Raw genomic sequence first — 49344 nt, 5'->3', positions numbered from 1 at the left:
CCATTTCATCTATTATCCCGGCTACTATTCCCAAGTGGTCTAAATTTACGATATTTATCCCCGATAATGGCTGGTTCATGATTTTTAGAGTTGCTTTACTGCAGAAATCTATTCTACACTAAAAACTCCCAAACGATTGCCGTGCAATCGTTTGGGAGTTTTGTGTTCCCGAATTTATCTTCCTTTCCTTCTGCTTGAATATCTGCGGAATGTGGGTTGAATAATATTACTGAGTACATCAATATTAGGAGCGTATTTGCTGCCGCTTGTATCGGTAGCTGGGGGCGCACTTTCTACGCTACCTGCAAGTTGAATAGCTAGAGTAGTTTGTCGTTCTATTCTGTAACTATCCATATCAATACTTTCTAAAATTCCTTTGGATAAGTCAGCCTTGTTGAGGCTAGGAAGTTTGTTAACGAGCAATTTGAGAAAGGTTTTTAAGCTTTCCCAGTCAGGGTTACGAAACGGGCGAATTTGCACGAGAAACTCATAATTACGCACAAAGGATTTAGCTTTTTTCTTAAAATCAGCTTGGTCATTTTTGTCTAAGTCATCTTTAAAAGTTTGTTTGCATTCATCCAGAATCGCGTCTAGTCGATAGTGTTGTGTGTCGCGTGGTTCATGGGAGTTAAGAGTTAAGTAATTCCTTTCTGCGGTGATGTCAATTAAACAGTTTTTTTGTATATTCCTAAATAGTCAAGTTTTCTTCAGCTTTTGATGTTACCGTTGGTGCATCGTATCCAACCATACCGGAATCACAAGCTCATCAGATTTTTAGGGAGCGATCGCACTCTCCCTCTCAAACTCTACCACTTGGAGCGATCGCGATGAATGAATCCCAGCACAACATAAACCGCCGCAGCGAAAGCGAGTTCGTAAACCCCGGTTCGTTCTCCCTCAGCCGTTGTAACGTCATGGCCGCCTGTACAATGACAAATAATTTGTTACTGTACAGTTTTTGCTTTGGGAATACAATTTGCTATGCGGATAAAAGGACTTGAACCTTCACTCCTTTCGGAACCAGAACCTAAATCTGGCGCGTCTGCCAATTTCGCCATATCCGCATTTTGACATTTAAATACTATAGCACACAACAGAGCGATCGGTCAATCGATTTTAGATTTTGGATTTTAGATTGAAGAAAGCGCCCCACTGATAAATCCGGGGGTTTTTACCAAGCCTGCTTTCAGTCAACAGTCAACAGTCAACAGTCAACCGCCAACTTCTACATCAGTCAATCGGTTTTAGATTTTAGATTTTAGATTTTAGATTTTAGATTGAAGGAAGCGACCCACTGATAAATCCGCAGGGTGATGAGCAAATTGCTCGATCGCTCAACATCGAGAAACCCGGTCATTTTTGGACACCGGGTTCAATCATGAGTTATCGCCACAGCAATTTTCCGTAATTTTCACTTGTCACTTACTTTTGGCCGAGCGCCTTCCAGGTTGTTTCGTCCACCATGCCGTTAGCCATTAAACCCTTATACTCCTGAAAGTTCTTGACAGCCGTAGCAGTGCGAGCGCCAAAAATGCCGTCGATGGGGCCTGGATCGTAACCCTGTATTTCCAAACGCACCTGTAGCGTCTTCACCTTGGAACCGACAGCGCCTTTATTGAGAACAGTTGGAGGATTGCCGGGAACAGCAGCATTGCTCAGAATTGGAGGATTGCTCTGCACAGTTTCAGAAGCTGATGCCGGATCTGCTGCTAAAGCTGTCCAAGTTTCTTTGTCCACAATGCCATCTGCCCTCAAACCCTTAGACTGCTGAAAGGCACGAACCGCCGATGTAGTGCGAGAGCCATAGGTACCGTCGATCGTCCCCACCTTGAAACTGTGCACCTGCAAGCGCTGCTGTATGGCTGCAACTTCTGGCCCGTCAGCTCCCGCCGAGATAGTTTTTTCCTTTTTCACTGGCTGCTCGCCCGCGTAAAAAGGCTTGTTAAACATATCTCCTTGGGAATTTCCCTCCGGCGATGCTGACGCACCCGGATCGGCGGGAGCCGTAAAATCTCTGCGGTACTGTTCCTGCACCAAGGGTTCGGAGTCGAAAGCAGCAGTTGCCTTTTTGGTCAACGCGGGAACCAGCAGAGCAATCAAGCTGAAAATCGTAACAGTAGTCACACGCATAAATTTCATCCTGTTAGTGAGGTTTGACAAGGTTTCGCTGTTTTCATGTTTCTAAATCTAATTGTATTACCCGGACTGCTTTCTGAGACATATAGCAGAAGGAAGAAGGAAGGAGGAAGAAGGAAGAAGGAAGAAAGCCCTTCGACGAAGCTGAGCGGGTAACAAGAAGTTCGAGAGAAGGGGTAATAGACCACATTGGTTTGGGCCATTAAGAAAGTTCTAACCGTCTGGCGCGGTTGCTATATCTGCTGCAACTTCTAGAAGTTCGGCAATGGGGACAGACGCACTCAGGAGTTACGAGTTGGAAGTTACCTGTTAGAAGTAGGGGCCTGTTCGCACTATTCCTAATACACCCGGTTGATTCCGAGATTTTTCGTTACCAAAGGGAGCATCTCATATTTAGTAAAAACACTTTTTCTGACTCCTTCCTTCTGACTCTTTCCTCCTGACTCCTGGCTCCTGGCTCCTCACTCCAATTTTGGGCTTGGCTGCAAAAGTAAGATGCTCCCTTACCAAAGCCCATATTTTCCTATAAACCACGTCTTTTAGCCTCAGTCTTATGGTACAAAACCTGCCGTCATTCACAAATCTTTACAGGCGTATTTTGTACAAAGTTGATCTATGAAAGGCGAAGTTTTTTCCTTCAATCCCCCGTAATATCAATTTCGGTTGTATCGGAGATGTTGTATCGGAATTATTAAACCCCTCTAGACGCCGAGGATAGAGAGAAAGGGAATAGAGAGTTGAATAATTCCGATACCAACGGATTTGATATAAAAAGCAAAACTCGGCCGTTATCGATTTGCGTGTTCTGCCAATAAAGCCTTCGCTCTCGGCTTGTAAATCAGATAAAACAGCGATTCTATGTAGCGGAGCATATCTTCGCGGTTTTCCTTGGACGAGTAGTTCCAGAAACCGTAAGTCCGCGCCAGCGTCAGCAGCTTGGTAGTGTGAATTTTCCAGGTATACGTGCTGTAAACTCGGTCAATTCCTCGCGTTGAAATTTCATACCAATAGTTGGGATTGTGTTCGCATTTCGATAAAAAATCGAGAATTTTTTGGGCGGTATCCTCGTGGTTTGTCGGGTTGATATAAAACCCATTTACGCCATCTTGAATAATTTCCAGCGGGCCACCAAACTGCGTCCCGAAAGTGGGAATACCGGTAATCATTGCTTCGAGAATTGTCAAGCCGAAAGCTTCAAATAATGCTGGCTGAACAAATATACCTTGGGTGTCGGCGATTACCCGGTAGATTTCGCCGGACAGGCTTTTGGAAAGCCTCACTCCCAACCAGCGAATTTTACCGTGAAGGTTGTATTGGTCGATAATTGCGTAGAGCTTTTTAATTTCTTCTGCTTCTTCGTAGTCTTCGGTTTCTTCGACCCGCAGCTTGCCAGCTACTAGAATTAAGTTGCATTTGTCTTGCAATTCCTGGCTTTTGCCAAACAATTCTGCTAAGCCTGTCATGTTTTTAATGCGATCGAGCCTGGCCATCGAAAATAAAGGGCGCTTGTGCGGGTCATCGAGTTTTCCAAAGACTTGTTCGGGGTCTTCTAGAGTAAATAGCAATTCGTTGAGCCGATCGCGATCACCTTGCACCCGGTCTTCTATCCGCGTGTAGGGAAAGTACACACTTTCGTTAACTCCCGGCGGCACGACGTTGAATTTAGGGCTGAACAGTTCAATCCCGTTCACCACGTGGTACAAATCCGGCATGGTAAAACAATGGTAAGATTCGTACTGACCGACACTATCAGGTTGGCCCACAATCTCTTGATAGGTGCTGCTGACAATACAATTAGCTGCATTCATGGCAATTATATCAGCCGTAAATTGCAGCGAAAAATGGTACTTCTCCTCTGATTCTTGCCAGTAGAGATTGCTGAACAAGTATTTAGATTTTTCCAGGGCATGGGCAATATTGCACTGAGTAACTTTGAGTTTGCGAGACAGCAAAAAGGCTACCAAGTTGCCGTCGGAATAGTTGCCCACAATTAAGTCGGGCTTGCCCTGAAACTCAGCCAGCAGTTCTTTTTCGGAATCGATCGCGTAAGTTTCCAAATAAGGCCAAATCTCGAATCTAGAAATCCAATTTTGAGTCAGTTTGGGGTTGAAATCCCGGAAGGGAACCCGCAAAATCCAAGCATTGTCTGTGCCGTGAACTTTTTCCAAACGTTCGTTGCAGCGCGTACCGTCACTGTTAGGAATTAACCGCGTGAGAATAATTACTTTAGGTTTGACTCCTAAACTATCGAGACCGGCAAGATGAATGTCTTCTTGCAGTTGTTTCTCTAAACTCTTGGCTTGATCGAGGACATAAACTACCTGCCCTCCCGTATCCGGCCGCCCCAAAACTCCTTCTTGGCCGAACCAGCCGTGAGGAGAAACTAGGACGATTTTGAAAATCATCGGGATGCGAGAAATAAATGCTTCTAGGGTTTGCGGATCGGGGGAATCAATTAATTCGTCAAGAATTCCTAGGGTTTCTTGTACGCGGGCGGCGCTATTTCCCCAACCTGCCTCGAAACCCATCATTTGCAGAACCAGTCGAAATCTCTCGTAGGGTTCTTCTTCAGAAAGATCGCTGACAAAGGTGAGGGCTTTTTTGACTTGTTCGGAAAGTTGTTCTTGGGATTTTATCCGCTCGTTAATTAGTAATTGTACGCCGTTGTAGCGGTGAATCCGCAAGAAATTAAATAGAGTTTCCTGCCACTGTCTGGCGTCTTGGAACAGTTTGCTTGAAAGGTATCGGTTGAGGAATTGTACTCCTTTGCCGATGTTTTTGGGGTCGCGAATTGTGGGGGAATAATCGTAAAAAGGGCCGAAATCGAGTTCGAGAATGTCGCCTTCTTGCGGGTGAAAGTGGTTGACGAAGCGATCGCGCACATCGAGCAATTCTTGCACTGTCATCTGCTCAACAGTCAAGTCGTCTGCAACTCGCACTATTTCCATGGTAGCAATTTTTGGTCGCAGCAGGACGCAAAGACTGCCATCTTCTAGAAGAATTTCCTGAACGTAGTAAATCAGTTTGCTTAAAAGAGAAGATTGATGGAACTGTTCGGGCTTTTCGTATTTGGTGCAGTAGGCGGCAAAAGCGTTAACTATGTCGTTTCGCAGTAAATATTTGTTTCCCAAAGCGCGTAAATCGCTGACAAACTGACGCAAGTCGGTTTTTTCGTCGCTGGCGATCACAGCCTGAAAGAGTTCAGACATACATACTCCCTTATTTAAGACTTTTGATTTCCGCTGTAAAATTAGGCGATACTCAAACAGTATCGCCCTTTTTTTTAGGCGGCTACTTTTTTTGTAATTTTAAAGTCTGCAAAGTTAAGTTGCTATCCCTCAAATGACATAAAACTCCCCGTATTTGTGGCGAATGTAACGGATAAAGGGATCGATAGTTAAAGGTGAACCTGTAACGCGATCGATCAATTCGACAGCGGTGTATTTACGGCCGTGCTGGTAGATGTTTTGTTTGAGCCAGTCGTGGAGTACGGTAAAATTGCCCCGTTCTATTTCTACGGGAATTTCAGGATTGTTTTTTACTGCTGTTTCGTAGAATTGGGCGCTCATCAAGTTGCCTAGGGTGTAACCTTGGAACATTCCGCCGATCGTACCAACATACCAGTGAACATCTTGCATCGCGCCTTCGCTGTCGGTGGGGGGGACAACGCCGAGGTCAGTTCTATAACGTTCGTTCCAGGCTTCGGGGAGGTCTCGGACTGCTAGTTTTCCCTCTACCATTGCCAATTCTAGGTCAAAGCGGATGGCGACGTGGAGGTTGTAGGTTACTTCGTCGGCGTCGGTGCGGATGAGCGATCGCGAGACTTTGTTAATTGCCCGGTAAAATGCGTCAGTGGATACGTGTCCCAACTGTCGCAAAAATACGCCTTGGAGTTGCGGGTAAAAACATTCCCAAAAACCGCGGCTGCGCCCCACCATATTTTCCCAAAGTCGCGATTGACTTTCGTGCAGGCCGGAGGAAATGCCGCCTGCAAGCAGCGTGCCCTCAAATTCCGGGGAATTTCCGAGTTCATAGAGGGCGTGTCCGGCTTCGTGGATGCTGCTGAACAGTGCTTGATCCAAGTGGTCTTCATAGACGCGGGTGGTAATTCGCACGTCGTCTATGGAGAAGTTGGTCATGAACGGGTGCAGGGTGGTGTCTTGCCGTCCCCGTTGGAAGTCGAACCCCATGCGTTCTACGACTTTGCGAGTGAATTCTAGTTGCTGGGATTCGGGGAAGTCTTGGTGCAAGCAGGAGTCGTCGGCGGGAGGTTGGGAGGTGATGGCTTCGACTATCGGCACTAATTCTTGACGCAGTTGGGCGAAAAGCGGGCGCAGCAGGGATACTTTCATGCCGTAGTCGCTACGATCGATTAAAGGATCGGCGATGTGTTCGTAGCCGGGGAAAAAGTCGGCATATTGCCTGCTTAATTCTAGGGTTTTTTCTAGATACGGCTCAACGGCTGCGAAGTTGTTGGCTGCCCTCGCCGCGGCCCAAGCTTCGTAGCTGTCGGCTTGGTGGCGGCAGAGTGCGGACATGAAGGTTGCGGGGACTCTGGCGGCGCGATCGTAGTCTCTGCGGGCTATGCGGATCAGGCTGGCTGCGGTGGAGTCGTAGGGGAGGGTTTGTTCGTAGAAACGCAAGTCTTCTAGGAGTTCACCTATTTTTGGATCTGTAAATTTTTCGTGGGATATTTGTTTGAGAGTCGCCAACTGGCGGCCTCTGGCAGTTGCACCTTTGGGGGGCATATAAGTTGATTGATCCCAATGCAGCAACGACGAGGCTGATTCGATGTCGGTAACTTCTCTGAGATGGGCTGCCAGTTGAGCGAATTTTGCTTGAGTTTTGTCTAGGGTTTGCATGATTGGGGTTTATGGTGCTGGTTTGCCTACAAAGGTTGCAGTGCGGCATCCGTCTCCATCAATCATAGCTACCCTGAAATCAAGCTAAAAACCGCACTTCTTCCCGTATTGTATGCAATTTAGAGTCATTTTTGCATAATTTCCGGTATTTCGGCGGATTGAGTTCTATCGCCTTGGATAAGTTTTCGATCGCCAGCCGGATGCTGGTAGCCACAAGTTCCTGGCTGTTTGTGAGCTCGCCTGCTTCTTTTTCCAGGGCGTACACGCAAGCTTTTTGATAGTACAAGTTTGGATCGTCGGGTGTGAGTGCGATGATTTTATCGTAGGAGGCGATCGCTTCGGTAAATCGTTGGATTTTTTTGAGGGCGACGGCGCGGTTGTACCAGGCTTCGGTGTTGTCTGGCTGCAACTCTAGGGTTTTGTCCCAAGAGGCGACTGCTTCTTCAAAGCGTTGTAAGTTTGCCAAGGCTAAGCCGCGGTTGTAAAAGGTTTCGCTGTCGTTTGGGTTGAGTGCGAGGGCTTTGTCCCAGGATGCGATCGCTTCTTCAAATTGTCCCATTTGTGCGATCGCCCTGCCGCGTTTGTTCCAGGCTTCGGCGGAATTCGGCCGCAGTTGCAGGGTTTTGTCGTAGGATGCGACGGCTTCCGGGTAGAGTTTTTCATCGGCTAGGGCTAAGCCGCGGTTGTACCAGGCTTGATGCAAGTCTGGTTTGAGTTCGATCGCTTTGTCGTAGGAAGTGATCGCGGCTGTATTTTGGTCGGATTTTCTCAGGGCAAATGCTTTGTTGTACCAAGCTTCGCAGTAGTCTGGTTTAATGGCTATAGCTTTCTCGTAGGAGGCTATGGCTTCTGATAATTTTTCTAAGCTGACGAGGGTGTTGCCGCGGTTCGTCCAAGCTTCGGGGTAGCTGGGATTGAGTTGGATCGCCTTTTCGTAGGATGCGATCGCTTCTGAGAGTCTGTTGAGTTTCCGCAAAACGTTAGCCCGGTTATACCACGCTTCGGGATTGTTTGGTTTGATTTGTAGGGATTGGTTGTAGGCTGCGATCGCTTCTTCTAGCTGCCCCAATTTTTTTAGGGCTACGCCTTGGTTGTACCAGGCTTCATAAAATTTTGGTTCAAGTTCGATCGCTTCTTCCCAAGATTCGATCGCAGCTTGGAATCGTCCCATTGCTTCTAGGGCGTTGCCACGTTCGTACAATGTTTGAGCCTTTTGGGTGTTGACTGCTATGGATTTTTCCCCTGAGTCGATCGGCTTTTCTATGCTGGCTAATTTTTGCAAGGGGTTTCACCTCATTATTTTCTGTGTAATTGATTCTTTTCTTTTTTATATGCGATCTTTTTCGCCTTTGAGTGCTTTCGATCGCGACTATTTGGTTATTTATGGCAATTTTACAGGAATTTGGGAGCTTTTTCAATTTTTTTCATTATAATTCTAGAGCTTGGATTTATAGGTATAGATTAATACTAATTTTTTAGAGGACTGCGTAGAAAAGACGAAAGGGCGATCGTACTGAGGTGTGACAAACCTCACCCAAGATATAATTTTCACGTAACCCTTTTGATAGATAGGCGGTTGGAATCGCGTCTTGTCAAGCGAAGCCCGCTTGGGCGAGACTAATAAATAATAAGAGTGTTTTTGATGCTGTAGGGGCTGGTTTTACCAACAATAATTGCCTAAAACCGACAATCTCATAAACCCGCCCCGCCCAAGGGAAAATCCCTATCCTTGAATCAAGGCTTGAAACCGAGTATCAGATCGAATGCTGTCAAAATCCGAGTCAGTTTTGGCCAGTTCTCCGTACTTGTTAGGATTCAGATTGATGGCTTGCTGCAAATTCTGAATCGCTTGGTCAATCTGACTCTGTAACGCATAGCAGCAAGCTTTATTATAAAATGTTGCCTCATCATCTGGTTGGATTTCTAAGGCTTTGTCGTAGGAGGCGATCGCTTCTTCCCATCTTCCTAAATTACGCAGTGCATAGCCCCGATTGTTCCAGGCTGCGTCATCATCTGGTTTAATTTCTAAGGCTTTATCGTAGGAGGCGATCGCTGCTTCAAAGAAGCCTAAATTACCCAGTGAAACGCCCCGATTGTACCAGGTTTCGTCATCAGGTGAAAATTCTAAGGCTTTGTCGTAGGAGGCGATTGCTTCTTCAAACAAGCCTAAATCAGCCAGTGCAATGCCCCGATAGTACCAGGCTGCGTCATCATCAGGTGAAAATTCTAAGGCTTTGTCGTAGGAGGCTATCGCTTCATCTAATCTTCCTAAATTACGCAGTGCACTGCCCCGATAGTACCAGGCTGCGTCATCATCGGGTTTTAATTCTAAGGCTTTGTCGTAGGAGGCTATCGCTTCTTCCAATCTTCCTAAATCATCCAGCGCATAGCCCCGAATGTACCAGGTTTCGTGATAATCTGGTTTTAATTCTAAGGCTTTGTCGAAGGAGGCTATCGCTTCTTCAAGCCTTCCTAAATTACGCAGTGCAATGCCCCGATTGTACCAGATTTCGTGATAATCTGGTTTTAATTCTAAGGCTTTGTCGAAGGAGGCTATCGCTTCTTCAAGCCTTCCTAAATTACGCAGTGCAATGCCCCGATTGTACCAGGCTGCATGATAATCTGGTTTTAATTCTAAGCCTTTTTCGTAGGAGGCTATCGCTTCTTCCCCTCTTACTAAATCCTCCAGTGCAATACCCCGAATGTACCAGGTTTCGTGATAATCTGGTTTTAATTCTAAGGCTTTGTCGTAGGAGGCTATCGCTTCTTCAAGCCTTCCTAAACAACGATGCAGTGCAATGCCCCGAAGGTACCAGGCTTCGTGATAATCTGGTTTTAATTCTAAGGCTTTGTCGAAGGATGCTATCGCTTCTTCCAATCTTCCTAAATCCTCCAGTGCATAGCCCCGAATGTACCATGCTTCGTGATAATCTGGTTTTAATTTTAAGGCTTTGTCGTAGGAGGCTATCGCTTCTTCCCATCTTCCTAAACGATGCAGTGCATAGCCCCGAATGTACCAGGTTTCGTGATAATCTGGTTTTAATTCTAAGGCTTTGTCGAAGGAGGCTATCGCTTCTTCAAGCCTTCCTAAACGATGCAGTGCAATGCCCCGAAGGTACCAGGCTTCGTGATAATCTGGTTTTAATTCTAAGGCTTTGTCGAAGGATGCTATCGCTTCTTCAAGCTTTCCTAAACGATGCAGTACAATGCCCCGAATGTACCAGTTTTCGTGATAATTTGGTTTTAATTCTAAGGCTTTGTCGAAGGAGACTATCGCTTCTTCAAGCCTTCCTAAACTATGCAGTGCAATGCCCCGAATGTACCAAGCTTCGTGATAATCTGGTTTTAATTCTAAGGCTTTGTCGTAAGAGGCTATCGCTTCTTCCCATCTTCCTAAATTACGCAGTGCAATGCCCCGAATGTACCAGGTTTCGTGATAATCTGGTTTTAATTCTAAGGCTTTGTCGTAAGAGGCTATTGCTTCTTCCCATCTTCCTAAATTACGCAGTATAATACCCCGATTGGACCAGGCTGCGTGATAATCTGGTTTTAATTCTAAGGCTTTGTCGAAGGAGGCGATCGCCTTTGTATATTCTTCAGCATAGCCATACAATAAACCTTGTTCACAAAACAATTCTGCTTGTTGTTCGGGTGTTTGCCCATCCTCATCAATTAAAGATTGAATCCTCACCAATTCCCGTTTTCTCTCTGGGAAAGTCAAAGCTAGATAATCTTCTCGCTTCCCTCTTTCGGAACAAGCCTGCCTTGATTCTAGTTGCAGCAGTTCTTTATCCATTGACAACTTAAATAAACTAGATCGCCAATCAAAAAAGTCCGGTGCCCGCTGGAGCAAATAATTAACTGCAAAACGAGGCAAAATAAATACAAAACACATCTTAAAATCATCTCTAAACCTTTCCCGCTGCTGGTTTAAATTAATTAAAACAGGCGGCACACCCCGCCAACTATAAGAATAAATATCCTTGCTTTCCCATCCGAGTTCTTTTTTTTCTTTCTCATATTCATAAAGTGAATATTCTAAGCCTTTCACAAACAGGATATTAATTGCATCTCGGTCTGGCAAATCTTCAATTATCTTATAAAAATTATAAACCGACTCATGGAGCGGCAACACCTCAATCTTTTTCTGCGGCAAATCTGCTTGAACTTTCGCAATCAAGCGTTCACCTTCCGCGGGGGAACACTCAACAAACAACAACCGGAAACCATTTGTCCGTTTGAGAGTGCGTACCAGAGTTTGATATTCTTCCTCTGGTTCTGCTTCGGGTAAATCGGCATCCCAATCAATTATTTCTGGCGTCATGACTGAAGTATAGCGAGTGCTTCCTTAAATTCCTGAATGCCTTTAATTAGCGGGTGAACGTCATACCAATTCTGCATTTCTTCATCATCATCATAGTATCGGTATTCCAAAATACAGCGGTTGAATAGCAAATTGCGGTGCTGTGCGTCATTAAGTATCCGGCGAGAAACAGATACTTTCGCTAAAATTGACCAGTCATCTTTGTCAGCGGTTCTGCTATAGACATTCCGCGCTTTCGTAATCGCCCTTTGCGCCGCTTTTGCAGTAATTGGCAAATTCTCCGTGTAATTTATAGCTTCTTGCAGCATCAACAGCAAATTCCTGACGTGACCCCCGCTCATCAAGCACAGTTTTTCTAGCGTTTCTCTGGTGTCAAACCATTCTGTTTCTAATTCTAAAGATAAATCGGGAGCGACTTGTTTCACCCGCTTCTCAATCACCTCTTTCATTTTAGCAAGTCCCGCTTGATTAACTTCACCGCTGGGATTGCGTAGCATAATCATCGGCAGCACTTGCGGAGCATTATTATAATTATTGCTCAAATCGGCAGCGCGGTTGGAATGCACCATCGAAATCGGTACGGTGTAAACGACGTGACAATCTAAAGCTTTGAGTTGTTCGCTGCGGTCTAAAAAAATTTCGTCTAGATTGCTGCGTTCCCCTCCGTCTTTAGAAAACGGCACAATCCGGTCTAAATTATCGGCAATTATTGCCAGTTGTGAATATTGGGTGGGCAACTTTTTTTTAGCATCGCGAATAAACTGATTCAGCGCATCAAGCAGCGTTGTGGTGTAGGGATTAACTTTTTCTCTAATTTTTTGGCGCAGACTCGGTTCGGTTCTCACATTCGCCGTCAGTTTGGAAAACTGAGCAATTTGCATTTCTAAGCTCAAGGTTTCAAAAGACACTTCTGTCAAAGCTAAATCTTTTAAATCATTCCAGCGGTTTTTCATCCAATCGAGCAAAGGTTTCGAGTCCGCATCTTTAATTGTTTCTAACATATGTCTGGTGCAAGCCAGCAAAATATCTGTATATTCTGTATCTTCGGGATTAATATCTTGTTCGTCAGCCGCGAAATAAACTACAAAATAACCTTGTTCTGTTAAATGTTTTTCTAGCCTCAGTAATTCGGTTGATTTGCCCGCACCGCGATGTCCGGCATACAACTGACAAGTCATCTCTTGGGAACGCTGAATATTGCGGCCCAAGTCTACGGTAATATCGTCATCTCCCCGCACTTTCTGACAGTCAACATATCGCGGGTCGCCTGCTGGTAAAGGATAATATGGGTTGCAAGCATTGAAGAGGTCTGTTAGTAATTTTTCGGGATTTTGAGTCATAACTTGATATTTATTTTATAGTTTTAAATTATTTTTTCAGCACTTACGCACTACGACCAAAGAAACCGGGTTTTTTACCGAATCTGCGGGTTACAACGAATAATCTTGGTAAAAAACCCGGTTTCTGAACTCCTATGCGTAAGTCCTAAGAATGCTGCTGCACCCTACTTTTAAGCTTGATATTTTTTCAAAATTGCAACTTTTTCGGGGAAGATTTCGATCGCCATTTTGTCATCATCACGAGTCGCGAGCGATCGCCTCACTTCACCCAAAAACAGCGGCTGCGACAGCCCAGGTTCAGGATGTACAACTGTACGAACCCTGATGGTCAGGTAGTCTCTGCCCCGCCCCGAGCGCCCTGGAGAGTACAAATCCGCAGCCGCTTGCTGCATCGTTGCTTCTAATTGCGATTCGGTGATCGTAGGTGGCACAGTAACTACTGTTTGAGAGCCGCCTGTATCGTAAACTAAAGAATAGCGAACTGCACCGGGAATTTCTGTACGGGAAAACAGTCCCAAGCCCAGACCGAATATACTCGCAGCAATTACTCCCATAAAGCTTGTCACTCCTACCAATCGGAAGCGAAAACCCCATTTGAAGATAAATGCTATAACAGTTAGAATAGCCAAGGCTACTGTTAGAATTCCAGCCCATTGGGCGTACATTAAAAGGTTAGAATTTACGTTCATTTGATGATTTGTTGACTGTTGACTGTTGATATTAGTTACCGATACCCGATGCCCAATGCCCTGTTTGGCCAATGCCCAATGATTAATTAAGCCTTTCGGGCCACAAGCAGATAAGTCATCATATCGCCTTTCCCCTTCACTGGAATCACGCCGCGCTCCTCAAAAACGTACTTATCCCGCAGGCGCTCGTAGGTAGCAACTGTCACCTGAATGCTGCCGGGGACGCCTTGAGATTCCATCCGGGAAGCTGTATTTACCGTATCTCCCCACAAATCGTAAGTAAATTTTTTAGTACCGATTACCCCAGCTTCTACCGGGCCTGTGTGGATGCCGATGCGGATGCTGAGCGGCTGACCTCCCTTGGTATGTATCTTAGTCATTGCTGCTTGAATTTCCAGCGCCATTTCCGCGATCGACTCGGCGTGGTCGTCGCTGGGCGTCGGCAAACCGCCAACCACCATATAAGCATCGCCGATCGTCTTAATTTTCTCAAGTCCGTAGCGCTCGGCCAACTCGTCAAAAGCCGAAAAAATCTCGTTGAGCAACTCCACCAATTGGGCCGGCGATAAATGAGACGAAAGCTTAGTAAAACCCACCAAATCGGCAAACATCACTGTTACCTCGGCGAAACTGTCTGCGATCGTAATTTCCCCGTGTTTGAGGCGCTGTGCGATCGCCTTGGGTAAAATATTTAACAGCAAACGCTCGGACTTTTCCTTTTCCTGGGCCAACTCATGTAAATATGCCTGTTCCTTATCCCGCAGCCGCTTCTTTTCCAAACAAGCGCTAATCCGAGCCTTGAGCAATACCGGATTGAACGGTTTAGAAAGATAATCCTCCGCCCCCAACTCTATACACCGGACGATACTGTCGATATCGTCCACCGCCGAAATCATAATCACCGGGATGTAGCGCAAATTCTCGTCCGCCTTCAGACTTTCGAGCACCTGATAGCCGTTCATTTGCGGCATCATAATGTCTAGCAGAACCAAATCAAAAGGAACGCTTCGCAACATTTCCAGAGCTTGGAGACCATCTTCAGCAACAGTCACCACATGGCCTTGACGCTGAAGTCGGCGGGCCAGCAAATCGCGGTTTACCTCATTGTCGTCAACAACCAGCACGCTGCCCTCGTCACCTTTCATGTCAGGGCCTCTTTCAGAAGAGTTTCAATTTTACCCAAAAGTCGGGGAAACTCGACGGGTTTAGTATCATAGTCATTGCAGCCTGCCGCCAGACACTTTTCACGATCGCCCGCCATTGCGTGAGCCGTCAGCGCAATCACCGGAATCCTGCTAGTTTCAGGAGCCGCCTTAATTTGCTGCGTTGCTTGCCACCCGTCGAGAACTGGCAGACTCATATCCATCAGAATCAAATCTGGTACTTTCGCGAGCGCCATCGACACTCCCTCAGCACCGTCAACAGCAATAAAGACCTCGTGTCCCTTGCGGGCCAGACGCCTGGAAAGCATATCCCTGTTCATTTCGTTATCTTCGACCAACAGGATTTTAGCCATTGGTGTTCTCCTTGCCTTTCGAGTCGTACCTGCGATCGAACCTGTCATTGACTATAGAGCGAACATCGCGCAACAAAGTATCGCAACTGTAGACTCCCTTTTGTAGCACTCGCTCGACGTAGCCGTTTAGCTGCTGGCTTTCGGCTGGTGTCAAGTTTTTCCCCGTGATCACAACAATTGGTATAGGATCTCCCGAATGGGATTTGCGAAGTTCCCCGATCAACTCAAAACCATCCATTTCTGGCAACATCAAATCCAGTAATATCAGGTGCGGGCGAGCAACTTTTAGCCGATCGAGAGCAGCGCGTCCGCTGTCAGCTTCCGTTACTGCCCAGCCTTGTGTTTCTAGTACGCATCGCAGTATTTCGCGCGTGGCAAGGTCGTCTTCCACAATTAGAATCTGACAGGTCAAATTGTTACTTGCAACGCCGTCTTGGTCGCGTCGGTACTTGTTCAACAAGGCAGCCAGCCGTTTGCCGTCCACTGGTTTGGTGAGGTAGTCCGAGGCACCCAATGCAAAGCCGAGGCTTTTGTTGCCCACAAAGGATAGCAGGATTACGGGAATTTCGGCAAGGTCAGGATCGGCCTTCAGCGCTGAGAGTACCGCCCAGCCGTCCATTCCGGGCATTATCACGTCCAGGGTAATGGCGTCTGGCCGTAGTTGCTTAGCGAGCCGGAGAGCTTGCTCGCCACTGCCGGCGACTTCTACGTGCAGTCCTTGGCGACTGAGGGCGCGCTGGATTAAATCCCGCGAGATCGGGTCGTCGTCCACTACCAGCACCGTGCCGACAGCGGGGGCGTCCGGAGGGCTAGTGCTGTCGTGGACTTTGTTGGGGATTTCCGGCTGTTTGATGGCGCTGGGCAAGAGCACGGTGAAAGTGGTGCCTGCGCCCAAGGTGCTGCTGACCTCAATGCTGCCGCCCATCATCTGACAGAAGCGCTGGCTGATTGCTAGTCCCAAACCGGTGCCACCGTACTCGCGGGTAGTCGAGGCATCAGCTTGGGTGAAAGGTTGGAAAACTCGCTCCAATTGCTCTTGTGTCATGCCGATGCCGGTGTCGGCGACGCGGAAACTTAAAAATTCGGAGTTGGAAATTAAAATTTGGGAAGATTCCTCTTGATTTTTCATTTTTAATTGTTCATTTTTAATCCTTTCCACTCCGATCGCAATTCTCCCGTTTTTTGTGAACTTGGCAGCGTTGCTGAGCAAGTTAAGCAGCACTTGCCGCACTTTTGTCATGTCCGCGTGCATGGTATCGAGGTTGTCTGGACAGTACACTTCTAGGGTATTACCGTTTTTCTCGACCAGTGGCCTGGCCGTGGCAACAGCACTTTCAATTAAGTTATGGATGTCGAAGCTTTCTAGGTAGAGCTCCATTCGGCCTGCTTCAATTTTAGAAATATCTAGGATGTCGTCAATCAGGGACAGCAGATGTTTGCCGGCGCTGCAGATTTTTTCGAGGTCGGGGACGGATTCGCAACTCCCCAATTCTTCGGCTTCTTCTTGAAGCATTTCGCTGTAGCCGATGATGGCGTTGAGGGGTGTGCGAAGTTCGTGGCTCATGTTGGCGAGAAATGTGCTTTTTGCCCGGTTGGCGGATTCTGCTGCTTCTAGGGCCAACTGCATGGCGGATTCTGCCTGTTTGCGATCGGTGATGTCTTGGACTGTGCCTTCGTAGTACAAAACGCTGCCGTTTTCGTCGCAGATGCTGCGCGCGTTTTCGGAAATCCAAATCGTGCTACCGTCTCGGCGGTATATTTGGGATTCAAATTTTGACACTTGGTGGCGCGCGCGCAATTGGGCCATAAACTCGGCGCGCCGATTGGGGTTAACGTAAAATTGACGGTTGATATCGGTGAGTTCGGCGAGCATTTGGGTACAGGATTCGTAGCCGTAAATTCTGGCTAGTGCGCTATTGCCGCTGAGGTAGTGTCCGGTCGGCGTTGTCTGGAATATGCCTTCGACTGCGTTTTCAAAGATGCTGCGGTATTTTGTTTCGGATTGTCTCAAGGCTGCTTCTGCTCGCTTGCGCTCTAGGACATTGGCGAGCATTTCTCCTACCATTTTTAGCTGTGTGGATATTTCGGTTGCTCGACCTGCTGTTTGCTTTAAGCCCTCGAATCCGAGAAATCCTACTAGGTTTTTACTATAAATTAGGGGAATAATTATCAGCGATTGAATATTTTTTAGCTGTTTTTTTAATGCTAAATTATTTAGGGAAGCGCCAATCGAAGGTATTGAGGCGGTTGCTGCTTGATTGGCTGTTGGGGATGGGGAGTCTGTCTGGAATTCGGTTGAATTTTGACCGATAAAATAGGCTATTTCGGCGATTGCTGGGGGCGGGAGTTCACCGATTTCTGGAATATAGAGGGATTCGGCGCGATCGAGTTTTTCTGCGATCCAAGGGATTTGTGCGATGTCTATTTGTTTGTCGGTGCTGTCTTTGACTGCCGGAATGCTTTCGCCGCACCACTCGTAGGTTTTGTCGGCGCGGGTTTTGTCTTCTGATAACAGGTAGATGTAACTGCGGTCAAACCCGCTCAAGGTGGCTATCGCTTCCAGGGTTTGAGCGATGCCTTTGTCTATTTCTGATAAGGGCTGGCTGATGAAATAAGTTGACAAACGGGCAATCAACTGAGCGAATTCTATTCGATACTGCAAAGATTGTTCTACTTTTTTGATTTCGGTAACGTCTCGAAAGCTCCAGACTCTACCGACTGTTTTCGCTCCGACTTTTGAGGGCAACGAATTTAATTCAAGAATTTTTCCGTCTTTAAATTCTAATAATTCGCTGATTTGAGTATCTGAATCTGCCGACACTTTAATCACGTTTTCGAGAAATCTTTGCGGGTATTTTAATTGTTCCCTGTCGAAGGGGAATCCTGTTTTGATTGTGTTTTTGAGTGTGGCGAAGGTCGATCGGCTCAACTTTCCTTGGCTGGCAGACAAACCCCACATCTCTAGAAATTTCTGATTATAATTACATATTTTGCCGTTTCTGTCAACCGCCAGAATTCCTGCATCTGTAGATTTTAGAACTGCTTGCAGTATCGAGAGCGATTGCTTGTGTTCTCTAATCTCAAAAATGTCAAAAAACACCAAGACTGATATTTCGCTGCCCTCAACTGCGGGATGGAAAAAATAGGAAACGGGTAAAATCTTGCCGTCGCGACACAAAAACTCGTCGTCCCAGTTGTTGCAAGGTTGACTGGAAGCGATCGCCTCTTGTAAATCTAGTGTAGGTGCGATCGGCCTATCTTCACTTTTACTTAGCGACTGTTTCGGAGCCGTCAAAACTTGGGATTTGTTGCCTTTCTTTTGCTTACCGATGCGCTCTAGCAGGGAAACGCCTGCAAGTTCCGACTCTCGCCATCCCAGCAACCGTTCGGCCTCTGGATTCACTGAAATTACACAGCCCTTCGCGTCAAGGATACACAATCCCGCCCCCAAACTGTTGACACTCGCCCGCAGTCGATCGAATTCTGAAGCTGTTGGAGAGTCTTGAGGGGACTGGGGCGACTCAGTTACATCCTTGAGCGCCACCGTCTGCAAGTTCAAGCAATCCTGCTGCTGAAGTTCTTGCTGACTCTGAGCTCCGTCATAGCTACAACTTACCTGCTCTAATAAAAGCTGCCACTGCTCAGCAGTGGGAGGGGGAGAATCGCCGACTAAACCGAGGTGTTCGAGTTGGCGCTGGAGGTGGGGGTGCATATTTTCTGGCGCTTTGTAGGCAACTTTCTACAGTATATCTTTTTAATTAATAGTATATATACGTAGGTATACCGTTAGGGGACAAGTACGCGATCGAAGTCTATCACAGGTTTTATTGAGAAGCCGAGGGATCATGTCTACTCTCCCACATCTTTCAAACTGCGCTAATTCTATTAATTCTCAGAACTTTTAAGGCTTCTCAACCAAGCAATCCTCTGAATGTCGGCAGCACGCTCAAAAATAATAATATCATCTTATCAAGTCAATACTCAGGAAAGTTTTGGTAACGATACTACACGCTTTACAGGGCAACGAGCATAAAAAAATCGAATTAAATGCAAGCCACGGGTGGAGATGAGATTAATTTAATTATCCACAGTCGATCAAAGTCAAGCGAGAATCAGCCATTGGATCATAGAAAAACTGTTCGGAGTATTAATCAAGTGAACTTAGCCTCAAAAACTAGGTTGCCGCCAAAAAACGAGCACGTATGCTTGTACTGGACAGGAAAATTTCTTATTCCCCTGCCAGGGAAAACGATTTCAGCACTTTTCGTATTTACTCATAAATTAATTAGGGTGATCTAACCCGCCCTAATCTTCTACCTCTATAGCAATTCTCAATTATTTGGTAATTTATTACTCCCTCAGAGCGGGTGCGGGGAGAGTTAGGGGGGTGTAAAAATTTTATTTACGACTCATTTAAGATTACTATATTTTAGAAAAATTTAGTAAAATAACTGAGTTTATAAGGTGATAAATTATGTGCAATATCTCCCTAACTGCTAGTGCAATAATCAGCAACTAGCGGAGGAAAAGAAAATTGGCAGTAATCGAAAATAACTGTCAAAAAAATATTATTCGTTAGACTTTTCGGTTGAGATTGAAAGGTCGGTGAAAATAGCTGGCAGCCGAATTGTAAAAGTAGAACCTTTGTCCACCTCGCTGAATGCAGTAATGTCTCCGCCCATCATTTCGCAGAATTTCTTAGTAATCGTCAGCCCCAAACCAGTGCCACCGTACTTCTTAGTAGTTGAAGAATCGGCTTGGGTGAAAGGCTCAAAGATTTTGGCTAACTGTTCGGGACTCATGCCAATGCCGGTATCTTTGACCGTAAAAATGATCCAATCTTGAGCGGAAGATAACAGAGACAAGCTATTTTCAGCTTGGCCACCTCCTCTATACGCTCCAAGTTTTTTGCCTTTGTTTGCAGCGTCGGCGGGGATTTCGACGGATCGGGTAACGGCGAAGGTAATCGCGCCGGAGCAAGTAAATTTCGCGGCATTGCTGAGGAGGTTGAGCAGAGACTGCCGGAGTTTAGTCAAGTCGGTCTGCATCGAGCCAATATCCTCGGGGCATTGTATTTCTAGGATATTGCTATTTTTGTCTGCCGTCGGCTTGATCGTCGCAACTACTTCCTCAACCAGAGTTGAAATGGTGAAGGTTTCGAGGTCGAAGTCGATGCGGCCTGCTTCTATTTTGGTCAAGTCGAGAATATCTTTAATCAGCGCTAGTAGGTGTTGGCCGGCCGTGTTAATTCTCTGGAGGTCGTCGATGAACTCTTCGGCACCAAGGTCTCGCGCGTCTTCTTGCAGGATCTCGCTGTAGCCGATGATGGCGTTGAGGGGGGTTCTGAGTTCGTGACTCATGTTGGCGAGAAAAATGCTTTTGGATCTATTTGCAGCTTCGGCGGCTAATGCGGCCCGGCGGAATTCTTCGGAACGCAAGCGTTCGGTGATGTCGGTGGTCATGATTAAAACGCACTGAGTGCTGCCGAGGTGGATGAGTTCCACTGACAGCAGCCAGTCGCGCACTTCGCCGGCTTTGGTGCGAATTTTGATTTCTTGGTTGCTGAGCGAATTTTGTGATTGCAAAATCTGGGCGAGTCGCCCCCCGTCTTCTGAATTGACCAACATTCCTAAGTCGCTGGGAGTGCGGCCGATAAATTCGTGCCGCAACCAGCCTAATGAGCGCAAAAAGCTTTCGTTGGCATCGAGGAAGCATCCGTCTGTGAGGGTGCAGATGCTGATCCCGACTGGGGAGGCGTGAAAGGCCTTGGAAAATCTTTCTTCTGAAGAACGCAGGGCAGCTTCGGCTTGCTTTCTGTCTGTGATGTCTTGGACGGTGCTGGTGATGTAGAGGGAGGTGACATCGGCTTGTTCGTAGACTGTGCGGTTGCTACCGTCGGGGAGTATGAGCCTGTAGTCGATGCTGTAAGGCTGTTGCTGAAATAAAGCGGCTTCGATCGAGGTTTTGACTAATTCTCTGTCTTCAGGGTGCACGTATTCCAAGAAGGCTTCCAGGCTGGGTTCAAAACTTCCCGGTTGCTGTCCCAGGATGCGGTAAATTTCCTCTGACCACCGCAATTGCTGGGCGTTGCGGTCTAAGTCCCAGTTGCCTAGCTGGGCGATGCGCTGGGCGTTAGCGAGGCTGGCTTCGCTGGCGCGCAGGGAGACTTCTGCTTGGTGGCGTTCGGCGACGGTGGCAGCTAAGACTAAGCCGGTGACGGCGATGACGGCGATGAAGGCTTGCAGGGATAACAGTGCTTGGGGGATACTGCTGGCGTGTTTGAGGAAGGGGCCGCTGCCTCGGGCTATGCCCCAGATGGCGAAGCCGCAGAGGATGAAGTTGGAGAGGGCGGTGTAGCGCTGACCGAATCGAAAGGCAGCCCAAACTACTAGGGGAAATGGTAAGTATTCGAGCGGATAGCGGGCGTAGGCGGCGCGGGTGCGGGAGCAAAAGACGAGCCACCCGACTGCTAGTAGCAGCAGCAGCCAAATCGCTCGTTCAGCTATCTGTTTGCGACGATGGGTGGGGACTTTGGGCATTTGTTGCCACGTCAACAGCAGCGGGGCGACGAGCACAATTCCCATAGCGTCTCCCACCCACCAAGTCCCCCAAATCGTGCCAAAATTGCTCCAGCTAGATAAACCGGTCAGGCATACGAGGATGCTGCCGATGGTGGAGTTGATTAGAGTAGAGCCCAACGCTGCTAGTCCGACTATTCCTAAAACGTCTTTGAGCCGATCGAGCCCGGCGTTAAAGTTCATGCGCTGTAGCAGATAAGTTCCCGTCCACGCTTGCAGGGTTCTGGCGCCGGCCGAGATTAATGCCGGGCCGATGTTGGCCGTCGGTACGCTCATGCTGAACAGGAAGCCTCCGATCGCGATTCCCGGCCACAGTTGTCGCCCAAACAGCAGCAGGGCGACTTGGGCAATTCCTGCTGCTGGCCACATCGGGTAAATTTCTGAACTGAGGGTGAGGGTGGAAATGGCGAATTGCGACGCCCAATAGTAGACCAGGGCGATCGCGCCTACTGCGAGGAAGTACCGCCAGGAATGTCCTTTGATTGCATTAAGGAACTTTGTCTGCATGGTCGTTTGGGGAAAAGGTGGACGGTTGTTGGGGTCTCAGTAGGTGGCACGGGACAGGCAGAGGGTAGAGAAAATGTTTCTATTAGGTGATGGTAGGTCATGGGTGGTAGGTACTGGGAGAAGCTTTTGAGCTAACTTTTTGTGGTGCCGTTGAGGGAGCGGTTTTTTTGTTCGATCAAATCTGCCCATGAATTTCGGGAGTATGGCTTTTTTGTAAATATATCTCTAATGGCTAAGCAATTGGTTTGTAATTTTTTGGTTTTTGTTAAAAATTTATTACCGAGCGACAGCGGGTGTCTTTTTGTGTCGGGCGATCGTAACTCAATTCACCCTAACATCTTGCACCATGTTCAATAATACCTAAAATACCTAAAATACCTAAAATATCAATAACAGCTACGTAAAATCTCTGTTTTTAGGTAAATTTGGGGCAATCAACAGGGTTTTTGATTAGAAGTGCAGGCGATAATGATTTTCACTAGATTTTTCACCAATCAATCGAGGCTTTAAGTCTTTCGCTCGAAGACAGTGAAAGCGGATAATTTACAGCTAATAAAAATATTTTTTCTTGTCTATTTCTCTTTGGCTGTTGCAATATCTAAGGTGAGTGTCAAACGCTCTTGAGATTCTTTAAGGGCATCTTGGGAGTTGCGGCCCAGAAGGGTTGCCTCTATGGCGCGACCGAGGTTTTCTGAGAGGCGGGAGTAACCTGATATAATGGGTCGCGCTCTGGCTGAGTTCATTTGTTCTAAAAATACTTGCAAAACAGGGTTTTTTTCCACAAAGCTTTGATAAGCTTGGCTCTGTCTCGATTTTAAGTTAATGGGTAAATAACCTGTTCCCAATGCCCATGCTGTTTGGAATTCTTCACCTATAACGTATTCTAAGAATACTAGGGCTGCTCGCTCTCGTTCTGGCGAGGTTTTCATTAAAAATAGGTTTTCACCCCCTACGACCGCTGCGGGGCGTTTGAGAATCGGTAAAGGCATTGCTCCGTAGTCGATCGCGCTTTGCTGCAACTGTGCTAGCGTCCACGGCCCGGTGATTTGCATGGCGACTTTCCCGGCGATGAAGTTGTCGAGTTCGTAACCGCGTTCGGGTGCTGACAATATTGCTGAACCTTCTTTTAACAAGTCGCTCCACAATTCTAAGGCGGCGTGAGAACCGGGATTATCTATTTGGGGTATAGGACTTTGAGGTATTTCGCCTTTGAGTTCGCCACCTGCGCTGAACATGAATGGCAGCCAGGTAAATACTGTCCATTCTCCCTTGCCTAGGGGGAGCACTATGCCGTGTTGGTCTGTGCGACCGTCTCCGTTGGTGTCTCGCGTGAGCGATCGGGCTGTTTGCTTTAATTGCGCCCAATTCTGCGGCACTTTTTTGATTCCTGCTGCTGCAAATAAGCTGGGACGGTAAAAGATGGCGACGTTATTTGTCGCTAGGGGAACTGACCAAGTGTGTCCGCCGAGTTCCATTGACTCGAAAAGTGCCGGGTAGATTTCCGCTTTTCGGGGCGATTTGTCGAGCCAGTTTTCTAAGGGTTCAATTGCGTTTAGTTCTGCTAGTTTTCCTGAAATTGTGGCAGCATTCCACAGCAAATCCGGCGGTGCGTTTCCAACTATTGCTGTTAGTATTTTTGGCAGTTGTTGGTCGGGCTGGCCGATGTAAACTGGTTTGATCTGGATGTTGGGATGGGTTTTGTTGAATTTGTCTGTTAAGGTTTGAAATACGTCGCGATTGGGCGGAGGATTGATGCCGTGCCACAGTGTGAGTTCGATCGGCTCGCCCTTTTTGGATGCGGGTGTTGTGCTGTTTTGACAGCCGCTTAATATTAGCAGATTTAAGGTAATTAAAATGCAGACCGCTAGTTTGAGAGGTATTTTAATTGCTTGGGATAATTTGGATAAAATCATTTGTTAGTTGGATTAATGGAAGAATATTTTTTTAACCGCAGATGCACGCGGATGGACGCGGATAGTTAGATGTTGGTAAAACGAGCTAAATCTAGAAAATCTGCTGGTAGCTGATTTCTCTCTCCATCCGAGGTGTTTTGAAACAAAACGGTGAAAGCTCCTGCTCCTAGTCTATCTTGCGGCCACATCCGATAGCAAGGAATTTCTGTCAGGTGCGATCGATATTTTTCTAAATGAGGAACAGTGACTGGCCCAAATTCGGGGAATTTGCTTAACAGCCATTCGCTGACTTGTTCATTTTCTGCGGTTGAATAAGTGCAGGTCATGTAGGCAAGATAACCTTGCGGCGCTACAATTTTAGCAGAATTGGCTAAAATTCTTTTTTGGCGGTTGGCATTGCTGTTGATGGTGACATGATGAAAGCAGCCGGGTGCTTTTTCTCCTTTTGCTAAAAGTGATTGACCAGTACAAGGAGCATCTACTATTACTAAATTAGCAGTTTGTGGGATTTTTTCGGCAAGTATTTTTGAATCGACGTTGGCGGCGGCGGATGGTTTAATTTGGCAGCGTTTTAAATTAGATATAAGCATTCCCATGCGTTTGCCTATGACTTCGTTGCACACCAGCAATTCGGGGTTTAATGTTTTCCAGGCAAATATACTTTTTCCTCCGGGGGCGGCGCACATATCTAAGATTAGTTTGATTGGCTGCGGTATTGTTAACAATGTGGAGGCGGCAAAGATTGAGGAAAAGTCTAGACAGTAGTAATGTCCTGCTTGATGTAAGGAATGTTTTCCCGGCTGGGATTCTAAGACCAGTCTATCTACAAATTCTGGTTGCCAAGAAACTGGAATTTCGAGATTAAATGGGTTTTCTGTTGGTTTTGGTTGCACCCACAAGATAGCAGGATTAAAAGCTTGGGGATTGGTGACGGCATGAATAAACTTTTCTTGTTCGGCGGTGTCGGCAAATAAGCTGCGGCTGAGTTTAAGCAGGAGATTCGACGGTTTTTCCATGTTCGAGTAGATATGATAAGATTGAGATTCCCAGTAACCAAGGTAGATTAGATGATAATTATTAGTGTAGAACAGTTATAGTTAACTTGGGAAGAATGGATGCAAAGGTTGTTGCGTCTATCAAACCCATTGCTTTTGATCGTTCGAGTCGGGCTGCACCTGAGTATCAATCGAGATCCTTTTTGCCGATCGCACAACTCGGAACTCTTCTCGAAGTGTATAATCTAGGAGCAAACTACTCTTATTTGAGGTGACAAATAAACATTACATGAGTCCGGGGGGTGAAAATACTCATACACTCGCTTGTATCATAGCTGCTACGCGCTGAATAGTCTCTATAATATACTATGGTTTTTTGCCATTACCTACTTGATGACTAATAAGTAATGACTGAGGACTACTTACTAATAACGAACAATCTATGAAAATTGTCTTTTTTGGCACTCCCGATTTTGCTGTTCCTACTTTATCTAGTTTGCTAAGTCACCCAGAATTTGAGGTTGTGGGTGTGGTGACTCAGCCGGACAAGCGCCGGGGAAGAGGCAATCAATTGATGCCTTCACCTGTAAAAGATGTGGCTTTAAATCACAGTCTCCCGGTTTGGCAGCCGCGCCGAATTAAGAAGGATGCGGAAACGCTTGCTAAGTTGCGGGAAGCAGAGGCGGATGTGTTTGTGGTGGTGGCTTACGGCCAAATTCTTTCTCAAGAAATACTTGATATTCCTAGTTTGGCTTGCGTTAACGTTCACGGTTCAATTTTGCCGAAGTATCGCGGTGCGGCGCCGATTCAGCGCTGTCTTTTTGACGGGGAGAAGACAACAGGAATTACTACTATGCTGATGGATGCTGGCATGGATACTGGGGGGATGCTGTTGAAGGCTTTTGCTGGTATTTCGTTGTTGGATAATGCTGATTCTTTGGCGGATAGGTTGGCGGAAATAGGGGCAGATTTGTTGGTGGAAACTTTGGTAAAATTGAGGGACGACGAGATTGAAGCTGTTGTTCAAAATGATGCTGAGGCGACTTACGCACCGATGATTAAGAGTGCAGATTATGTGCTGGATTGGTCGAAAAGTGCGATCGCCCTTCACAATCAAGTTAGGGGCTTTTTCCCGGATTGCACGACGACTTTTCGCGACAATTCTCTGAAGGTGATAGCTACTGTGCCCGTCGGGCCGGAATATTGGCTGCAAGTGCCAGCGGATTTGAGAGTTTTGGAACGCGAATGGCCTGTTTTAGCCCAGTTGTCGGGCGCAAATGGGGAAGTTGTGAAGGTTGTGAAGGGGTTGGGGGCGATCGTCCAAACCGGTGATGGTTTATTATTGTTGCGGGAGGTGCAGTTGGCTGGGAAAAAGGTGCAGTCTGGGGTAGATTTTGCCAACGGAACTCGGTTGGCGGTAGGCGAGATTTTTGGGAGTTAAATAGTATATTTAGGGCGGGCAATATACCCCCCCTACAATATTTTGCAGCCAAATAATCCTGTAATTAGATGCGCGATTCTTGACTTAAAATTCCACCAAAACTTCTTCCGTATTGCCCAACAAACCTTGTGCCGCCTCTAACATACTCTCCGCAACATCTTTCAAATCTTCGCGACTTGCCAGATAAGTTTTCAAAGCTTCTAACGGTTCTATACTATTATTAGCATTCAATTCTGGCAACCGCGGCCGTGCTAACTGACTGACTAATTCTGGTTGAATGGTGTAGCTGTGCGCTGCGCCGAGAAGTGCGTGCAATTCTCCGTTATCAATGAGATCTAATTGTTCCGATCGCAATTGGTAAATTAATCTCACAACTGCGTCTTGTATCTCTTTCTTGCCAATAGCTTTAACTAACTCGGCTTGCGGGTTTTCAGATTCGGAAACATTCACTTTAATCGTCTGAAACACCCGCACTGGCAAAGCGCAAAATTCCCACTCTGCTTTCCCCCGTTCCAAATTAACTAACACAAAACCTTTATCTTCTTTCTCTTCACTAAAGTCAACTCGTTCAATACTTCCGGGATAAATTACGGGCGGATTGTTGGAAGGGTTGAGGTTTTGGTGTTTGTGAACGTGACCGAGAGCAACGTAATCAAAACAAGGGCGAGTTAGCATGGAAACGGGTATGTTAAAACCTTTGCCAACTGCTAAAAAACGTTCGGCGCCCAGACTTGCTTTATCTGCCATTAAGTGCGCTAAAAGTACGGTTGGTATGTCGGGGTTGAGGCGGCGGATTTCGCCTTCCATTGCGATCGTCAGTTTTTCGGTTAATAATTGGTTAACATCGCCCATAGACAGGCTTTCAGTCTCGGAACGTGTCATTAAGGTCGATCGAGTCAACCAAGGTAATGTTACCACCTGTACGGGCCCGCTGCGGGTTTGAATGAGGTGAGTGTCCAGGCGATCGCCTACAATAAACTTAGGTATTCCCAAAGTCCGATAAATCCCCAAACTCGCGCCGCCTTGTCCCTGAGAATGTTGGTCGTGATTTCCTACTAGCAAAACCGTGGGAATTTGCGCGTCTACCAAACGGCTGAATTGGCAAGCAAAAGCCTCTTTTACAAACGGTGGAGGCGTCGAATCCGGGAAAGCATCCCCCCCGAATATGACTAAATCTACGGGTTCAGAAATTGCTCTATCCATACATTTGCTCAGCGTCGCCGCGAAGTCTTCCAGCCGCGTATTTAAACCGGTTTCTGGATTAATCCGGCCGTGAGAAAAGCCGCTGCCCATGTGAATGTCTGAAAGGTGTAAGATTTTAATCATTGTTTTTTCTATTTGTTAGCTATCGTTTCGGTTCCTAGTGAGGACTTCAGTCCTCAGAAGAAAAACTTGCATTCCTGGCTGCGAACCAAAGAAAGTTTTTTTTCATACATCACAATATGAGGCCGGGTACTTTTTGATAAATTTCGCTAATTGCACAACTAAAATTCGCACTAACCAATTCTACTCTATCTCCTTGTCGGTAAGTCTGAGAAACCCAATTTCCCTCAGCATTGAGTCGAAAACACTCAATTTTAATCTCAGATTGAGTGATGAGTACGTATTCTTGCAAACTCGGAGAAGTTTGGTAATCGGCAAATTTATTGCCTCTGTCGAAAGCTGCTGTTGAGGGCGACAATACCTCAACAACTAAAGATGGATATAAAATGAAATCTTCAGTAGTTGAGGTATCCCTTTCATCGCAAGTCACCGCTACATCAGGATAGTAATAGCAATTTGCCTCTTCCAGTCGGACTTTTATATCTGATGATAAAACTAAGCAGGGCGTATTCAGCAGATGATTTCCCAGCAGGCGAACTAAATTACTACTAATAATAATGTGAGGCTTTTTTGCCCCCGTCATTGAATAAACGTGTCCGCGTCTATATTCGTGTTTGATGGGGCTTACTCGTTCGCCTTCTAGGTACTCTTCTGGAGAGATGTAGAAATTATTTTTGCTAACAAACATTAATTTTTCTACCGATATTTTTATTTGCCACTATTGGTTAATAATGGCATACCCGGCTGGGAAACGGCACTGCCGTTTCCCTACAAATTTAACAAAACTCCAGAAATCTGGCGTGCCACAGTTTGCCGCTTTCCGTCAAACCCTGCGATCGCACTTTAATTTTGACACTTTTGGGGTTAGCCTCGTAGAGTCGGGCAATTTCCTGCATTTCCTCCCCGCTAAACCCGGTTCCCACGGTTCCTACTGGGACTAATTTGCCATCAATTTCTTGCGCTACTTTGACGGCGCTAAACGGCCGACCCGCAACTTTTGTCGCCGTCAAACCCACAATAAACAAATCGTGTTCTTGACAGTATTTAGTTCTCACCATCGGATATTTCTTAACATCTTTGCCGCCGACATAGTGACAGTTGTGCAACACCCAAACTTCGCCTTCTTTATTTTCAGATTCCTGCTGATTTGCCAGGACGAGTTTTTCGGCGGTGGTGCGAAATGTCGGTACAACTTCAAAGGCTGGGGATAAATTCGCCAGCATTTCGCCAACTTCAACTCCCGCTGCAATTCGTTCGGATTCTGCCACGGGAGTTAAATCATTGCCTTTGAAAAACAAACTTTTAAAAATAGCATAAATTGCGTTGGGCTGAGTAGTCGGAAAACCGCTTTCAATATTAACTGTAGCAGCTTGCGCGCCAGTGCGGTGCTCGCTGCCCGTACAGCTTTTGTAATACAGTTCGCCGTCTAAAACAAAGGTGCCAATTTTAGCGGCTGTGTCGATTAATGTGCGATCGATTTCAACCGATGCCTGTTGCCGCAGGTTAGTCGATCGCGATTGGTAGTATACTTTATCTTGCGTGGCAATGACCACTACTCGATTGCCGTCGCGTTTTGGCTGTCCCCAATAATCGGGATTTTCGATGTAATAAGAACGTTCACTCGGCGCGTCCACCGGCTGCATGGTGACAATCCTTCCCGGCTGCAAATGCGGCGGCAATTCGGGAACTACGGGGTTATTAACAGTCTCTATGTTGGCAGCGGTAGTTGATTTTGCAGCCGCAGCAAGATTGGTGCTAGATTTGTTTGGAGTATTCAGGGCGATCGGCTTTTCTCCGGTTTCCAATTCAAACGCTCTTTTCCAAAAGCCGATCGCCATTTCCGGGTATCCTTCCGACTCGGCGCACAGTGCAAAACCAATAACTTTTGCCGTACCGATGCCGCGCCCATAATCAGCCAAATACTGCACTGCCCCCGCTTCTCTCATCAAGTGCAATCCTCGCGTGACAATGCGATTGTTCCAGCGTTCTCGAATGTCGGCGCTAATTTTTTTGGCTGCTTTTCGCTTGGCTTCTGCGTATTCGGTGCAGTCCATACTGCCTCCTTTATGTAGGGCTATTTATATACTATACTAAAAATTGATTTATTAGTCAAGGTTGAGTTTACAATTAGGTTATGTGAATAAATTTAACTCTTTCATTGGTGAACTAAATTTATTTTTTCACCGCAGAGGCGCAGAGGGCACAGAGGAAGAGAAGAAAGAGATAGTCAAGCGCGGTAATCTGTTCGTCGCCAATGCTAAGATAACTTCGATCGCGCATTGCGACCAATAAAACCGTGAGTTGCGTCTTACTCGCGTTGACTTCGCCAACGGGCGATCGGACATTTCAGAATTTAAGATCGAGTTTAATCTTACTGTTATGATGCGATTGATTTTGTACAGCAAACCCGGATGCCACTTGTGCGAAGGGTTGCAAGAAAAACTCGAACAGATTGAAAGCCTGAAGTTTCAACTCGAAGTCAGAGATATTACCGAACGCGATGACTGGTTTCAAGCTTATCAGTACGAAGTTCCAGTTTTGTTTAAAGTGCAGCCCCAGCCAATAAATTCTGCTGGCGAGGCTGCATTCTCCGCTGAAGAACTGTTACCCCGTCCTTCTCCCCGCTGTAGTGTTGCCCAATTGGAGCAAATGTTACAGAAATATTTGCAAATCGATCGGTCACAATAATACGATTTACCCAAAAACTCAGGTTTTAATCCTGACCTCGGGGTGCTCGGTGTGCAGCTTAATCTAGGCCGATAGGTTTTACACCGCGCATAAAAAAACCTAGGGTTTGCACCGCGCACAGCAAAAACCTGTAGATTGTGGCTCAAACAATGTGTTCCGCCAGTCATATTCAAGACATTCAAGCGAGGAGTTTTTCAGATGAAATTGAGAGAATTATTAGCAGCAGTTCCCAGCATTTCCTTTGACGCGCAACATCCCGCCCTCGATGCCGAAGTCAAGGGTTTATCCACTAATTCCCACGCTTGTCAGGCGGGCGATTTGTTTTTGGGAATGCCGGGAACTCGGGTTGATGGGGGAGATTTTTGGCAAAGTGCGATCGAATCTGGTGCACTTGCCGCCATAATTTCCACCCAAGCAGCCGAGAAAACACCTTCGGAAGACGGGGGTACTTGCGTCATCGCAGCAGCCGATATGGCTCAAGTTTGCGGTCAAATAGCAACTGCTTTTTACGGCAATCCAGCTAGCAAATTAAAACTTGTCGGCGTTACCGGGACTAATGGCAAAACTACAACAACTCATTTAATCGAATTTTTGCTTAATGAAATGCAGTTGCCTACGGCGATTTTTGGTACGCTTTATACTCGCTGGCCGGGCTTCCAACAAACTGCACTTTACACCACACCTTTTGCAGTTGACCTGCAAAAGCAGTTAGCAGAAGCTGTAGTCGCCGGATGCAAATATGGCGTGATGGAAGTCAGTTCCCACGCTTTAGCACAGCAGCGAGTTTTGGGGTGTAGTTTTGAAGTTGCTGTGTTTACAAATTTGACTCAAGACCATCTCGATTATCACCGCGATATGGAGGATTATTTTGAGGCAAAATCGCTTTTATTTGGTTCGGATTACCTCAAAAATCGCGCTGTAATTAATATTGACGACCCCTACGGGCAGCGGATAGTTGAAACCCTCAAATCGGACAAGGTTTGGAGTTACAGCACAGTTCTGAAAACCGCAGATTTGTATGCTTTTGATTTGCAGTATCAGCCCAATGGAGTTAAGGGAATGCTGCACACTCCCAAGGGCGAAACTGCTTTTTCTTTGCCTTTAGTCGGTCAGTTCAATTTATCAAATATGTTGGCTGCTGTCGGTGCTGTTTTAGAATTGGGTTTAGATTTGTCCGCAATTGTGGAGAAATTATCTCAGTTTTCGGGAGTTCCGGGACGGATGGAACGGGTGCAAATTAGTCCCGACCAAGATATTAGCGTTATTGTCGATTATGCCCACACTCCCGACAGTTTGGAGAACTTGTTGAAGGCGTCGCGGCCGTTTATTCCGGGTCAGATGATTTGTGTGTTTGGCTGCGGTGGCGATCGCGATCGCACTAAGCGGCCGATCATGGGTAAAATCGTTGCAGAATTAGCCGATTTAGCTGTTGTTACTTCCGACAATCCGCGTACTGAAAATCCCGATCGCATTTTGGAGGATATTTTAGCAGGAATTCCCGCCGCAGTAAAGCCGATCGTTTTGTGCGATCGAGCCGCTGCAATTCGCACTGCTATTATGGACGCTAAACCCGGAGATGGCGTGTTGATTGCAGGAAAGGGACACGAAGATTATCAGATTTTGGGCACCGAAAAAGTCCATTTTGACGATCGAGAACAAGCGCGAGATGCTTTGAAAGCCAGAATAAATTCAGTTAAGTAAATTCGGTTAACAGTTAAAAGTTAAAAGTTAACGGTTAACTGTTAACTTTTAACTGTTCGCTGGCTGTAAAGTTTATTGTATTTTTAAGTATTAATACGAAGCTAGAATCTGATTTGCACTAGATTATAATAGTAATACAAAATATTTTTATAGCAAAATAATTATTGTTATGATAGAACTAACTGGCTATCAAATTCTCGCTCGAATTTATTCAGGCACTCGCACCCTAGTTTATCGCGGAATTCGCCTCTGGGACCAAAAACCGGTCGCCATCAAAGTCTTGCGAAACGAGTATCCCAGCTTCAGCGAACTCTTGCATTTTCGCAATCAATACACGATCGCCAAAAACCTGAATTTGCCCGGAATCATCGAAACCTACAGCTTGGAACCCTACCGCAACGGCTATGCGCTGATTGTGGAAGACTTCGGGGGAATTTCTCTGAAGGAATGGACGGGGAAAGGAAAAACCGTGCAATCTCTGGCGGATTTTTTCCAAATTGCGATCGACCTAAGCAATACATTAGATATACTTTACCGCCACCGCATTATTCACAAAGACATTAAACCAGCCAACATTCTGATTAATCCTGAGACTAAACAAGTCAAACTCATTGACTTTAGTATTGCATCTTTGCTGCCGCGAGAAACTCAAACACTGATGAGTCCTAACGTAATAGAAGGAACACTCAGCTATCTATCTCCTGAACAAACAGGAAGGATGAATCGCGGCCTTGACTACCGCACAGACTTTTATTCATTAGGTGTAACCTTTTACGAGTTGCTGACAGGAAAATTGCCATTTCAATCTAGCGATCCGATGGAATTGATCCACTGTCATATTGCCCAGCACCCGCCATCTGTACGTGAAATTAATCCCGAAATACCCCTTGTCCTCTCGGAAATTGTCAGCAAATTGATGGCCAAAAATGCCGAAGCTCGCTATCAGAGTGCATTAGGGCTGAAAGCCGATTTAAGAAATTGTTTGCAGCAACTCAATGAGACAGGTAAAATTGAGAGTTTTGCCATTGGGGGGCGAGATTTTTGCGATCGCTTTATCATACCCGAAAAACTCTACGGCAGAGCAACCGAAGTCGCTGCCTTATTAGCAGCATTCGATCGAGTAGCAACCTCCTCTAAATCTGGTTCTCCAGAAGATCCTGGAACCGAGAGAAAAGAGGTAAAAGAAGACCTCGCCTTGATTAATGAGGACTGGCCTGACTCGAACTTATCCCGCAGCGAAATGATGCTAGTTGCCGGATTTTCCGGCATTGGGAAAACGGCTGTAGTCAACGAAATTCACAAACCAATAGTTCGGCAACGCGGTTATTTTATCAAAGGCAAATACGACCAATTTCAACGCAACATTCCCTTTAGTGCTTTTGTGCAAGCCTTCCGAGATTTAATGGATCAATTACTCTCAGAAAGCGACGCTCAGCTCAAACGATGGCAAAGGACAATTCTCAAAGCTCTTGGCGAAAATGGTCAAGTTATTGTAGAAGTAATTCCCGAATTGGAACGAATTATTGGGAAACAACAGCCTGTCTCTGAACTGTCGGGAAGTGCCGCCGAAAATCGTTTCAATTTACTATTTCAAAAATTTATCTCTGTTTTTGCCACCAAAGAACATCCCTTAGTGATTTTTTTGGATGATTTGCAATGGTCAGATTCAGCATCCCTGAAGCTTTTGCAAGTGTTGATGAGTGAAAAAAATAGTCAGAATTTGCTGGTAATTGGGGCATATCGAGATAACGAAGTATCTCCTGCTCATCCATTTATGTTGGCAGTAGCAGAGATGGAAAAATCCCAAGTAACGGTAAATACTATTACCTTGGAACCTCTGAGTCAAGCCGATATTAACGATTTGATAGCAGATACGCTCTCGTGCGAGATCCTTCTTGCTCAGCCATTAACCGAATTAGTTTATCAAAAAACCAAAGGCAATCCATTTTTTGCCACGCAATTTCTCAGGGCGCTACAGGAAGATGGACTGATTGCGTTTAACCCCACCCCCCTTTCCCAGGGGGGAGAGGAAGGGGTAACATCCCCCCTTATCAGGGGAGGACACAGGGGGGTAACAGGAGGGTGGCAGTGCGATATCGCCAAAGTCAAAGCCCTAACTATCACCGATGATGTAGTGGAGTTTATGGCGGTGCAATTGCAGAAGTTGCCACCAGAAACTCAGAATGTGCTGAAGTTGGCTGCGTGCATAGGAGCGCACTTTGATTTGAATACATTGGCGGTAGTCAGCGAGAAGTCGCCGGAAGAAACTGCTGCGGATTTGTGGAAATCCTTGCAAGAAGGATTCATCTTACCAACGAGTGAAATTTACAAGTTTTATATAGGAAAAGAAGAGCGGACAACCAGTCCCGCATTGCCCACAACAGCCGCTCAATTACCTCACTACAAGTTTCTCCACGATCGGGTTCAGCAAGCTGCTTATTCATTAATTCCTGATGACCAAAAGCAAGCCACCCATCTCAAAATAGGACAGTTACTTCTGCCGAATTTCTCAGAAGTTGAAAGAGGAGAAGAAGTGTTCGATATTATTAATCATTTTATCATTGGATCGGAGCTAATAACCCAGCAAGAAGAACGCACCAAGCTCGCTAAAATTAGCCTTTTTGCAGGGCAGAGAGCCAAACTCTCAACGGCTTATGAATCGGCGACCAAATATCTCGCTTTCGGTTTAAGTTTCCTGCCCAAAAATAAATGGAAATCTGCCTATAAATTAACATTTACAATGTATTTAGAAAGCGTTGAGTCTGAATTTTTGGCAGGTAATTTTGAAAAAGCAGAAAAGTTGATAAAAATCGCCTTTCATTCGGCAAAATTTAGTCTAGATCGAACCAAAATTATTGCAATTCAGCTAACTCATTATCAAAATAAGGCTTTGTATCAAAAGGCGATTCAGGTAGGAATAGAAGGGCTGAAACTGTTAGGCTTAGAACTAGCAATTATGCCAAGTGAAGCAGAGTTAGAAGGGATGGCTCGGGAAGTTAAAAAAACCTTAAATCAGCGCGCAGTTGCAGGACTAATCGACGCGCCACTCATTGTCGATGAAGAACGCCAGATGCTGATCAAACTACTAATGAACATGGTACCGCCCACTTACCTAATTAATCAGGAGTTGTTAGTGTTGGTTGTGTTACACATGACCAATCTCTGTTTGCAATACGGGAATACAAATGTGGCGGGTTTTGTTTATGTTTGGTATGGAACAATTCTCTGCCAACGCTTTCAAGACTATGAATTGGGCTATGAGTTTGGACTTTTAGGGTTGAAGGTGAATGAAAAATTTCATAACACCACCCTGAATGGCAAAATTTATATGTCGTTCGGCAACTTTATCAACCATTGGCGCAAGCACGTTAGTTCCAATCTTGTTCTGCAACAAGCTGCTTATCAGGGGGCAATGGAGGTAGGGGATTTTTCTTGGTGTCATCACAGTGCTCTGTTCAGTTTCTGGCAGCAGGCGATCGTCTCAAGCGATATTCACAGTTTGCTGGCTCGACATGAAAAGTACATCAGCTTTGCGGAACGGACTGAGATTACGACAGCATTTGCCCTAATTCTTCAGTGCAAGCTCCTAGAGAATTTGCAAGGGCTAACGATAGGGAAGTATAGCCTTAGCTCTGAAACATTTGATGAAGAGTCGGCGCTAGCAACGTTCAATGAAATTGGTTATGGCTATGGCAGTAGCACTTACTATTTCGCTAAAGCCTTTTTGTTTTTTACCTATGGTGAGTATGCTAAAGCTTATGAAATGTTAGTAGCGGCAGCAGAGTTTTCTAATACACTTTATGGACAATTTCAACGTGTTCTGCATTGTTTTTATCAGTCTTTGACTGTCTTGCAACTTTATGGGGAAGCACCGGAAAAACAACCAAAAGATTATCAAGAAGTTGTTCAGAATAATCGGCAACAACTTCAAATCTGGGCTCACAACTGTCCTGAAAACTGTCTGTCCAAATTTCTGCTTTTAGAGGCGGAGATGGCTCGTGTTGCTGAAGAAAAATGGCCGGCTGCTGAGTTGTACGATCGCGCCATTCAACTCGCTAAAGAAAACCAATTCCTCAACGAAGAAGCCCTCGCCCACGAACTCGCAGCTAAATTCTACCTGGACTGGGGCAAAGAAAAAGTCGCTGCAGGCTATATGCAGGAAGCCTACTATTGTTACGCCCGCTGGGGAGCAAAAGCCAAAACCGATGACCTAGAAAAACGTTATCCCCATCTGCTGCGCCCCATCTTACAACAGTCCGGTCAACCCCTCACTATTTTAGAAACCCTATCCACCCTCACCAATCCCACCTACTCTATTCATTCGGGCACCCACCACACTACCTCAAGCACCTCGATCAACCATGCGCTAGATTTTACGACCCTGCTGCAAATCTCCCAAATGATCTCCAGCACGATCGACCTGAATGAGTTGCTGCAAATTGTGACCCAAACCATGTTACAAAACTCGGGAGCCGATCGCTGTGCACTGATGCTCTGCCAAGATCAACAATGGCAAGTGCGGGCGATAGCTACGTGGGAAAACATTAGCCTGCAAACGGAACCTTTAGAGAATAATCCCACCGTTCCTGTTAAATTAATCCAGTATGTCAAAAACACTCTAGCAGCAGTTGTCATCGATCACGCCAAAACAGATTTGCCTGTGATTGACGATTATTTAGAGCACCACCAACCAGAGAGTTTGCTGGGTTTGCCAATTCTCAATCAGGGGAATTTGGTCGGCATTTTGTATCTAGAAAATCGGATAACAAGTGGGGTGTTTAGTCGCGATCGCCTCCTAGTGCTGAATTTTCTCTCTAGTCAAGCGGCGATCGCTCTGGAGAATGCCCGTCTCTATCACCAAGTGCACCAGACCCTGAATGAACTTCAGCAAACTCAGATGCAAATGATCCAAAGTGAAAAGATGTCAGCATTAGGTAATCTAGTGGCAGGGGTCGCCCATGAAATCAACAACCCCGTTGGTTTCATTGCCGGGAACATTAATGAAGCTCATGCTGGAGTCCAAGACTTAATTGATTATTTGCGCCTCTATCAAGAAAAGTTCCCTCCATCGGAGGCAGAATTGATTAAGAAAGCAGAGGAAATAGATTTAGATTATCTAGTAGAAGATTTACCCAAAATGTTGAGTTCCATGAAAATAGGATGCGAGCGCATCAAAAACATCAGCACCTCCCTCCGCACTTTTTCTCGCGCCGATACGGCACATAAAGTTGAGGCCAATATCCACGAAGGCCTCAATAGCACTTTGATGATTTTACACCATCGCCTGAAAGCGAACGACAAGCATCCTGAAATTAAAATCATTAAAGAGTACGGCAAAATTCCCCAAGTAAAATGTTATTTGGGACAATTAAACCAGGTATTTATGAATTTGTTAGCAAATGCGATCGATGCCTTAGAAGAATCGAATCAAGGACGGAGTTTTGTGGAAATTCAAGCCCATCCCAATCGCATCACTATTCGGACAAAACTAGAAAATGAAAAGGTAAAAATTTCCATCGCCGATAACGGAAAAGGAATGTCAGAAGAGGTAAAAAATCGTATCTTCGACCATCTATTTACCACTAAAGATGTGGGCAAAGGCACTGGGTTAGGACTGGCGATCGCACGTCAAATTGTAGAAGAAAAACACGGCGGAAAACTGAGTTGTTTTTCTACACCGGGAGAAGGAACGGAGTTTGTCATTGAGATTTTAATAGATTAAAGATTAGTTGTCCCTTGTTAGTTGTCCGTTGTTGACCGATATTAATGAGCTCTCTCTTCTCTTCCTCTGCGTTCTCTGCGGTTAAATCATTCCGATGCAACCGGAATTGATAGGACAACCAACAACGGACAACTGACTATTGCAGGGGCAAAAATACCGTCATCACCTCGCCCTTTTGGGGTCGCTGGCGAATTACCAACTTCCCGCCAGCAGCCCGAAATAAATTCTTAGTCACGCTCAAATTTAAACTCAAACTTCCCGTCTCCGGCTGCACCATCAACAAAGGCCCGATCGATCGCAAAGGAGCATTCGCCTTAGCTGCAAAAGTCGATGCGACATTACCTTCAGGTAGGTGTTCCGATTCCAACTGCAACTTTAACTGATCGCCCGCCAATGTCACCTCCACCTGAATGCGACTCCCGGAGGGCAAAGTTCGAGTAAAATTCTCAATCAAATTAGTTAAAACCTGATCCAGCATCGTCGGATCGCTGACTACCGCCGGCAACTTTTTCGGCACAATAACTTCCAAAGTATGGTTCCGCACAGCAGCCTGTTTTTGCCAGCGGGGAATGCTATTTTGTAGCACTTCACCGAGGGACATTGCTGTTAGCTGCACGCCAGAATTTTTGGCTTGCGACATTTCCAATTCCACGGCGCGGAAAATTAAACCGAAGCGATCAATCTGAGCGGTACACTCAGCATCAATCATTTCCAAACGCTTGACCACCACCGGATCGAGTTTGGGACGTTTCAGCAGCAATCGAGTCAGCGTGCGGATAGTAGCCAAAGGGGTGCGGACTTCATGGGCGATCGCCTGTAGCAATTCCACCTCTTTAGTAGCGAGAGGAATTGGAGATTTGCAGTTGATATCTGTAGCCGATAACTTTTTATGCCTCGGACTCAAACCATCATCAATTCTTTCATCCTTTATCCTGCCTGCTTCATCTTTCCCAATCGGCAAATTATGCAACAGCAAGCGGCTGAACTGCATCACTGTTTGATAATTTGGCTCCACAGGCAAAAACTGCTGGAACAGGGCGTCTAATTTAGTAGAATTATTAGTTAATTGGCCACCTGGTAAATTGAAGCTACCGTCAGAATTGGCAAGCAAACATTCGCTTTCAGTCACCCTGCGCCGCAAAACCTCCCAAGCTTTGGCGACTACTTGCGGATCGAAAGAAAATAGAAAAGCCGGAATTCCTGCAGAATTTTCACCCAAAACCATCACCAAGCTAAAACTAGCAGTTAAAACCAAACAAAACTGCTCGTTGGCTAGCGGATCACCACTTGCCAAAGCCAAAGCCGGGGCCGCTGCCGGCACCGATGTTTGCACATCAGCCGCCGGCATTAAAGCTAAAGTTTGTCTCGCCCGAAAAGACCACAAAGCTGCATCGTTGTCGGGAATACTGGTAAAAATCCAATTGGCAAAGCCGTTGGCCAAAGCGGGGTCAGTCAAAACCGAAGATGGGCCCGACAATACCAATCCCCGACCAGAATTTGGGATTGTCGATCGACAATTTGCTCGATCGGCATCTGTTTTTTGTCCTGCTTTTTGCCGATCGAGCATTTGATTCAAAGCTGCGATCGCCCCGTACCATTCCTGTTCAGCTTTCAGCCGAGAAGCCCCACGGCTTGCAGGACACCGATGGCGGTTGTTTTCTCCCGCCAACTTAGGATTAAAGAGACTCAGGTCATTTTCTTGGCCTTCGGAGGCTAAAATTTCGCTTATTGTCGGTAAAAAGTAAGTATTCACAGTTATAAACCCACCTTCGGAGGCATGAAGGGTGAAGTATTTATGTATAGGAAAGTTCAGGAGTTAGGAGTCAAGCACCAGCACGATCAAAAAATCCCGCATAATTTCTTGCGCCTTCCTCCTAACTCACAGGATATCCACATTTGTCAACTCACGATATTGGCAGAACCGTACCAATAAGTCGCAATCTCCGCGCTTGGGGCGATATTTTGGACGATCGCCCTAACAAAAGTGCAAAATGAAGTAAGTTAAACACCGTGCTTTCCTTATGCCCACCTCGATCGCCGACTCGAAAAATCTGCTGTCAGACTTAATGGCACGCTACCGCAACCAAGTCGATTATCTGGCAATTCGACTGGAAGAAGCCGAAGGCACCGACATCCTGCTGCGGGGCGAAAAAATTGAAACCCTCAGCGAAGGAGTCTCAATTGGCGGCCAAGTCAGGGCTTGTCACAAAGGCGGCTGGGGCTTTGCCAGTTTTAACCGACTTTCCACCCTCGCCGAAAGAATCGAAGAAGCCATTGCCGCGGCAAAACTGATCGGCGAAGAAGAAACGATCCTGGCGCCAGTTACCCCAGTACAAGACATTTGCTTGCTGCCGCTGACAGGAACAGACCCGCGTCTGGTTCCCCTAATTGACAAAAAGCAATTGTGCGATCGCTACGCGGCCATCCTCCGCAGCATTGACCCCCGCATCGCCACAATCTCCGTGCGCTACGGCGACAGCACCCAGCGGATAATCCTCGCCACCTCCGAAGGCACGATGCTCGAACAAGGTTGGGCAGACATGGAAATGCGCTTTGCCGCCACAGCCCGCAGCGGGGAAACCGTACAAACCGGCCGCGAAACCACTGGTTCCCGCAAAGCTTACGAAGATTTAACCGATCTCGATGTTCAAGTTCGCAGCGCCGCCCAGAGAGCCGTAGATTCTCTAGCCTTACCCCCCGTCCAAGGCAACACCTACACTGTCGTCATCGACCCAATTTTGACCGGATTATTCGTCCACGAAGCCTTCGGGCATCTTTCCGAAGCCGACATGGCCTACGAAAATCCCGACATTTTGGAAATTATGACCCTCGGCCGCCAGTTCGGCCCAGAAAACTTGCAAATTTTCGACGGTGCAGCGCCAGAGGGACACCGGGGCAGCTATTTCTACGACGACGAAGGCACTCCTGCGACTACTACTCAGTTAATTAAAGACGGTGCTTTAGTCGGGCGACTGCACTCGCGGGAAACGGCGGGCAAATTGGGAGAAACGCCTACTGGCAATGCTCGCTGTTTGAATTATCATTATCCGCCGATCGTCCGCATGACGAATACTTGGATCGAACGGGGTGACACGCCAGTTGCTGACTTATTTTCAGACATCAAAGAAGGAGTTTATGCGCGCAATTGGCAAGGCGGCATGACTAACGGCGAAATGTTTACTTTCAGTGCCGGCGAAGCTTGGATGATCCGCGACGGAAAACTCGACAATCCGGTGCGGGATGTTACTCTTTCGGGTAATGTTTTCAGCACTTTAGCCGATATTGAGGCGATCGGCGACGATTTCTACTGGGATGAATCCGGCGGCTGTGGCAAGGCAGGACAAAGCGGTTTGCCCGTCGGCTGCGGCGGCCCGAGTTTGCGGATTCGCGATGTCGTTGTTGGTGGCGAAGCAGCAGAAGAAGATTAAAGCTGCAAAAGTTTAAAAAATAAAGGTAAAGCGCCAGATTCCTACTGGCGCTTTACCTTTATTTTTTGAGTGCAACATTTCGCGCCCGTTTGTGGTGTCTGATATTTTGACGATATTGGGCCAAAAAAACCAGAATAGCCAAAAATTATGTCTTGATTCGTCAAATACCGCTGAAAAATCGGTTTTTTGCTACGCAGTACCTAAGTCCCGAATTAATAAATCGAAATCTTCAATTTTTCTCTTTTTCTCCCAATTTTATATTCTGCCATTATCCCCCTAATTCCCTGCAATTATCGCTTTTTTCGGCTTTATCTCCCGGTGCCTCGTGGTGGCGGCTCATCTTTACCGTTATCTGCGTCAAAGGTCAGAGTGCCAGCTAGAGTGGTTAAAATTTCGGGAGCAGAGTTGTCTTGAGCAAAAAAGGTCGATCGAGTTTCTAAGCTTTGAGCATTAACTGCGCCAGCACTCAGTAACAGGCTTGACATCAGGATGGAAGAGTAAACGCGCATCATAAATTTTGGTGTTTGTATTTTCCCCTTCTTGATACGCAGTCTGTACTCTGCTATCAGGATAAAAAAAATAATTGTGGCGAAGTCATCAATTAGTAAGTAAGGGCACTTGCAATTTTTTTTAGTTTTGGTTAAAAGCGGGTGAAATCCATCATCTAGGTCGCTTGTTCGCTGATAATTTCTAGTTCTCTGCTAGTTGCGGGCAACCAGCAGAATTCAAGACCCTGTTCAAAAAAAGAATGCTACTCTTCTATGCCCGTGTTCCCCACCCTGGTAGCTATAAATCATTCCCAAATCTAAAATCTAAAATCTAAAATCTAAAATGGTATGACCCCTGGAATCCTTTTGAAACAGTCTTCCAAGAAAGAAACAAAAACCGCCAATTGTAAAGTTTTACTACTTTTATGATTAACTTGATAATTTATTGAGTTGAAGCGGCAACCCGGGGATTAAAGACACAACAGGAGAGTACCCAAGCGCGCCATCACCACGTTACATATAAATATCTTGGTGAATGAGATTCCTTAAAGTGGGCAATGCCTAATTTTTCACATTAACTCCATAAATGGTTGCTATTGTATTTTTAAATAAATTGTGAACCTTTTATTTTTTCTGATCTTTTCTGATCTTTTCTGATCTTGCTTTGTGACAAGAGCGCTTACGCGCCACTCGGAAGGAGGAGTCGAAAGCGGTTGGGGAAAAAAGCCCGTTGACAAAATCGTGGAGTCAATCTCAAATCTCAACTCTCAAATCGAACTGCCGCGCAGAAAGTAAAAAAACCAGGTTTTAAAACTGATATCGCCGAGTCAATCTCAAGTATCAAATCTCAAAGCGACTGACATGCACATCTACCTGCAGGAATAGCGAGTCGAGCGTTGACGAGTTGTCCAAAATAACATCAGCTTGTTGACACTTTTGAGCTAGCGGCAACTGGGCGTTAATGCGGGCCTGAGCTCGATCGTAACTCAAGCCGTCTCGCTGCATTAGTCGTTCTAACTGCACTTCGGGTGAACAGTACACTACCCAAATTTCGGTACACAAGTCAGTCATGTTAGCTTCAAAAAGCAGCGGCACTACCAAAACCAAAGTCAACGTGTCAGCCTTGGCACAGAAATCGGGTTTTTTTTCCACAGTACTCGGTTCTAGCTTTTGGTGAAAAAAGCCGGTTTCTTGAGTCTTTGTACCTAAATCCTGTGTGCCTTGGGATACCAAACTCGATGCAGCAATGCAGCTTTGAGTTTCCTCAACTAATCGGCGGCGCACGTAAGGGTGAATCTGTTGTTCCAACCACTGCCGCTCGTCTGCGTTACAAAAAATAATACTTCCCAACTCTGGCCGATTTAAATGGCCGTCCGGGAGCACAATACCCGCGCCGTATCGTTTTACAATAGAGTCAAGTATTGGCGAACCGGGGTTCACAGCTTCGCGGGCGTAAATATCGGCATCTAAAATCGGAAATCCACAGGCATCTCTCAGATAATTAGATATAGCGGTTTTACCGGTGGCGATGCCCCCAGTTAAACCAATCAGACGGACAATTCGATCGCTCATAATTTTCTCTGTTTAAACTTCCTGTGTTTCGACACTTACTGTCAGTCTTTGCTATGTTGGTGACACAATCAAATTTAGACTTAAAATTTAAGATTTGCGATCGAGAGTGCGCGTTAGGAAGTGTCAGCATTGGGGTGCGATCGACTCTTTTTTACCTAAAATCTCAATTTTAAACTCGAATTAAGGTCTAGACCGAGGCAAACTTATGAATGCTCAACGTGCTGTGCGGTCGATTCTGGCAGCAATTCCCCTGGCTGGATTTTTGATATTAGATTTTTTACCCAACCTGGTTTTCCTCAAAGAAAACAGCAACGGATGGGTACTCGTGGCAATTTATCCCCAATCTCAAATTGCTGCAGCACAATCTATTACTCCAGCCCCAGACGGCACCGGAACCGCTGTCACCGCCCCAGGTCCAGGGTCGCCCCCTCGCTACGACATTAAAGGCGGCACTACCTCCAGAGACGGAGCAAATTTGTTCCACAGTTTTACTCGGTTCGGTCTGAATTCGGGCGAAACTGCCAATTTCATCTCCAACCCAAGCGTTAAAAATATCCTCGGTCGCGTTGTCGGTGGGGACGCTTCCTTAATTAACGGTCTAATTCAAGTTAGTGGCGGCAATTCTAACTTGTTGCTGATGAATCCCGCAGGCATTATCTTCGGAACAAATGCCCGACTCGATGTGTCCGGGTCTTTTTTGGCTACCACCGCTAACGGTATCGGTTTTGACGACCGTTGGTTCAACGGTACAGGGGCGAACGACTACGCCGCCCTAGTCGGAACGCCGAATGCTTTTGTTTTTGGCCCACAGCCGGGAAGTATTGTCAATGCCGGTAACTTGGCTGTCGGAACCGGGCAAAATTTGACTTTGCTGGGCGGTACGGTCATCAGTACAGGGCAACTGTCAGCCCCGGGCGGTCAAATTACTGTGGCGGCTGTCCCGGGCGAAAATCTGGTGCGGTTGAGTCAAAACGGAATTTTGCTGAGTTTAGAAGTTTCTCCAGCAGCCGGAGTGTCGGGTTCGGAAGCTGTTCCCTTCTCTCCGCTGACTTTACCTGGACTGCTTTCGGGCCCCGGCGTGGCTAACGCTACGGGTATAACTACGAACGCTCAAGGTGAAGTCCTGCTCACAGGCGGCCAAACAGTGCCTGCAGATGCTGGAACTGCGCTGGTAGGGGGTTCTGCGGACGTGTCTGCCAGGGGGGGCGCGGGAGGAACCGTCAACGTGTTGGGCGACAAGGTAGGGCTGTTGGGGGCGAAGATTGAGGCTTCGGGGCCGGACGGCGGCGGAACGGTGCGGATCGGGGGAGATTACCGAGGCGAGGGAACTGTGCCGAATGCCAGGATGACTTACGTGGATGGCAAAAGTTCGATCGCCGCCAACGCAACTGAATCAGGCAACGGCGGTAGAGTTGTGGTCTGGGCTGACAACACAACAGCATTTTTGGGCAGCATCAGCGCCAATGGCGTTTCTGCAACAACCACCGCAGGTGTTGGGGGGTTTGTGGAAGTTTCGGGCAAGCAAAGATTGATTTTTAACGGTACTGTTGATACCTCTGGGACAAACGGTTTGGGGACTTTGCTGTTAGATCCAGAAAATATTTTAATTACAGATTCCCCAGAAGGTGCGGGCGATGCGGAAATAATTGCCAACAATAATATTTTGGCAACAGGAACGGTAGCAGGACAGGAAAACAATTCTGAGCCTTCGCTGACAATTTCGGCTAGAGCTTTGGAAAGTATGTCGGCGACTGCAAATGTGGTTCTGGAAGCGCTCAATGATATTACAATTGCTGATTTGGCGGACAATCAGTTGAGCTTTCAAGCAACTACTGGTTCGGTAACATTGACAGCAGATGCCGATCGCAATGGTGCGGGTGCTTTTTCGATGAATTCTGGAGATACAATTAGCACGGCGGGCGGTGGACTCACCATTTCGGCAAATCAAATTACTGCGGGCAATTTGTCGAGCAACGGCGGAAATATTAGTTTGATTAGTCCGGGAACAACCGTTGCAAACAATATTTCTTCATCGAATCCCAGCACCGGCAGTAGCGGGAATATTGTGATCGACGGCCTGAACGTAACTGCCCAAAAAATTGATGCCAGCGGCCGGGAAGCGACGGGAAATGTAACTGTGACGGCTCGGAGTGTTCTGGGAGTGAACTCGATCGCCGGGGGTTCGGGAAACATTACTTTGACTGGTGATGAAATTAATTTTAAAGGCGACAAAAATTCAGTCAGCGGTACTGGCTTTTTGGTACTGCAACCTTGGAGTCCAGGTCAAAATATTGCGATCGGCGGTTCTGGAGATGTCGGCACTAATATTTATTTGAATCTGACGGCAAACGACCTCGGAAGTTTGCAAAATGGATTTGCTGGAATTACGATCGGCCGCAGCAACGGTATCGGTTCAATTCTGATTGCTAACGATTTCACATTTTACGATCCGCTAATTATTCAATCGCCAGCGGGTTTGGGAACAATCACTACCACCAATTCCTTGACAGCGGCCGACAATGCCTCAATTACTCTCAAAGCTGATGGCAATATCCGAACCGGAAATATCACTACCAACAATCAGGAAATTCGCATCGTCAGCACCGCAGGCAATGTCACAACCGGTCGGCTACTTACTGGAACTTCCCGCACCATCAACACTTCTGTCAATTCTTCCCAAGATACAGGCAATTCGGCGGGAGATGTTAGTGTTACCGCACAGGGCACTGTGACTGCCGGAGCGATCGACACAAGGGGCGATCGCGCGGGGAAGGTGACGCTGACGGGGCGCAATGGAGTCACTGCGAGGGCGATCGAAGCTGGTGGCGCCCAAACAGGGGGAGATATTACCCTGACGGGCAACGAAATTGACTTGACAGGTGACAAAAATTCGATCGCCAGCAACGGCAATCTGGTGCTGCAACCGGCTGATCCGAGTCAAAATATTATAATTCAAGGTTCTGGCGATACAGAAGCTCTGAACTTGACTGCTGCGGAATTGAACACTTTTCGGAATGGGTTTGCTTCGATCGCGATCGGGCGCGCTGACGGTAGCGGTGTGATCTCGATTCCTTCTGAAACTTCAAATTCAACGCCGAATTCAACGCCAGTGGCGGTGACGTTTCAAGATCCGACGACGATTCGATCGCCCAATGGCGCAGGCGCGATCGTGGGGACGGGTGCGATCGTCGGCACTGATAACGCCACGATCTCTCTGATGGGCGGTACTGTAGCCGTCGGAGACGTTACCTCGACTGCGGGGATTAACATCACTAGCAGTCAAGGCAAGTTGACTGCGGGTACGGTTTCATCTCGCTCAACTTCCGGGGTGGCGGGCCCTATCAATATTCGCAGCGCCGGTGGGGTAGAAACAGGCAACATCGATGCTTTTGGTGCCAGAGGCGGGGGAGATATTTCGATTGCGGCGCCGGGCCGGATCGTTACAGGGGTGATCAACTCGAGTTCGCAATCGGGAAGTGCCGGTTCGAGCCAAATTATCGGGCAGAAAGATGTTGAAGTTGTTTCGATCAAAGCTCGTGGCAATACGGGCGGCGATGTGGCAATCGAGGCGGGGGGAGCGTTTCGGACTCCGGGAACAGCAACGCCTGCAGAGCGCGCCGAGGTCAGCATTTCTACAGACGGGCTGGCTCAATCGGGTTCACAGACTCTGTTGCAAAGCACTTGCCCCTCCGGAACCTGCACCGCGGCGGCTGTTGGGACGGGAAACTCGAAGTCGAACACTGCCACCTCCTCAACTGCGATCGGGCCGCTGGCGATCGTGCCGAGTCCGGCACCAACTACCAGCGTGGAACTGCAAACTACAGACAATTCTCAACAAATTGTGACTCAGGTGAGTCTCGGCACCACAGCGTCGGTGCCCAAGGGCAGTACCACAAATGTCTCGCCAGAACCTGCTGCTGCGTCTGTTGAGGCGCGGCAGAACGAGACTGCTGCCGGCCCGGTACTGGTGTCGCCGTCGGTGTTAAAAGACAATTTGGGTACGCCTGCGGCGACAGAAAACGCCAGCGTGGCAACCACTCCACAGAAGCCGGCGAGTGCGGTGAGTGCAGAAAGTATCGGGAATGTAAGGGTTCCTGAGATTTCTAGAGCGAGTTCGATCGCGCAAATAAATCCGATCGACGCAGTGCAGCAAAGGGATAGAACTCAGGGCCGGGAATTTGAACGTTACTTTGGGGGCACTCTCACTGAAAAGTCAGTCACGCAGCAAAGTATTCGAGATACTCTCAGCAGCGTCAATCGGTTGACTGGGGTTAAACCCGCCATCCTTTACGTGTGGGCGAAAGAAAAACATTTAGAACTTGTGTTGTTATTGCCAGACGGCAAAAGTGTTTTTAAAAGCGTGCCTGCAAGCCGCCAGACTGTGCTGCAAGTTGCTAAAGAATTCACTAATGCTATCAGAACTCCCAGGAGATTGAATGCTGCTGACTACAAGCAACCTGCCGAGGAACTTTACCAGTGGTTAATTGCACCGCTGCAAGAGGACTTGGAGGCTAACAAGATTGACACTTTGGTGTTTTCGATGGATGCCGGTTTACGAACTTTGCCTTTGGCTGCTCTTTACGACGGCAAGCAATTTTTGGTAGAAAAGTACAGTTTGGGGCTGATTCCGAGTTTGAGTTTAACTGATACTCGCTATGCCGATGTTAAGGGTTCTGAAGTGTTAGCGATGGGTGCGTCGAATTTTCCTGCCAAATACGATCAAAATCCTTTGCCTGCGGTGCCGTTGGAAATATCGACAATTGTGGGCAAGATTTGGCCGGGTTCGTCTTTTCTCAATGAAGCTTTTACTTTGGCAAATTTGAAGGACAAGCGCAATCAACCGCAATACAAAATTATTCATTTAGCTACTCACGGCGATTTTCAGCCTGGGGGGGCGGAAAATTCTTACATTCAGTTTTGGGATACTAAGTTGCAGTTGAATCAGTTGGATCAGTTGAAGTTATCTAACCCGCAGGTGGAGTTGTTGGTTTTGAGTGCGTGTACTACGGCGGTGGGAGACGAACAAGCTGAGTTGGGGTTTGCGGGGCTGGCGATACACGCGGGGGTAAAATCGGCTTTGGCGAGTTTGTGGTATGTCAGCGATGTCGGTACTTTGGGGCTGATGACTGAGTTTTACCAGCAGTTGCGTACAGCGCCGATTAAGGCTGAGGCTTTGCGGCAAGCGCAGTTGGCGATGTTACGGGGAGAAGTGCGGTTGCAAGATGGTTATTTGGTGCGATCGGGCAAAAATCAAGCTCTGCCTTTACCGTCGGAGTTGACCGCTAGGGGCGATCGAAATTTGTCGCATCCTTATTATTGGGCTGCTTTTACAATGATCGGTTCGCCGTGGTAATTCTGAAGGAACAGGGTGCGAGCGGCCAAAAAACCGGGAGAGAACAAGTCGCAAAACTCGGAGGATGGGAATACCTAAAAAAGTGCGGTAACTCACACTAGAGACCGCGACATCAACATCGAAAACGGCATAAAATCGAACAAGAAAAATAAAAAAAACTCGACTGCTAGCGCCAGAAATAGTGATTGTATACAAGTCTTTACTAAAAACTTTTAGTTCAGATAAATTATGATAATTCGATAAAAAAGTTTCGATTACCCAACAACAATCCCTCTTTGTTATCAAGCCATAACACTCGGCGCTGAGAATAAACTCATTGGGAGCAACGCTTTCTCCGTTTTTGTCTAGCATTCTCAACAAAATTTCATAAGGCTCTAATGATTGATTAGAGGTAATAGAGCCAATGTTTTGGAAGTAGAGACAAAAACGATTGGTTTCTAACGCACGGCTGATTTGGGAAATCAACTGCTTCTCACCACGTTGTCTAATTATATTAGTTCGTCATCGTCTCGACGATAAACATGAACACAGTTGCGACCTTTGCCTTTGGCAGCATAACAAGCTGCATCAGCCGCCCCCATAACCTCCCTCAAATCTTGGCTGGCTTGGTTAATGGCAACAACTCCAATACTGACCCCGATGATAAAGGTTTTCCGTAATTGCTCAACTAGGGGAAAAAAGGGAGCCATCAATAGAGAGAGCTTCTTGAATGGATTGATAAGCAGTTAAACCCTGTCGCTTCCCAGTATTGACAACTGAACGAACGGC

At 46.7% G+C, this 49344-nt stretch carries 28 protein-coding genes and 1 tRNA gene; 6 read left to right on the top strand and 23 right to left on the bottom strand.

The features are described 5' to 3' along the window. Positions 1-174 precede the first annotated feature (174 nt). From NDI35_RS25335 to NDI35_RS25265, 15 genes are all read right to left on the bottom strand, one after another. Positions 175-501 (bottom strand): hypothetical protein, encoded by a 327-nt coding sequence (locus NDI35_RS25335; RefSeq protein WP_445315133.1) that lies wholly within the window; start codon positions 499-501, stop codon positions 175-177. 481 nt (positions 502-982) lie between these two features. Next, positions 983-1064: transfer RNA gene (locus tag NDI35_RS25330), tRNA-Leu, on the bottom strand. 358 nt (positions 1065-1422) lie between these two features. Further along, positions 1423-2130 (bottom strand): peptidoglycan-binding domain-containing protein, encoded by a 708-nt coding sequence (locus NDI35_RS25325; protein WP_445315132.1) that lies wholly within the window; start codon positions 2128-2130, stop codon positions 1423-1425. Between the two features lie 794 nt (positions 2131-2924). After that, positions 2925-5345: a sucrose synthase gene (locus tag NDI35_RS25320; RefSeq protein ID WP_445315131.1), complete on the bottom strand. Its 2421-nt coding sequence runs from the start codon at positions 5343-5345 to the stop codon at positions 2925-2927. A gap of 129 nt (positions 5346-5474) precedes the next feature. Beyond that, positions 5475-6998, bottom strand: a complete 1524-nt coding sequence (locus tag NDI35_RS25315; RefSeq protein WP_445315130.1) for a carboxypeptidase M32 — start codon at positions 6996-6998, stop codon at positions 5475-5477. Positions 6999-7077: 79 nt separating this feature from the next. Next, positions 7078-8280, bottom strand: a complete 1203-nt coding sequence (locus NDI35_RS25310; RefSeq protein WP_445315129.1) for a tetratricopeptide repeat protein — start codon at positions 8278-8280, stop codon at positions 7078-7080. Positions 8281-8721: 441 nt separating this feature from the next. After that, positions 8722-11322, bottom strand: coding sequence for a tetratricopeptide repeat protein (locus NDI35_RS25305; RefSeq protein ID WP_445315128.1), 2601 nt, complete (start codon positions 11320-11322; stop codon positions 8722-8724). Then, the gene (locus tag NDI35_RS25300; protein ID WP_445315127.1) at positions 11319-12662 is read right to left on the bottom strand and encodes an ATP-binding protein; all 1344 of its coding nucleotides are present in this window, start codon (positions 12660-12662) and stop codon (positions 11319-11321) included. The genes NDI35_RS25305 and NDI35_RS25300 overlap by 4 nt, the downstream gene beginning before the upstream one ends. 170 nt (positions 12663-12832) lie before the next feature. Then, positions 12833-13351: a Ycf51 family protein gene (locus NDI35_RS25295; protein ID WP_445315126.1), complete on the bottom strand. Its 519-nt coding sequence runs from the start codon at positions 13349-13351 to the stop codon at positions 12833-12835. Positions 13352-13437: 86 nt separating this feature from the next. Continuing rightward, entirely contained in the window at positions 13438-14496 is a 1059-nt protein-coding gene (locus NDI35_RS25290) for an adenylate/guanylate cyclase domain-containing protein (RefSeq protein ID WP_445315125.1), read from the bottom strand. After that, complete coding sequence (locus tag NDI35_RS25285; RefSeq protein WP_015177895.1) at positions 14493-14867, bottom strand: response regulator; 375 nt, start codon at positions 14865-14867, stop codon at positions 14493-14495. The genes NDI35_RS25290 and NDI35_RS25285 overlap by 4 nt, the downstream gene beginning before the upstream one ends. Further along, positions 14860-18579, bottom strand: coding sequence for a response regulator (locus NDI35_RS25280; RefSeq protein ID WP_445315124.1), 3720 nt, complete (start codon positions 18577-18579; stop codon positions 14860-14862). Before NDI35_RS25280 ends, NDI35_RS25285 begins: the two co-directional genes overlap by 8 nt. 856 nt (positions 18580-19435) lie before the next feature. Further along, entirely contained in the window at positions 19436-21952 is a 2517-nt protein-coding gene (locus NDI35_RS25275) for a sensor histidine kinase (RefSeq protein WP_445315123.1), read from the bottom strand. A gap of 572 nt (positions 21953-22524) precedes the next feature. Further along, positions 22525-23865, bottom strand: a complete 1341-nt coding sequence (locus tag NDI35_RS25270) for an ABC transporter substrate-binding protein (protein WP_445315122.1) — start codon at positions 23863-23865, stop codon at positions 22525-22527. 65 nt (positions 23866-23930) lie between these two features. Beyond that, complete coding sequence (locus NDI35_RS25265) at positions 23931-24881, bottom strand: RsmB/NOP family class I SAM-dependent RNA methyltransferase (RefSeq protein WP_445315121.1); 951 nt, start codon at positions 24879-24881, stop codon at positions 23931-23933. A 421-nt stretch (positions 24882-25302) separates the two neighbouring features. On the opposite strand from NDI35_RS25265, the gene fmt reads away from it, so the two are divergent. Further along, positions 25303-26301, top strand: coding sequence for a methionyl-tRNA formyltransferase (fmt, locus tag NDI35_RS25260; RefSeq protein ID WP_445315120.1), 999 nt, complete (start codon positions 25303-25305; stop codon positions 26299-26301). An 84-nt stretch (positions 26302-26385) separates the two neighbouring features. Here the strand turns inward: fmt and sbcD are convergent, their stop codons facing one another. From sbcD to NDI35_RS25245, 3 genes are all read right to left on the bottom strand, one after another. After that, the gene (gene sbcD / locus NDI35_RS25255; RefSeq protein ID WP_445315119.1) at positions 26386-27627 is read right to left on the bottom strand and encodes an exonuclease subunit SbcD; all 1242 of its coding nucleotides are present in this window, start codon (positions 27625-27627) and stop codon (positions 26386-26388) included. A 109-nt stretch (positions 27628-27736) separates the two neighbouring features. Beyond that, positions 27737-28312 (bottom strand): Uma2 family endonuclease, encoded by a 576-nt coding sequence (locus NDI35_RS25250; RefSeq protein WP_445315118.1) that lies wholly within the window; start codon positions 28310-28312, stop codon positions 27737-27739. Between the two features lie 88 nt (positions 28313-28400). After that, the gene (locus tag NDI35_RS25245; RefSeq protein ID WP_445315117.1) at positions 28401-29678 is read right to left on the bottom strand and encodes an ATP-dependent DNA ligase; all 1278 of its coding nucleotides are present in this window, start codon (positions 29676-29678) and stop codon (positions 28401-28403) included. A 328-nt stretch (positions 29679-30006) separates the two neighbouring features. Here NDI35_RS25245 and NDI35_RS25240 point away from each other — a divergent pair, with 328 nt between their 5' ends. From NDI35_RS25240 to NDI35_RS25230, 3 genes are all read left to right on the top strand, one after another. Continuing rightward, positions 30007-30312, top strand: a complete 306-nt coding sequence (locus NDI35_RS25240) for a glutaredoxin family protein (RefSeq protein ID WP_445315134.1) — start codon at positions 30007-30009, stop codon at positions 30310-30312. A 198-nt stretch (positions 30313-30510) separates the two neighbouring features. After that, positions 30511-32013, top strand: a complete 1503-nt coding sequence (locus NDI35_RS25235) for a UDP-N-acetylmuramoyl-L-alanyl-D-glutamate--2,6-diaminopimelate ligase (RefSeq protein ID WP_445315116.1) — start codon at positions 30511-30513, stop codon at positions 32011-32013. A gap of 169 nt (positions 32014-32182) precedes the next feature. Beyond that, on the top strand, positions 32183-37735 hold the full coding sequence (locus NDI35_RS25230; RefSeq protein WP_445315115.1) for a trifunctional serine/threonine-protein kinase/ATP-binding protein/sensor histidine kinase: 5553 nt from the start codon (positions 32183-32185) through the stop codon (positions 37733-37735). A 136-nt stretch (positions 37736-37871) separates the two neighbouring features. On the opposite strand, the gene NDI35_RS25225 is transcribed toward NDI35_RS25230, so the two are convergent. Then, positions 37872-39488, bottom strand: a complete 1617-nt coding sequence (locus tag NDI35_RS25225; protein WP_445315114.1) for a sensor histidine kinase — start codon at positions 39486-39488, stop codon at positions 37872-37874. Positions 39489-39756: 268 nt separating this feature from the next. Here NDI35_RS25225 and NDI35_RS25220 point away from each other — a divergent pair, with 268 nt between their 5' ends. Next, entirely contained in the window at positions 39757-41163 is a 1407-nt protein-coding gene (locus NDI35_RS25220; protein WP_445315113.1) for a TldD/PmbA family protein, read from the top strand. 308 nt (positions 41164-41471) lie between these two features. On the opposite strand, the gene patX is transcribed toward NDI35_RS25220, so the two are convergent. Both patX and coaE read right to left on the bottom strand, forming a co-directional pair. Beyond that, positions 41472-41675, bottom strand: a complete 204-nt coding sequence (gene patX / locus NDI35_RS25215; protein ID WP_445315112.1) for a heterocyst-inhibiting protein PatX — start codon at positions 41673-41675, stop codon at positions 41472-41474. A gap of 816 nt (positions 41676-42491) precedes the next feature. Continuing rightward, positions 42492-43223, bottom strand: a complete 732-nt coding sequence (gene coaE / locus NDI35_RS25210; RefSeq protein ID WP_445315111.1) for a dephospho-CoA kinase — start codon at positions 43221-43223, stop codon at positions 42492-42494. Positions 43224-43428: 205 nt separating this feature from the next. Between coaE and NDI35_RS25205 the strand changes: the two genes are divergently transcribed. Then, positions 43429-48576, top strand: coding sequence for a CHAT domain-containing protein (locus NDI35_RS25205; RefSeq protein ID WP_445315110.1), 5148 nt, complete (start codon positions 43429-43431; stop codon positions 48574-48576). On the opposite strand, the gene NDI35_RS25200 is transcribed toward NDI35_RS25205, so the two are convergent. Together NDI35_RS25200 and NDI35_RS25195 are read right to left on the bottom strand one after the other, a co-directional pair. Next, positions 48487-49041 carry an EAL domain-containing protein gene (locus NDI35_RS25200; protein ID WP_445315109.1) on the bottom strand — a complete coding sequence of 185 codons (555 nt, stop codon included), beginning with the start codon at positions 49039-49041 and terminating at the stop codon, positions 48487-48489. The two genes, NDI35_RS25205 and NDI35_RS25200, sit on opposite strands and share 90 nt — an antisense overlap. A gap of 23 nt (positions 49042-49064) precedes the next feature. Beyond that, positions 49065-49265: a diguanylate cyclase domain-containing protein gene (locus tag NDI35_RS25195; RefSeq protein WP_445315108.1), complete on the bottom strand. Its 201-nt coding sequence runs from the start codon at positions 49263-49265 to the stop codon at positions 49065-49067. Between the last annotated feature and the right edge of the window lie 79 nt (positions 49266-49344).

Source organism: Microcoleus vaginatus FACHB-2002, from assembly GCF_040004035.1.
GTDB classification, from domain to species: Bacteria; Cyanobacteriota; Cyanobacteriia; order Cyanobacteriales; family Microcoleaceae; genus Microcoleus; species Microcoleus vaginatus_C.
This window is presented reverse-complemented; position numbering and strand designations above follow the sequence as displayed.

What these genes read in the sequence shown, in the direction of transcription:
- NDI35_RS25325 (WP_445315132.1), bottom strand. Translation starts at nt 2,130, where the DNA reads ATGCGTGTGACTACTGTTACGATTTTCAGCTTGATTGCTCTGCTGGTT.
- NDI35_RS25320 (WP_445315131.1), bottom strand. Translation starts at nt 5,345, where the DNA reads ATGTCTGAACTCTTTCAGGCTGTGATCGCCAGCGACGAAAAAACCGAC.
- NDI35_RS25315 (WP_445315130.1), bottom strand. Translation starts at nt 6,998, where the DNA reads ATGCAAACCCTAGACAAAACTCAAGCAAAATTCGCTCAACTGGCAGCC.
- NDI35_RS25305 (WP_445315128.1), bottom strand. Translation starts at nt 11,322, where the DNA reads ATGACGCCAGAAATAATTGATTGGGATGCCGATTTACCCGAAGCAGAA.
- NDI35_RS25300 (WP_445315127.1), bottom strand. Translation starts at nt 12,662, where the DNA reads ATGACTCAAAATCCCGAAAAATTACTAACAGACCTCTTCAATGCTTGC.
- NDI35_RS25295 (WP_445315126.1), bottom strand. Translation starts at nt 13,351, where the DNA reads ATGAACGTAAATTCTAACCTTTTAATGTACGCCCAATGGGCTGGAATT.
- NDI35_RS25290 (WP_445315125.1), bottom strand. Translation starts at nt 14,496, where the DNA reads ATGAAAGGTGACGAGGGCAGCGTGCTGGTTGTTGACGACAATGAGGTA.
- NDI35_RS25285 (WP_015177895.1), bottom strand. Translation starts at nt 14,867, where the DNA reads ATGGCTAAAATCCTGTTGGTCGAAGATAACGAAATGAACAGGGATATG.
- NDI35_RS25280 (WP_445315124.1), bottom strand. Translation starts at nt 18,579, where the DNA reads ATGCACCCCCACCTCCAGCGCCAACTCGAACACCTCGGTTTAGTCGGC.
- NDI35_RS25275 (WP_445315123.1), bottom strand. Translation starts at nt 21,952, where the DNA reads ATGCAGACAAAGTTCCTTAATGCAATCAAAGGACATTCCTGGCGGTAC.
- NDI35_RS25270 (WP_445315122.1), bottom strand. Translation starts at nt 23,865, where the DNA reads ATGATTTTATCCAAATTATCCCAAGCAATTAAAATACCTCTCAAACTA.
- NDI35_RS25265 (WP_445315121.1), bottom strand. Translation starts at nt 24,881, where the DNA reads ATGGAAAAACCGTCGAATCTCCTGCTTAAACTCAGCCGCAGCTTATTT.
- fmt (WP_445315120.1), top strand. Translation starts at nt 25,303, where the DNA reads ATGAAAATTGTCTTTTTTGGCACTCCCGATTTTGCTGTTCCTACTTTA.
- sbcD (WP_445315119.1), bottom strand. Translation starts at nt 27,627, where the DNA reads ATGATTAAAATCTTACACCTTTCAGACATTCACATGGGCAGCGGCTTT.
- NDI35_RS25250 (WP_445315118.1), bottom strand. Translation starts at nt 28,312, where the DNA reads ATGTTTGTTAGCAAAAATAATTTCTACATCTCTCCAGAAGAGTACCTA.
- NDI35_RS25245 (WP_445315117.1), bottom strand. Translation starts at nt 29,678, where the DNA reads ATGGACTGCACCGAATACGCAGAAGCCAAGCGAAAAGCAGCCAAAAAA.
- NDI35_RS25240 (WP_445315134.1), top strand. Translation starts at nt 30,007, where the DNA reads ATGCGATTGATTTTGTACAGCAAACCCGGATGCCACTTGTGCGAAGGG.
- NDI35_RS25235 (WP_445315116.1), top strand. Translation starts at nt 30,511, where the DNA reads ATGAAATTGAGAGAATTATTAGCAGCAGTTCCCAGCATTTCCTTTGAC.
- NDI35_RS25230 (WP_445315115.1), top strand. Translation starts at nt 32,183, where the DNA reads ATGATAGAACTAACTGGCTATCAAATTCTCGCTCGAATTTATTCAGGC.
- NDI35_RS25220 (WP_445315113.1), top strand. Translation starts at nt 39,757, where the DNA reads ATGCCCACCTCGATCGCCGACTCGAAAAATCTGCTGTCAGACTTAATG.
- patX (WP_445315112.1), bottom strand. Translation starts at nt 41,675, where the DNA reads ATGATGCGCGTTTACTCTTCCATCCTGATGTCAAGCCTGTTACTGAGT.
- coaE (WP_445315111.1), bottom strand. Translation starts at nt 43,223, where the DNA reads ATGAGCGATCGAATTGTCCGTCTGATTGGTTTAACTGGGGGCATCGCC.
- NDI35_RS25205 (WP_445315110.1), top strand. Translation starts at nt 43,429, where the DNA reads ATGAATGCTCAACGTGCTGTGCGGTCGATTCTGGCAGCAATTCCCCTG.
- NDI35_RS25195 (WP_445315108.1), bottom strand. Translation starts at nt 49,265, where the DNA reads ATGGCTCCCTTTTTTCCCCTAGTTGAGCAATTACGGAAAACCTTTATC.